49 protein-coding genes (2 of these 49 running past the window's edge) are annotated in these 57022 nt (G+C 72.7%); 27 read left to right on the top strand and 22 right to left on the bottom strand.

All coding sequences use genetic code 11. The features are described from left to right. The 5 genes in view from ACFVU7_RS05490 to ACFVU7_RS05510 are tightly spaced (at most 41 nt apart) and all read left to right on the top strand, a layout consistent with a single transcriptional unit that may run on beyond the window. Positions 1–945, top strand: partial view of an FtsX-like permease family protein gene (locus ACFVU7_RS05490; protein ID WP_388044448.1) — the 3' portion only. 1011 nt of this gene lie to the left of the window's left edge; only the last 945 of its 1956 coding nucleotides appear in the window; its start codon lies off the left edge, out of view; it ends in the stop codon at positions 943–945. Next, the gene (locus ACFVU7_RS05495) at positions 942–2216 is read left to right on the top strand and encodes an MFS transporter (protein ID WP_049659081.1); all 1275 of its coding nucleotides are present in this window, start codon (positions 942–944) and stop codon (positions 2214–2216) included. Before ACFVU7_RS05490 ends, ACFVU7_RS05495 begins: the two co-directional genes overlap by 4 nt. Beyond that, positions 2209–4338: a prolyl oligopeptidase family serine peptidase gene (locus tag ACFVU7_RS05500; RefSeq protein ID WP_388044449.1), complete on the top strand. Its 2130-nt coding sequence runs from the start codon at positions 2209–2211 to the stop codon at positions 4336–4338. Before ACFVU7_RS05495 ends, ACFVU7_RS05500 begins: the two co-directional genes overlap by 8 nt. Before the next feature lie 35 nt (positions 4339–4373). Then, positions 4374–5201: an ABC transporter ATP-binding protein gene (locus tag ACFVU7_RS05505; protein ID WP_079271858.1), complete on the top strand. Its 828-nt coding sequence runs from the start codon at positions 4374–4376 to the stop codon at positions 5199–5201. A 41-nt stretch (positions 5202–5242) separates the two neighbouring features. Then, positions 5243–5368, top strand: coding sequence for a DUF255 domain-containing protein (locus ACFVU7_RS05510; RefSeq protein ID WP_388044450.1), 126 nt, complete (start codon positions 5243–5245; stop codon positions 5366–5368). Between the two features lie 97 nt (positions 5369–5465). On the opposite strand, the gene ACFVU7_RS05515 is transcribed toward ACFVU7_RS05510, so the two are convergent. Beyond that, positions 5466–5705 carry a hypothetical protein gene (locus ACFVU7_RS05515; RefSeq protein WP_198959316.1) on the bottom strand — a complete coding sequence of 80 codons (240 nt, stop codon included), beginning with the start codon at positions 5703–5705 and terminating at the stop codon, positions 5466–5468. Between the two features lie 582 nt (positions 5706–6287). Further along, entirely contained in the window at positions 6288–6506 is a 219-nt protein-coding gene (locus tag ACFVU7_RS05520; protein ID WP_074001314.1) for a hypothetical protein, read from the bottom strand. Positions 6507–9195: 2689 nt separating this feature from the next. On the opposite strand from ACFVU7_RS05520, the gene ACFVU7_RS05525 reads away from it, so the two are divergent. Continuing rightward, positions 9196–11238: a thioredoxin domain-containing protein gene (locus ACFVU7_RS05525; protein ID WP_380737555.1), complete on the top strand. Its 2043-nt coding sequence runs from the start codon at positions 9196–9198 to the stop codon at positions 11236–11238. A gap of 109 nt (positions 11239–11347) precedes the next feature. Beyond that, complete coding sequence (locus ACFVU7_RS05530; protein ID WP_388044452.1) at positions 11348–12208, top strand: GNAT family N-acetyltransferase; 861 nt, start codon at positions 11348–11350, stop codon at positions 12206–12208. A 5-nt stretch (positions 12209–12213) separates the two neighbouring features. On the opposite strand, the gene ACFVU7_RS05535 is transcribed toward ACFVU7_RS05530, so the two are convergent. Then, a complete protein-coding gene (locus ACFVU7_RS05535; RefSeq protein ID WP_380737559.1) occupies positions 12214–12543 on the bottom strand; it encodes a hypothetical protein in 330 nt (109 codons plus the stop codon). 107 nt (positions 12544–12650) lie between these two features. Between ACFVU7_RS05535 and ACFVU7_RS05540 the strand changes: the two genes are divergently transcribed. Continuing rightward, complete coding sequence (locus tag ACFVU7_RS05540) at positions 12651–14378, top strand: alpha/beta hydrolase (protein WP_388044454.1); 1728 nt, start codon at positions 12651–12653, stop codon at positions 14376–14378. Between the two features lie 29 nt (positions 14379–14407). After that, positions 14408–14995 carry a hypothetical protein gene (locus ACFVU7_RS05545; RefSeq protein WP_388044455.1) on the top strand — a complete coding sequence of 196 codons (588 nt, stop codon included), beginning with the start codon at positions 14408–14410 and terminating at the stop codon, positions 14993–14995. A gap of 12 nt (positions 14996–15007) precedes the next feature. On the opposite strand, the gene ACFVU7_RS05550 is transcribed toward ACFVU7_RS05545, so the two are convergent. Further along, positions 15008–15940, bottom strand: coding sequence for a hypothetical protein (locus tag ACFVU7_RS05550; protein WP_388044633.1), 933 nt, complete (start codon positions 15938–15940; stop codon positions 15008–15010). 285 nt (positions 15941–16225) lie between these two features. Between ACFVU7_RS05550 and ACFVU7_RS05555 the strand changes: the two genes are divergently transcribed. From ACFVU7_RS05555 to ACFVU7_RS05565, 3 genes are all read left to right on the top strand, one after another. After that, positions 16226–16942, top strand: coding sequence for a papain-like cysteine protease family protein (locus tag ACFVU7_RS05555; protein WP_388044456.1), 717 nt, complete (start codon positions 16226–16228; stop codon positions 16940–16942). An 8-nt stretch (positions 16943–16950) separates the two neighbouring features. Further along, a complete protein-coding gene (locus ACFVU7_RS05560; protein WP_388044458.1) occupies positions 16951–17871 on the top strand; it encodes a hypothetical protein in 921 nt (306 codons plus the stop codon). Between the two features lie 283 nt (positions 17872–18154). Next, a complete protein-coding gene (locus ACFVU7_RS05565) occupies positions 18155–18751 on the top strand; it encodes a hypothetical protein (RefSeq protein WP_388044459.1) in 597 nt (198 codons plus the stop codon). A 90-nt stretch (positions 18752–18841) separates the two neighbouring features. Here the strand turns inward: ACFVU7_RS05565 and ACFVU7_RS05570 are convergent, their stop codons facing one another. Next, entirely contained in the window at positions 18842–19516 is a 675-nt protein-coding gene (locus ACFVU7_RS05570) for a hemolysin III family protein (RefSeq protein WP_049659028.1), read from the bottom strand. A gap of 284 nt (positions 19517–19800) precedes the next feature. On the opposite strand from ACFVU7_RS05570, the gene ACFVU7_RS05575 reads away from it, so the two are divergent. Next, positions 19801–21627 carry a phosphoenolpyruvate carboxykinase (GTP) gene (locus tag ACFVU7_RS05575; protein WP_049659026.1) on the top strand — a complete coding sequence of 609 codons (1827 nt, stop codon included), beginning with the start codon at positions 19801–19803 and terminating at the stop codon, positions 21625–21627. 179 nt (positions 21628–21806) lie between these two features. Here the strand turns inward: ACFVU7_RS05575 and ACFVU7_RS05580 are convergent, their stop codons facing one another. Then, entirely contained in the window at positions 21807–23021 is a 1215-nt protein-coding gene (locus ACFVU7_RS05580) for a pyridoxal phosphate-dependent aminotransferase (RefSeq protein ID WP_074001322.1), read from the bottom strand. A gap of 249 nt (positions 23022–23270) precedes the next feature. Here ACFVU7_RS05580 and ACFVU7_RS05585 point away from each other — a divergent pair, with 249 nt between their 5' ends. After that, positions 23271–23990, top strand: a complete 720-nt coding sequence (locus tag ACFVU7_RS05585; protein WP_079271861.1) for a hypothetical protein — start codon at positions 23271–23273, stop codon at positions 23988–23990. A 241-nt stretch (positions 23991–24231) separates the two neighbouring features. Here the strand turns inward: ACFVU7_RS05585 and ACFVU7_RS05590 are convergent, their stop codons facing one another. After that, positions 24232–25845, bottom strand: a complete 1614-nt coding sequence (locus ACFVU7_RS05590) for a chitinase (protein WP_380737570.1) — start codon at positions 25843–25845, stop codon at positions 24232–24234. Positions 25846–26255: 410 nt separating this feature from the next. Between ACFVU7_RS05590 and ACFVU7_RS05595 the strand changes: the two genes are divergently transcribed. The 4 genes from ACFVU7_RS05595 to ACFVU7_RS05610 all read left to right on the top strand — a co-directional run bounded on the left by ACFVU7_RS05595 (position 26256) and on the right by ACFVU7_RS05610 (position 31970). After that, entirely contained in the window at positions 26256–27050 is a 795-nt protein-coding gene (locus ACFVU7_RS05595) for an isoprenyl transferase (RefSeq protein WP_181970663.1), read from the top strand. A 332-nt stretch (positions 27051–27382) separates the two neighbouring features. Then, positions 27383–28717, top strand: a complete 1335-nt coding sequence (locus ACFVU7_RS05600; protein ID WP_049657856.1) for a PhoH family protein — start codon at positions 27383–27385, stop codon at positions 28715–28717. Positions 28718–29148: 431 nt separating this feature from the next. Beyond that, positions 29149–29907 carry a transglycosylase SLT domain-containing protein gene (locus ACFVU7_RS05605; protein ID WP_181970664.1) on the top strand — a complete coding sequence of 253 codons (759 nt, stop codon included), beginning with the start codon at positions 29149–29151 and terminating at the stop codon, positions 29905–29907. A gap of 509 nt (positions 29908–30416) precedes the next feature. After that, entirely contained in the window at positions 30417–31970 is a 1554-nt protein-coding gene (locus ACFVU7_RS05610) for an AI-2E family transporter (RefSeq protein WP_388044460.1), read from the top strand. 96 nt (positions 31971–32066) lie between these two features. On the opposite strand, the gene ACFVU7_RS05615 is transcribed toward ACFVU7_RS05610, so the two are convergent. Both ACFVU7_RS05615 and ACFVU7_RS05620 read right to left on the bottom strand, forming a co-directional pair. Then, on the bottom strand, positions 32067–32609 hold the full coding sequence (locus tag ACFVU7_RS05615) for an alkyl hydroperoxide reductase (protein ID WP_049659817.1): 543 nt from the start codon (positions 32607–32609) through the stop codon (positions 32067–32069). A gap of 3 nt (positions 32610–32612) precedes the next feature. Continuing rightward, positions 32613–33164: a peroxiredoxin gene (locus ACFVU7_RS05620; RefSeq protein WP_074001325.1), complete on the bottom strand. Its 552-nt coding sequence runs from the start codon at positions 33162–33164 to the stop codon at positions 32613–32615. A 191-nt stretch (positions 33165–33355) separates the two neighbouring features. Between ACFVU7_RS05620 and ACFVU7_RS05625 the strand changes: the two genes are divergently transcribed. Further along, positions 33356–34306: a LysR substrate-binding domain-containing protein gene (locus ACFVU7_RS05625; protein WP_082346232.1), complete on the top strand. Its 951-nt coding sequence runs from the start codon at positions 33356–33358 to the stop codon at positions 34304–34306. 13 nt (positions 34307–34319) lie between these two features. On the opposite strand, the gene ACFVU7_RS05630 is transcribed toward ACFVU7_RS05625, so the two are convergent. Further along, the gene (locus ACFVU7_RS05630) at positions 34320–34979 is read right to left on the bottom strand and encodes a TetR/AcrR family transcriptional regulator (protein WP_074001327.1); all 660 of its coding nucleotides are present in this window, start codon (positions 34977–34979) and stop codon (positions 34320–34322) included. 124 nt (positions 34980–35103) lie between these two features. Between ACFVU7_RS05630 and ACFVU7_RS05635 the strand changes: the two genes are divergently transcribed. Further along, positions 35104–37287 carry an MMPL family transporter gene (locus tag ACFVU7_RS05635; RefSeq protein WP_388044461.1) on the top strand — a complete coding sequence of 728 codons (2184 nt, stop codon included), beginning with the start codon at positions 35104–35106 and terminating at the stop codon, positions 37285–37287. 52 nt (positions 37288–37339) lie between these two features. On the opposite strand, the gene ACFVU7_RS05640 is transcribed toward ACFVU7_RS05635, so the two are convergent. The 3 genes from ACFVU7_RS05640 to ACFVU7_RS05650 form a co-directional block, all read right to left on the bottom strand. Then, positions 37340–39244, bottom strand: a complete 1905-nt coding sequence (locus ACFVU7_RS05640; protein WP_388044462.1) for a SpoIIE family protein phosphatase — start codon at positions 39242–39244, stop codon at positions 37340–37342. Positions 39245–39327: 83 nt separating this feature from the next. Continuing rightward, on the bottom strand, positions 39328–39999 hold the full coding sequence (locus ACFVU7_RS05645) for a class I SAM-dependent methyltransferase (protein ID WP_380737674.1): 672 nt from the start codon (positions 39997–39999) through the stop codon (positions 39328–39330). 573 nt (positions 40000–40572) lie between these two features. Further along, complete coding sequence (locus tag ACFVU7_RS05650) at positions 40573–43533, bottom strand: BTAD domain-containing putative transcriptional regulator (protein ID WP_074001329.1); 2961 nt, start codon at positions 43531–43533, stop codon at positions 40573–40575. A gap of 214 nt (positions 43534–43747) precedes the next feature. Here ACFVU7_RS05650 and ACFVU7_RS05655 point away from each other — a divergent pair, with 214 nt between their 5' ends. Beyond that, on the top strand, positions 43748–44032 hold the full coding sequence (locus ACFVU7_RS05655) for a hypothetical protein (protein WP_074001330.1): 285 nt from the start codon (positions 43748–43750) through the stop codon (positions 44030–44032). A 183-nt stretch (positions 44033–44215) separates the two neighbouring features. Here ACFVU7_RS05655 and ACFVU7_RS05660 read toward each other — a convergent pair whose 3' ends face one another. Beyond that, on the bottom strand, positions 44216–44491 hold the full coding sequence (locus ACFVU7_RS05660; RefSeq protein WP_074001331.1) for a hypothetical protein: 276 nt from the start codon (positions 44489–44491) through the stop codon (positions 44216–44218). Between the two features lie 137 nt (positions 44492–44628). Here ACFVU7_RS05660 and ACFVU7_RS05665 point away from each other — a divergent pair, with 137 nt between their 5' ends. Then, positions 44629–45387: a GntR family transcriptional regulator gene (locus tag ACFVU7_RS05665; RefSeq protein WP_049651716.1), complete on the top strand. Its 759-nt coding sequence runs from the start codon at positions 44629–44631 to the stop codon at positions 45385–45387. A gap of 24 nt (positions 45388–45411) precedes the next feature. Here the strand turns inward: ACFVU7_RS05665 and ACFVU7_RS05670 are convergent, their stop codons facing one another. The 3 genes from ACFVU7_RS05670 to ACFVU7_RS05680 form a co-directional block, all read right to left on the bottom strand. Continuing rightward, entirely contained in the window at positions 45412–45672 is a 261-nt protein-coding gene (locus tag ACFVU7_RS05670; RefSeq protein WP_380778971.1) for a Txe/YoeB family addiction module toxin, read from the bottom strand. Next, the gene (locus ACFVU7_RS05675; RefSeq protein WP_074001332.1) at positions 45669–45941 is read right to left on the bottom strand and encodes a type II toxin-antitoxin system Phd/YefM family antitoxin; all 273 of its coding nucleotides are present in this window, start codon (positions 45939–45941) and stop codon (positions 45669–45671) included. The genes ACFVU7_RS05670 and ACFVU7_RS05675 overlap by 4 nt, the downstream gene beginning before the upstream one ends. 150 nt (positions 45942–46091) lie before the next feature. Further along, positions 46092–47759 (bottom strand): fumarate hydratase, encoded by a 1668-nt coding sequence (locus tag ACFVU7_RS05680; protein WP_388044465.1) that lies wholly within the window; start codon positions 47757–47759, stop codon positions 46092–46094. Positions 47760–47905: 146 nt separating this feature from the next. Here ACFVU7_RS05680 and ACFVU7_RS05685 point away from each other — a divergent pair, with 146 nt between their 5' ends. Both ACFVU7_RS05685 and ACFVU7_RS05690 read left to right on the top strand, forming a co-directional pair. After that, positions 47906–48676 carry a DUF1707 domain-containing protein gene (locus tag ACFVU7_RS05685; RefSeq protein ID WP_234348375.1) on the top strand — a complete coding sequence of 257 codons (771 nt, stop codon included), beginning with the start codon at positions 47906–47908 and terminating at the stop codon, positions 48674–48676. A 316-nt stretch (positions 48677–48992) separates the two neighbouring features. Beyond that, positions 48993–49370 carry a WhiB family transcriptional regulator gene (locus ACFVU7_RS05690; RefSeq protein WP_049651731.1) on the top strand — a complete coding sequence of 126 codons (378 nt, stop codon included), beginning with the start codon at positions 48993–48995 and terminating at the stop codon, positions 49368–49370. A 132-nt stretch (positions 49371–49502) separates the two neighbouring features. Here ACFVU7_RS05690 and glpX read toward each other — a convergent pair whose 3' ends face one another. Continuing rightward, on the bottom strand, positions 49503–50543 hold the full coding sequence (glpX, locus tag ACFVU7_RS05695) for a class II fructose-bisphosphatase (protein ID WP_049651720.1): 1041 nt from the start codon (positions 50541–50543) through the stop codon (positions 49503–49505). Positions 50544–50758: 215 nt separating this feature from the next. On the opposite strand from glpX, the gene ACFVU7_RS05700 reads away from it, so the two are divergent. After that, a complete protein-coding gene (locus ACFVU7_RS05700; protein WP_310593165.1) occupies positions 50759–51295 on the top strand; it encodes a DUF4245 domain-containing protein in 537 nt (178 codons plus the stop codon). A 104-nt stretch (positions 51296–51399) separates the two neighbouring features. Here ACFVU7_RS05700 and ACFVU7_RS05705 read toward each other — a convergent pair whose 3' ends face one another. From ACFVU7_RS05705 to ACFVU7_RS05720, 4 genes are all read right to left on the bottom strand, one after another. Continuing rightward, complete coding sequence (locus ACFVU7_RS05705) at positions 51400–52002, bottom strand: malonic semialdehyde reductase (protein WP_388044466.1); 603 nt, start codon at positions 52000–52002, stop codon at positions 51400–51402. Positions 52003–52112: 110 nt separating this feature from the next. After that, positions 52113–52370, bottom strand: a complete 258-nt coding sequence (locus tag ACFVU7_RS05710) for an exodeoxyribonuclease VII small subunit (protein WP_049651723.1) — start codon at positions 52368–52370, stop codon at positions 52113–52115. A gap of 32 nt (positions 52371–52402) precedes the next feature. Beyond that, a complete protein-coding gene (gene xseA / locus ACFVU7_RS05715; RefSeq protein ID WP_387968459.1) occupies positions 52403–53617 on the bottom strand; it encodes an exodeoxyribonuclease VII large subunit in 1215 nt (404 codons plus the stop codon). Positions 53618–53716: 99 nt separating this feature from the next. Continuing rightward, on the bottom strand, positions 53717–55093 hold the full coding sequence (locus ACFVU7_RS05720) for an APC family permease (protein ID WP_388044467.1): 1377 nt from the start codon (positions 55091–55093) through the stop codon (positions 53717–53719). A gap of 120 nt (positions 55094–55213) precedes the next feature. On the opposite strand from ACFVU7_RS05720, the gene ACFVU7_RS05725 reads away from it, so the two are divergent. Both ACFVU7_RS05725 and ppgK read left to right on the top strand, forming a co-directional pair. Then, positions 55214–56188, top strand: a complete 975-nt coding sequence (locus ACFVU7_RS05725; protein ID WP_049651726.1) for a 4-hydroxy-3-methylbut-2-enyl diphosphate reductase — start codon at positions 55214–55216, stop codon at positions 56186–56188. Between the two features lie 148 nt (positions 56189–56336). Beyond that, a protein-coding gene (gene ppgK / locus ACFVU7_RS05730) for a polyphosphate--glucose phosphotransferase (RefSeq protein ID WP_074001336.1) crosses the window boundary here: on the top strand, positions 56337–57022 show its 5' portion. It continues 61 nt past the right edge of the window; the window shows 686 of its 747 coding nt (coding positions 1–686); the start codon lies at positions 56337–56339; its stop codon lies beyond the right edge, outside the window.

Raw genomic sequence — 57022 nt, forward strand, 5'->3', positions numbered from 1 at the left:
GTGCAGCAGCAGACCGAGCAGGCGCTGCGGGCCGACGCGGTGGTGACGGCCGAGCCGGGCCACCAGCTGCCCGCCCGGCCCGCCGGCCTGCCCGGCGGGACGGCCGTCGCGCCGATCGCGACCAAGGTGACCGCGCCGCCCAGTTTCTACGACGACAAGCCCAAGCCCACCCGCGCCTGGGGCGTCGACGGGGCGGCCCTGCGGAGCGCCCTGGACCTCGGCGAACAGCAGGGCCGGCTGGACGAGTTGGCTCCCGGCACGTTCGCCGCGGGCAGCACCGAGGCCACCGCGCGCCACTGGAAGCTCGGCCAGGACGTCACCTTCACGCTCGCCGACGGACAGCAGGCGCAGCTGCGGCTCGTCGCCGTCTACCAGCGGGACCTGGCCTTCCCCTCGTACGTCCTCCCCGTCGACCTCGCCCTCGAGCACACCCCGGCCCCGTACGCCGACCGGGTGCTGCTCCGCGGTGACCCGGGCGCCTGGGAGCTGCGGCCCGGCCAGCGGCTCGCCACGCGGGCCGACTACCTGGCCCACCTGCGGCCGCGCAACGTGCAGGACGACATGGCCTCCCGGCTGATCGTCGCCGTGGTGGGTGGGTACGCGCTGCTCGCCCTCGCCAACACCTGCGCCATCGCCCAGCGGGACCGCCGTTCCCAGCGCGCCCACCTGCGGGCCCTCGGCCTCGGCCGCGGGCAGCTGCTGCGCTGCGTGGTGTACGAGGTGCTGGCCTCGGCGCTGGTCGGGACGGTCCTGGCGGTGGCGACGGCCGGGATCTGCCTGGTGCCGCTGGCCCGGGCCGTCGGGCAGGGGGTGCTGCCCGCCCTGGACGTGCCGTGGACGGTCGGCGTCCTGGTCGGGGTGCTGGTCGCCACCGCCGTCCCGGCGGCGCTGGCGGCCCGTCCGCTGCGCGGCATCCGGCGACAGTTCGCGACGGGGTCGGCGTGAGCGCGGCGGCCGCCGGAGGGCTGGGGCGGTCGTTCTGGCTGCTCTACGGCGGCGAGTCCGCCTCGGCCCTGGGCACCGCCGCCTCGGTGATCGCCCTCCCGGTGGTCGCGCTGCGGGCCGGCGGTGACATCCGGCAGGCCGGACTGGCCGGTACGGCGCTCTCCGTCGGGGTGCTGCTGGCCCGGCTGCCGGCCGGCGTCCTCGCCGACCGCCGGGAGCGGCGGACGGTGCTGCTGACCGGCAACGCGGCCGGCGCACTCGTCCTGGCCGCGCTGGCCCTGTCGGCCTCCGGCGGCATGCCGCCGCTGTGGGCGGTGCTGGTCGCCGCCCTGCTGCTCGGCGCGGTGGGCAGCACCCTGGCCCCCGTCGAGAACGTGGTGGTGCGGTGCTTCGTGCGGCCCGAGCACCTTCCCCGCGCGGTCGGCCTGCTGCAGAGCAGGACGGCCGTCGCGGCGATGGCCGGCCCGGTGGCCGGCGGTGCGCTGCTGGCCGTCCACCCGTCCTGGGTGTTCGCCGTCGACGCCGGCAGCTACCTGGCGGCCGTCTGCTGCGTGGCACTGCTGCCGAAGGGGAGGCGGGAGCGCCCCGGGGACGAGCCGGCCGCCCCCGGCGTCCGGGCCGCGCTGGCCGAAGGCGTCCGGTTCATCTGGCGGGTGCCCTTCCTGCGCTACGCGGTGGTCAACGCGGCCGTGCTCAACCTGGTGTTCAACGGGCTGCTGATCGTGGTGGTGGCCTCGGGCGGGGGCGCCGTGCACATCGGGGTGCTGACCGCGGCCCTGGGCACCGGCGGGCTGGCCGGATCGCTGCTCGCACCGGCGCTGGCCCGGCGGCTGCCGCCCGCCCGGGGCATCGCCCTCGGTACGGCCGTGGTCGCGCTCGCCCTGCCCGGCTTCACCCTGGCCCAGGGGCACTGGACGGCGGTCCTTCCGCTGGCCCTCGCCGCGGCCGCCGGACCGGTGGTCACCGTGCTGATCGCGGTCACCCAGATGGAGGTGACCCCGCCGGGTCTGCAGGGCCGGGTGCACAGCGGCATCGGCTTCCTCGCCCAACTGGTCGCGCCCGCCGGGCCGACCCTCGCGGGCCTGTGCGCCCACGCTTTCGGACTGACCGGCACGGTGGCCGGCGCGGCCGTGGTCGTGGTGGTCCTCGCCGCGGTCGGGCTGGCCGCCACCGCGGGCCGGACCGGTGGTGGGCCCGCCGCCGGTCCGACCGGGGCCGGGGGTGCCCCGGAACGACGGAACGACAACCCCGCGGAGGCCGTCCATGGCTGACCTCGACCACCGGGCCGCGCCGCCCGGGCCGGCGGCGCCGAACGCCGGGCCGGCGGACCCACTCCTCACGCCGGCGGACCCGTACCGCTGGCTGGAGGAGGCGGATACCCCGCGCGCCCGGGCCTGGCTCGCCGAGCAGCGGCGCCTGCTGGCCGCCCGCCCGCAGCGCTCCGACGAGCCCGCCTGGGCCGCCCTGCTCGACCGGGTGGAACGGGAGGCGCCCGACCGGACGCCCACCCCGCCCGCCGAGGCCGGCGGCCTGCTCTTCCGCCACGAACGCGGCCCGGACGGCGACGTCCTGACCGTCCGGCACCCCGATGGCACCCGTCGGACGCCCACCGAGGGCGTCATCGGCCCCGGTGACCGGATCGCCGGCTGGCAGCCCGAGCCGCACGGCCGGTTCATCGCCGTCCAACTGCACCGGGACGGAGCCGAGAACGGCGGCCTGCACCTGCTCCCCACCCGCCCGGGCGACCGGCCCCACCACCTGCCCGACGCGGCCCCGTACGCCACCCTCGCCTTCACCGGCGAGGCGCTGGTGTACACCGCCGGCACCCGCACCGAGCACACCCTGGCGGCCCGCCACCCGGGCGGCGGCCCGGCCCGCCGGCTCGCCCTGCCGGTGCCCGGCCCGGTCCGGCTCACCCTCCACGGCGGTCCCGGCGGGAACCTGCTGCTGCGCACCCGCCCGCAGCCGTCCGGCCCGGCGCGCTGGTGGGCCACCCGGTGGACCGGCCGGGCGGTGCCCGACTGGCAGCCGCTCGACCTCGACGGGCGGCGGGTCACCGCCCTGGACCTGAACGAGACGGTCTGCTTCCTCGCCGCCGACGAGCTGCTCGCGCTGGACCTGGACGAGCTGGCCCGGGGCGCCACCGGGCGGCCCGCCGTGGTCGCGCCGCTCGCCGTCGGTGAACCGCCCGCCGCCGGTGAAGTACAGGCGGGCCCGGTCACCGCCCTGCGGGTGCTCGGCCCCGGCCGGAGGCCCGGCCTGGCGCTGCTCCGCCGGCTGGGGACCACCCACCGGCTCGACCTGCACCGGCCGGGCGGGGCGCCGGGCGAGGCACCTGGCGGCGGCGCCACCGCACTGCACTGGCCCGCCCGGCTGCGCCTCGGCGCCACCCCGTACGACCGGCACGGGCGGGTCGGCGGGTCGGTCTGGCTGCTCGCCGACGACCCCCGGTACGGCACCTGGACCAGGAGCCTGGACGGCTCCGGCCCGGTCGAACCCCCCGAGCGCCGCGCCGCGCTGCGCACCCTCACCGCCGTCGGCCGGGACGGCGCGCCCGTCCCGGTGACGGTCTGCGACCCCGGGCCGCGGGACCGCGGCCGCCCCGCGCCCACCCTGCTCACCGTCTACGGGGGCTTCGGCCTCCCGCTGGAACCCTCCTGGGACCCGGCCATGGAGGCCTGGCTGCGGGCCGGCGGCCGGATCGCCTGGGTGCACGCGCGCGGCGGCGGCGAGCTCGGCCCCGCCTGGGCGGCCGCCGGCCGGGGCCCCGGCAAGAGCGCCACCGTGGACGACTTCCGGGCCGCCGCCGCGATGCTGGTCGAACGCGGCGAGGCCCCGGCCGGCGGGCTGGGCGCACTGGCCGCCAGCAACGGGGCGCTGGTGGTCGCCGCCGCGCTCACCCGGGAGCCCGGTCTGCTGTCCGCCGCGGTGTGCGTGGCCCCGCTCACCGACCTGGCCCGCTACCAGGTCGGCGGCCTCGGCCGGCTCTGGGCGGAGGAGTACGGCGATCCGGCCGACCCGCGGGCGCTGCGGGCGCTGCTCGACTACTCCCCGTACCACCGGGTGGTGCCAGGGACGGCCTACCCGGCGGTGCTGCTCGCCACCGGGGCGAACGACGCGCGGGTGCCGCCCTGGCACGCCTGGAAGCTCTGCGCGGCGCTCGGACAGGCCTCCACCGGGGCGGCGCCGGTCCTGCTCGACCACCACGACAGCGGCGGCCACCAGGGCCGTCCGGCCGCGGCCGGACGGGAGCTCGCGGTCCGCTCCCTCGCCCTGCTGGCCGCCGGCACCGGCCTGTTGCCACCCGCCGACCTGCCCGCCGACCCGCCCGCCGGTCCGTGCGGAGCCCCGCCCGCCGGTCCGCCCGGCCCCCGGCCCAGACCGCAGTCCTGACCTCAGCCCGTGTCCAACCGAGGAGAGCACCACCGATGACCGAGCCCCAGTCCCTCGCGGGAGGCCCGTCCCGTCCCGGAGGCCCCCGGGCCGCCGCGAACCACGCCCCGGCCGCCGCGTCGGCCGTCGACCTGACCAAGGTGCACGGGTCGGGCGACGCCCGGGTGGTGGCACTGGAGCGGGTCTCGGTGTCCTTCCGGGAAGGGGAGTTCGCGGCGATCATGGGCCCGTCCGGCTCCGGCAAGTCCACCCTGCTCCAGTGCCTCGCCGGGCTGGAGTCCTGCACCTCGGGCGCCGCCCGGATCGGCGACACGGACCTCACCCGGCTGAGCGACGGCCAGCTGACCAGGCTCCGCCGCGACCACGTGGGCTTCGTCTTCCAGGCCTTCCACCTGATCCCCACCCTGACGGTGTCGGAGAACATCGCCCTGCCGCTGACGCTGGCCGGCCGCACCCCCGACCGGCAGTGGCTGGACACCCTGGTCGAGGCGGCCGGCCTCGGCGCCCGGCTCGGCCACCGCCCGGCCCAGCTCTCCGGCGGCCAGCAGCAGCGCGTCGCCTGCGTCCGGGCGCTGGCCGGCCGGCCCCGGATCGTCTTCGCCGACGAACCGACCGGCAACCTGGACTCCCGCTCCGCCGCCGAGATCCTCGCGCTGCTGCGCCGGTGCGTCCGGGAACTCGGCCAGACCGTCGTGATGGTCACCCACGACCCGGTGGCGGCCTCGTACGCCGACCGCGTCGTCTTCCTCGCCGACGGCCGCATCGTCGACGAACTCCTCGGCCCGACCCCCGACCAGGTGCTCGGGCGGATGCGCACCTTCGACGCCAACCTCGGCATCAGCTACTGGTCCGGACCGGCCTGACCTGCCGCGCGCCGACCGCCGGATGCGCGAGGATGGGGGGCATGCCGAACCGTCTCGCGGACGCGACCTCGCCGTACCTGCTGCAGCATGCCGAGAACCCGGTCGACTGGTGGCCCTGGGCGCCGGAGGCCTTCGACGAGGCGCGGCGCTGCGGTGTGCCCGTGTAGTCCTGACCTGGGATGTTTTCAAGGAGTGCTGGCGCGGACACGTGCGCAGGTGTACCGGGTAGGCCCGAGGTTGGCCAGTGCAAACGGCCGAGGATGGTCAGATCATGCTGAGGCCGATCTCGACCGCGAACGGAGCGGTCGTCTTGATCGTGCCCGTGAACACGTCCGCGTCGCAGTAGGAGCAGCTTGCGGGGTCGAGGACGTAGGGGTGGAGGAGCGGAACACCATTGGCACTCTGCTCTATCCGCCAGAAAGAGGCGGTGCTGGTCTGCGCGTACCGATCAGCACCCCGATCTACGTAGTGGTGGACCGGTACGCCGCACAGGTCGCCGTCCATACCCAGCCGACCGGCCCGGGTTACATTGCGCCCCACGCGCACACGTGCGGCTCGGGCAAGCTGCCCATCGAGCTGGCCGGCGGACGTAACTACACCCTCGGCCTAGACGAGCTGCTCCGACCCGAGCCAGATCCTTGCTGGCGGTACGTTGGATCCTGGCCCGCTCCTCCGCGCAGTGGAAGCGTCGTATGTGTGCGTGGAGCGGGGTCAAGTGGGGCTGGGATACCGCTCCGTACGGCGCAGGAACTGCGAGCCCAGTGCGGTCGGGGCGAGCGTCTGCACGAGGGAAGTGAGTACGAGCAGGGGCTGAACAGCGGGACAGCACCAGAACGCGGGTGCGCAGACTTTGGGCAGGACCAGGTACGTGAACGGTCAGCTGTTCGCGGCACTCCTGAATTTTCTGGGCCGACCGGCGCTCCTCTCACTGGACTTCCAGCCACCGGAGGCGATCGCATGCCCGGACTGGGCCGCACCGGGCACGGCCAGGAACGCCCACAACGACCGTGGTCGGGCAGCGTCCGAGATCGCCGCGCCGAACGCGGCCAGGACTGTGACACCGAGAACGGCAATGGCTGCCAACGGTCAGAGCCTTGGTCCTGCCCGGGTCTGGTTCTGGCAGTGCTGGTCGAATAAGGTGCCGTTGTTGTGGCGATTTCCTGCGTCCTCAGCGAGGTGCCGGATCAACCAGTCGACCTGCTCCACGCCGATTCGGATCTCCCGGTAGAGGTCCGCGATCTCGGCGGCCAGGCTGCCTCGGATCTGAACGGGGTGGGTGAGCCAGGCATCCGAGGCTTCGAACATTGCCCAGCGTGCCGCCGGACTCCCCGCCACCTCCCCGCGGCACCGCCACCGTCACCCTCGTCCGGCACGCCGCCGTCCCCCAACTCCTCGGCGGCAACCCCCGCGCGCTGGCCAGTGCCAACCTGGACGCCTTCGGCTGCGGCCCAAATGGACCCGGGTACGCGCGAGCAGGATGTGCCAGACAGGGCTGCCTACTGAGCCAGAGAAAATGGAAGTGCGCTGTCGTGCGCGCCTCGAGCTCGCTGAGCACGCTGTTGAGGGGCGATGCTGGGGAGGCTCTCGAGCCTCGGTACGCCTGAGCTTCGATGGACGCTTGAAGGGGCGAAGCGCTTGACGTCAGGAAGGCGTTCGCTCGGCTTCATGCTGGCGATTTCCCAGGTGGATTGGGTCGCCCACAGGTTCCAGCACTTGATGATCATGCCCATTTGCAGGGCGCTGATGGTACTCCCGCGCCGAGGCCGGTTGGGATTGTTGAACCAGCGACGTAGAACCCAGCGAGGATCCTTCGTTCCGATGTTCGCACCTGAGGCCAGGCCTTCGATGAACTCGATGGATGCATCAGCATCCCCACCTCCGCGCGAGATCAGGTAGGCGCATGCGAGGGACGCTGCAGGTGCAGCATGCAGGCCAGTCCTGAGCGTGTACATCAGTGGGAGGAAATCCGGCAGATCTCGGTATCGTGCGTCATAGAACCTAAGGATCTCGGACGTGGTGTACCGAGTGTTTCGCCAGGAGCTCCACGGAGATTTCGTGCGCTCTTCATCGTACAGGTGAAGCAGTCGAACGGCTGAGCAGATCTCCTTGCGGCCGCGCTCAACTCCTACCAGGCCTAGGGCCAAGGCCATCGGTCGCGCTTTCCCGTTGTCCATGTTTGCGGCTGAATCATGGGGAACATCTCGCGAGACCAGGAAGGAACGCGCAGTGTCGCTAATGACCACTGCCTCAAGTCGGTGCTGACCCTGGAGGCATGCTCCGTGGTCGCATAGTGAGATGACTTCAGGGATGCGGTCATCCCAGCCGCCGGAGGTCATGTCGCGAGCAAGTCGCTTTGCGTGCGCGGGATCGAGGCGTCGTAGGTTGCACCCGTGTGTGCGTGTGAGCCGAAGGATGTCAGCGGCCTCGGTAGGGGTGATCAGCTCCCGCATGGGCATCGGCAATACCGCCTGCTCGGGAACGCGGTTCATGATCACGACTGTTGGGCTCCAACCTGGGGTTCGGGGTTTGCGGGCTGCGCTCGCCCATATCAACAGGAGGGTTGGGCCAAGTCCAAGCCAGTGTCACCCGTCCAAGTGACGTATCACCCCTATGATGGGATGGCTTGCTTGGCGGATCGGAGCATCAGTGCGAGTCCAGGTGTCCATGGCGCAAGCGGCCAGCCGGCTGGCGGGGAAGCAGAGTCCGGCTGGCCGCTTGCCACTGATGCAGCTGGTGTGCTCAGTCGATGAAGCGACGAAGAGTCGCGAACGTCCGGCTGAGAGGGTTGTGCATCCATGAGATTGCCGTCAGGTCTTCGGCGTCGATGTGAAGCGCGACCCTGCGGATGATGGCTGTGGCTACCGAAATTGCCACCCTGGATAGCAGGAGGACTGCGACTCTCCTGCTCGTGTTGCAGCTATTGGCGGAGTTCCGATCTACCTTGTGGACCGGCGGGCCGCAGACGGGTTCTTGGTGGCCGGAGCGTACGGCAGCCGCGGAGAATGAAAATGCTTCACGCGTGCCGCTGGCGCGAATTGCCGATGGCTTTTCGGGGACTGGGCGTCCAAGATGAATCACGACAGGCCTCCTTCTTGTGGGACTGGCTGTCTGGCAGGGGCCCTCCGCTAAAGGGTCCCTGCCGCCCTCATGCCCGCTTCGGTGGACGTGGGGGCGGGATATGAACTACTGCCGTCTAATCTGATGAATTTGAGATCAGATGCGGCAGTTGCTGCCTGTGCGGCTTTTCCCGTGAGATGAGCTGCATCTGAAGCCTTGTAACGCAGATTGATGTTCGGGGTTACTGTGAGGATCTCTCCCGGGTGATTGATGCCCTCTGGTGGCTCCCCGTGGTGTAGTCGCCAGTGCCAGGATCGTTCTGCGCTTGACTCGACCAGCTTTGGATGGGCTCAACGTTGACCTGGGGCCTGCGCCGGCGGTAGTGACCGGTAGGACCCGTCCCGTCCCGCATCCGATGGTGCGGGGTGCCGCGATTCGACGTCACCAGATCCTGTCTGAAGCCGCTCCCTAGCAGTGTTCTACTGGGAGGGCTGCGGTCCCAAGTGCCTGTTCACGGGGGATCTGTGTGGTTGGGGAGCGTAGTCGCTTGTCTTGTTGGTGGTGGTGACGGCGGGGTGGCTTCAAGGCATGCTGCTGAGGGGATGTGAAACCGGGGTGGCGCAGTGGACTGGTGGGCGAGCCGGTGCACCTCGTTCTCTTGACGACGCTCGGCTTGATGGCCGAACGTCAGCGAGGGCTCGGAGGTGAGGCGGAGGACGGCTCGGTTACGTTCCTGGCTGCTGAGACATGCCTTTGTGGGGTGAAGCAAAGTGATGCCGTGCTTCCCCTCGGGCGGGCCCAGGGCTGGCGCCGCCATGATGGGAGTAGCCGCGCATCTTCGGTCTTGGTCTTCGGTAGAGCCACATCGACGCCATTCACTGAGATCCTTGACGTGGTGTAAGGCCGCATGGGGCCCGGATGCGGGAGGATGGGGGGCATGCCGAACCGTCTCGCGGACGCGACCTCGCCGTACCTGCTCCAGCACGCCGACAACCCCGTGGACTGGTGGCCCTGGGCGCCGGAGGCCTTCGAGGAGGCGCGGCGCCGCGGTGTGCCCGTTCTGCTGTCGGTCGGTTACGCCGCGTGTCACTGGTGTCATGTCATGGCTCACGAGAGCTTCGAGGACGCCGGGCTCGCCGAGTACCTCAACGAGCGGTTCGTCCCGGTCAAGGTGGACCGGGAGGAGCGGCCGGACGTCGACGCCGTGTACATGGAGGCGGTGCAGGCCGCGACCGGGCAGGGCGGGTGGCCGATGACGGTGTTCCTCACGCCCGACAAGGAGCCGTTCTACTTCGGCACCTACTTCCCGCCGCAGCCCCGGCACGGGATGCCGTCCTTCCGGCAGGTGCTGGAGGGTGTGGAGGCCGCCTGGCGGGACCGGCGGGAGGAGGTCGGCGAGGTCGCCGGACGGATCCGGGCCGACCTCGCCCAGCGGGCCGCCGTGTACTCGGCCGGTGCCCACAACCCGCCCGGCGAGGCGGATCTGCACCAGGCGCTGGTGGCCCTCAGCCGGGACTTCGACCAGAGCCGTGGCGGCTTCGGCGGCGCGCCGAAGTTCCCGCCGGCCATGGTGCTGGAGTTCCTGCTGCGCCACCACGCCCGGACCGGCTCGGAGGCGGCCCTGGAGATGGCCGTCCGCACCGGTGAGGCGATGGCCCGCGGCGGCATCCACGACCAGCTCGGCGGCGGCTTCGCCCGGTACGCGGTGGACGCCGGCTGGGTGGTGCCGCACTTCGAGAAGATGCTGTACGACAACGCCCTGCTGCTGCGCGCCTACCTGCACCTGTGGCGGGCCACCGGATCGGCCCTGGCCCGCCGGGTCGCGCTCTCCACGGCGGACTTCCTGCTGCGCGAACTCCGCACGCCCGAGGGTGCGTTCGCCTCCGCCCTGGACGCCGACAGCCTGGACGAGGAGACCGGGCAGTCCGCCGAGGGCGCGTACTACGTGTGGGAGCCCGGCCAGCTGGTCGACCTGCTCGGCCCCGCCGACGCGGCCACCGCCGCCCGGCTGTTCACCGTCACCGCCGGGGGCACCTTCGAACACGGCACCTCGGTGCTCCAACTCCTCGCCGACCCGGAGGACTTCGCCGAGTACGAGACGATCCGGGCGCGGCTGGCCGAGGCCCGGGCGGCCCGCCCCGCCCCGGCCCGGGACGACAAGGTGGTCGCCGCCTGGAACGGCCTGGCCGTCGCCGCGCTCGCCGAGACCGGCGCGCTGCTGGACCGCCCCGACCTGGTCGAGGCCGCCGAACGCGCCGCCGACCTGCTGCTGGCCGTCCACCTCACCCCCGACGGCCGGCTGCTGCGCACCTCCCGGGACGGCCGGGCCGGTGCCAACGCCGGCGTGCTGGAGGACTACGCGGACACCGCCGAGGGCTTCCTCGCGCTGTACGCCGTCACCGGCGACGCCTCCTGGCTCCAGCTGGCGGGCGGCCTGCTCGACACCGTGCTCAAGCACTTCACCGACGAGGCCTCCGGCGCGCTCTACGACACCGCCGACGACGCCGAGGAACTGATCCGCCGCCCGCAGGACCCGACCGACAACGCCACCCCGTCCGGCTGGACGGCCGCCGCCGGCGCCCTGCTCACGTACGCCGCGTACACCGGCTCCGACCGGCACCGCACGGCCGCCGAACGGGCCCTCGGCGTGGTCGGCGCCCTCGCCGGCCGGGCACCGCGGTTCATCGGCTGGGGCCTCGCCGTCGCCGAGGCGCTGCTCGACGGGCCGCGCGAGGTCGCCGTGGTCGGCCCGGACGGCGACCCGGCCACGGCGGCGCTGCGACGGGCCGCGCTGCTCGGGACGGCGCCGGGAGCGGTGGTCGCGGTCGGCGCGCCCGGGGAACCCGAGGTGCCGCTGCTGGCCGACCGGCCGCTGGTCGGCGGCGCCCCCGCGGCGTACGTCTGCCGGCACTTCGCCTGCGACGCCCCGACCACCGATCCGGCGGAACTGGCCGGGAAGCTGGGCGTGGCGGTCGAGTAGCGGGCGCCCCGGCGGGGGCGGGCAAGCCGTCGACGGTGGGGCGGGCAGGGGTTCGACGGCGGCCGGATAATCGTTGGCGAGCGGGGTCCGGCCGGGTCCACCATGGACCATGACCTGGACTTTCAGCACCTCCCTCGATGAGTTCCGCGACCAGGCGGGCGCCTTCCTGGCCGCCCGCCCCGCCGAGAACACCGTCCTGCTCACCATCGCGCACCGGCTGGCCGAGTCCGGCCTGACGGTGTTCGGCGAGCCGCCGGTCTTCGGCTGGTGGCGGGCCGAGCAGGGAGGTCCGGTCGCGGGCGCCTTCCTCCAGACGCCGCCGTTCGCCCCCCGGCTCTCCTTCATGTCGCCGGCCACGGCCGCCGAGCTGGCGACCGGCCTGGCCGCCGCCGGAGCCGGCTTCACCACGGTGGCCGGGGTCGGCGGGGGAGCCGAAGCGGTCCGCGCCTTCGCCGCCGCCTGGACGGCGGCCACCGGCACCGAACAGTCCGTCCGCGTCGACGAACGGCTCTACCGGCTCGGCGAGTTGACCGACCCGCCGCGCCCGCCCGCAGGCCGCCACCGGCTGGCCGGACCGGCCGACCGCGAACTGGCGATCCGCTGGTACCAGGAGTTCCTGGCCGAGGTCGAGGTCGAACTCCCCGACGTCCCAAGGGCGGTGGACGAGCGGACCGCGAACGGCTGCCTGCACCTGTGGGAGGACGACGGCCGCCCGGTCGCCCTGGCCGGCAGCAGCCCGGTGCTCGCCGGCATGTCCCGCATCGGCCCGGTCTACACCCCCGCCGAAAGCCGCGGCCACGGCTATGGCACCGCCGTCACCGCCGCCGTCTCGGCCCACCTCCTCGCCCACGGCGCCACCGAGGTCCTGCTCTACACCGACCTCGCCAACCCGACCAGCAACTCCATCTACCAGCAGATCGGCTACCTGTCGGTGGAGGACTCCCTGATCGTGGACTTCCGGCCCCGGTAACGGAGTTACGCGTCCCTGGTCAGATGCACGCCCGCCACCCCGGCCACCTTCGTGCCGAAGGGATCGGTGGCGGCCGCCGCAGTGGCGGGCGCGGGCAGCCGGTCGGCGCTGAGGTACGTCTGCGCGCAGGTGAGAAGGTTGCCGCCGGCCGACTTCATGTCGCCGGCGAGCCCGTCCAGCAGCGACTTCCAGGCGGTGCCGCACCCCTGCAACGCCGCCCCGCTCTGCCACCCCGCCAGCCCCCCGGCCGCCTTGTCGCCCGGCTCCGCGAGCTTCGCCGTCTCCTCCGGAACCTTCCCGGCCACTGCCAGCGCGTTGTTCCCGGCGGCGGTCAACTCGCCTGGTTTTACAGTGAATCCCTTGCCGTCACCCATCGCTCTTCCCCCAATGCCGCTGTGGCAGACGTGGGTTATGGTAGCGGTGAGTATCGGGGGGAGCACTCATGGCTGATCCGGATCAGCGGGCCGGCGCGGGCCGGCTCGACTTCGCGAGCCTGAAGAACGCCAGACCGGGGGACCTCCACGCGGCCGGCGACGCGTACGACGCACTCCACAAGGCGTTCGCGCAGCACACCGCCGACTGGAAGCGCGGCACCACCGACCGGGTCCACGGGTCGGGCTGGAGCGGACCGGCAGCCGACGCCGCGATCCCCTCACTGGACGGCACGACCACCCAACTGCACGCCGCCGAAACCGAACTGGCCGCACTCGGCCAGACCCTGCGGGACTACGCCGACCTCTTCGGACTCGCCCAGTCGAAACTCCGGCAGGCCGTCGTCGACGCCGGTGCCAAGGGCCTGACCGTCAGCGACAACGGCACGGTGAGCTGGCCCGCGCCCACCGGCCCGGTGGACGCGAACTGGGAGACCAAGCAGAAGGCGGCGGCCGAGGAGATCGCCAAGCGGATCACCGCCGCCCTCACCGAGGCCGGGACGGCCGACCAGACCCTCGCCGGGCTGCTCAGGGGCTTCACCCAGCACGCCACCAGCAAGTCGGGCCTGACCCTCGCGGTCGCCGAGGCCGACCAGCGGACGGCGAACGAGTCGGGCGCCCCGTACCTGAGGGACATGCCGGCCGCGGGAGCGCCGCCCACCGAGGTCAACAGCTGGTGGAACGGCCTCGACCCGGCGGGCCGGCAGTGGTTCATCGACCACCACCCGGAGAAGGTCGGGAACCTGGACGGGATCCCGGCGGACGTGCGGGACCAGGTCAACCGGAGCTACCTGGACAAGCGGCTGAGCGAGCTCAAGGGCAAGCAGCGGACGAAGGAAGAGGAGGCGGAGCTCAAGAAGCTGCAGCCCATCTGGGACCGCCTCGATCAGGACGGTGGGGCGACGGACGGTCGTCCCCGCACGTATCTGATCGGTATCGGTGCCGAAGGCCAGGGACGCGCGATCCTCTCCTACGGGAACCCGGACACCGCCACCGACATCGCCGCCTATGTTCCCGGCGTCACCACGGATCCCAGTTCTCTCGGCCCGGCCAAGCACGGGGACACGCCGGGCACCAACGAGTCGGAGAACGCGCTGAACGTCTGGCGCGAGGCCAACAAGAAGGTCAAGCCCGGCGGTTCGGTGGCCTCGATCGTCTGGCTGGGCTACGACCCGCCCGGCGAGGACCTGAACGCGGCCGACCCGAAGGCGGCGGTCAAGGGCGCACCCGACTACGCGAGGTTCGTCACCGGGCTCCGGACGACCAACAGCAGCGGCCAGTGCCCGCACATCACCTCGATTGGACACAGCTACGGCTCGGTCGTGGTCGGACTGGCGACGAAGGCGGCCACGCACCAGGGGAACTACACGCCACCGGATGATGTGGTGTTCATCGGAAGCCCCGGCACCGGTGTGGATCGCGCCTCGGAGCTCCGGCTGCCCGGGCACGTCTGGGCCGGTGCGGCGGACAACGACGTCGTCACCCACGCCTCGTCGCCCCGAGGTCTCGTCCCGTGGCCCCTCGGCGCTCACCCGGACGAGAACTGGTACGGACGGGATCCGGCGAGCGAGTCCTTCGGTGGCAAGCGCTTCACGGTCTCCGAGTACAGCCAGGGGGCGAACCTCGTGGGTGCGCACACCAAGTACCTCACCCCGGAGTTCGGTGGCCCCTCGCTGGGCAACATCGCCTCCATCGTCACGGGCAAGGGCGGCGACGTCCATGTGACGGGTGGCCGATGAGGGCCCGCTGGAAGCTGGTCGGATCGGTCGTGCTGGCCTTCGCCGTCGTGGTGACCGCCTGTTCGGTGCTGTTCTTCAACGGGTACGGACCGCTGGCGTTGGCCGATCGGCGGTCGCGGCTGTCACCCGGAGCGGCGAAGGTGCGGATCGACTATGCCCTGCGCACCACGATGGGGGCGGTCTCTCCGTCGTTGGCCTTCGCGGGTGCCTATTTCGAGGTGCGCAGGGAACGGGACCGCTGGGACGGCGAGCCGAGCATGGTGTCGGCGGTCACCGAGGTCGTCGTCGGTCGGACCGCGGTCGCGAGTACGAGGCTGCCGGCCCTGATGGACCAGGTGACTCAGGCCTGGCAGGGACTCGGAAGCACCGTGGTCCATCGGTCGAACCCCTCCGACGAGATCCAGTCCTTGCACGGGGTCGGGGAAGCGGGCGGCGAGACGTTCCTCCTGTTCCTTGCGGCGGCACAGCCGGACTCGACGTACCGGGTGAAGTTCCTGGTGGAGGCCTACGGGGTGCTGTACCAGCCCGCCCACGAATACGAGCCGGTGTCCCCACTCGCCAGGACATCGCTCGCCACGATGGGCGACCCCGTCGACGACCCGTACTGGTCGCACTGACCCCCCACCCCCTCACTCCCAGTCCCACCGGATCCCCAGGAGGCACGGCCGTACCGCCGTCGCCACCAGGTGGACGCAGTGGTGCCCGTCGAGGGTGAGTTCCTCGGTCTCGTACGGGGCGGCGCCCGGCGAGTGCAGTGCGAAGCGGTGGCAGCGGACGGGGAGGGCGGCGGGGTGGAAGGTGACCTGGAGGACGTACTGGCCGGCGCCGGAGTTGAAGCCGCGGACGTATTCGCAGCTGGGGTCGGGGGAGGGGGCGTCGTCGAAGCCGTAGCCGAGCAGGTGGGTGTCGCCGGCGCGTAGGCGGCGGTCGAGGAGGAGTTCGGCGGCGAGCAGGTGGTGGGCCTGGTCGCGGCGGATGCGGCCGGGGCGGCAGTTCTCCTCGGCGCGGACGCCGACGCGGGTGATGTCGCTGCCCGGGTCGCCCTGGTAGAGGGCGAGGTAGCGGTCGATGCCGTCGCGGTGGGCGCGCAGGGCGTGCTGGGAGTCGCGGCGGGCGAGTTGGCGGTCGGGGCCGACGCGGATGCGTTCGATGTGGGTGATGGTGTGCAGTCCGGTGTCGCGCGGGCTGGCGAGGGTGGCGAGCAGGTCGTCGACGGCGACGGCGGGGGAGATGAGGTCGCGGTAGGGGCGGACGGGCGGGCCGGCGGGGGCGGGGCCGGCGGCGCGGCGGGGGCCGAGCAGCCGGGTGAGGGAGTGTTCGGGCAGGTCGAGGACCTCTTCCAGGGCGGCGACGGCGCGCAGTGACTCGGTGCGTTCGGGGCGGCGGCGGCCCTGCTGCCAGTAACTGAGGCTGGTGAGGCCGACGGTGACGCCGCGCAGGGCGAGGTGGCGGCGGATGCGGTGGAGGGCGAGGCCCCGGGCGGAGATCGCGGTGCGCAGGGCGAGGTGGAAGGGGCCGGTGCGCAGGGCGGCGGCGAGGTCGGCTGGGTCGCTCTTGTGGATGGCGGCCTCCTGGGGGACGGGCGGACCGGCGTGCGGGCGGCTCGGGACGGAGCGGCGTTTGACCGTGAATATTCACATCGGTGCGGTGGTTTGTCACCGGTCCGGGCCTGCTGCGCGGTGGTTCTCCGGGCGCCGTTCACATCCGCGTCCGCCCGTTCACACCTCGGTCCGGGCCCCGCGGAGGGCCGTTGACCTGTCCCTGACGAGGCGCGATGCTCGGGGCGCGATCCGGACCGCGCCCCCACACAGCACCTCGCTCCACTCGTGCAAGGAGGCTTTCCCGCCATGCCAGTTCCACGAATACGGCTGCGCCGCGCGGTCTCGCTGCTCGCCCTCGGCGTGCTGGGCCCGGCGCTCACCGCCGCGGTGGCGGCGCCCGCGATCGCCGCCCCGGCCGGGCAGCCGGCCCCGTACCAGGCCCAGGCCCCGTACCAGGACCGGCCCCAGACGCAGGCCCAGGACCGGGCCGCGCACCAGGTCCGCCAGGCCGCCGCGCCCGGCAGCACGGCCGACCTGGCCGGCACCTTCAAGAAGCTCAACATCACCATGCAGCAGCAACAGCAGACCAACTGGTGCTGGGCGGCGAGCGGGAACACCATCGCCACCTGGTTCGGCTACAACTACAGCCAGAACCAGTTCTGCAACGCCGCGTTCGGCCGCTCCGCCAACTCCAGCTGCCCCAACAGCCAGGCCACGCTGGGCGACGTGCAGAACGGGCTGAACTGGGTCGGCATCAACCCGGGCTCGTACGTCAACGGGTACCTGAACTACGGCACCGTGCAGTCCGAGGTGAACGCGGACCGCCCGATCGAGACGCGCATCCAGTGGAGTTCGGGCGGCGGCCACATGCACGTCCTGTACGGCTACGACACGTCGAGCAACTGGGTCTACTGGGGCGATCCGTGGCCCTCCAACTACCGCTACAACTGGGCGGACTACGGGTACTACGTGAACAACAACACGTTCTCGTGGACCCACTCCCTGTACCGGATCGGCGCGTGAGGGCGGCCATGACCGAGACCAAGAGCCGCAGTCGGGCCGCCACCGCGACCGCCACCGCCCTGCTCGCCGCCGGCCTCGCGCTGGCGCTCGCCCCGGCCGCGCACGCGGACTCCCCGTCCGCCCCGGCCCCGGTGCCCGCCGCCGAGCTGGCGCAGGCCCGCGGCGCGGTCCAGGACCCGGCCGTCCTCGACAAGGTCGGCCACTTCTTCGCCCGCAAGGGCGTCCCGCCGACCCGGCAGCTGACCATCGGCGCCGCCGAGGAGGCCCGGGCGGCGGGCGAGGCCGCGCCGCGGCTGGTCGGCGACACCGTGCCGGTGTACGTCCTGGACCCCGGCTTCGTGGCCGGTACCCCCGGCGCACCGGTGGCGACGTCGGAGTTCACCGCCAGCAAGGTGGTCGCGGCGGACGGGCAGAGCGCCTCGGTCTGGACCGTCCGGCAGGGCGGCGGCTGGAAGGTGGTGAACATCGCCTCGGGCGGCGACGAGAGCGACTACGCGGCGAAGGCGGCGGGCAGCGGCGGTGGCACCGCCTTCCGCGAGCCGCAGGTCAACGCCTGGTACGTGCTGCGTGACGGCCGGGTGCTGCCGCTGGACGACGAGGCCCGGCGCTCGGTGGGCGCGGGCGGGGTCACGCTGGCCGCGTACCAGCAGCTGGTGCACCAGCGGTACGGGGACAAGCTGCCCGGCTCGGCGTACGACCGGGCGGGCAAGGGCGGCGGCTACGAGGCGGACGCCGCGCCGGAACTCGCGGCCGCGCCGCGGCCCGGGACGGCACCGCAGCCCGGGGAGGGCCCGCAACTCGCGGTCGCACCGCGACCCGCGGGCGGCGGTTCGGCACTGCCGGCCGTGACGGCGGCGGCCGCCCTGGGGGCCACCGCCCTGGTGGGCGCGGGTGCCGTGCTGCGGCGGAGGGGCGTCCGCCGCGGCTGACGGCGGGCGGGGTCGCGAGAGGTTCACCGAGGCGCTCGGCCGGGTTCTCCCGGCCGGGCGCCTTGCCGTGGTCACGTTCCGTGATGTGTCCTGGAAGTGCTGCTTCCGCACAAGGAATTGACGCAACGTTGATCTGTCGTTCGCCGCCTGGGGGCGGTTGGCCATGACTGACGGTAGATACGATGTGGCAATCGGTCAGTGCTGGCCGACGCGTGCCGAGAGCGGAGAAGAGGTGGGGCGGCGGGAGCCGACCACGAGCCCGGCACCGGGAAAGGGGACCGAGGTGGCCGACGCGGACGACAAGCAGATGAGCTCCCAGGTGTGGGGCTCGGCGGTGGTGGTGGGCTCTGCGCTGGCCGTGGTGGCGGCCTATCTGATCAAGGGTGCCCCACTGGTCCTGGCGGTCGCCGGGGTGGAGACCCTGCTGCTGATGGTCTACGTCGCCCGCCGCTGGCGCGCGATGCGCGGCGGGCCGGCCCCGGTGCGGCACCGTCCGCGCCGCGGCATCCCGGACGCCGCGCACTGCGAGCGCTGCCGCCGGGCCCGCGAGGCGCTGGACGCCCGGCAGGCGCGGGGCCGTGCGGTCGGCGCGGTGCGGTGGCCCGAGCCCGAGGCGCTCCCGGCGCCGGCCTGGCCGCCGCGCGAGCCCCACCGGGAGTCGCACGGCGAGCAGCACCACGCGCACGGGCCGCTGCAGGATCCGGGCCCGCAGTCGGAGGCCGGCGCAGCCGACCACGCGGCCTACCCGCGCCGCCCGCAGCTCCGGGCCCCGTACGAGCGGCCCTGGACGGCGGAACGGGCGGCCGTCCGGTCCGTGGACCGTTCGACCGCCCGCAGGGGTGCGCCGGGATCGACCGGCCGTGCCGTACGCCACCAGTGATCACCCGACCGTGCCGTACGCCACCGGTGGCCGACCGGCCGTGGCGTACGGCACCGGTGTTCACCCGGTCATGCCGTACGGCACCGGTGGTCACCCGGTGGTGCTGTAGGCCACCAGCGAGACGCCGACGTACTGGACGATGAACGCCCCCAGGGTGAAGGCGTGGAACACCTCGTGGAACCCGAACCAGCGCGGTGAGGGGTTGGGCCGCTTGAGCCCGTACACCACGCCGCCGATGCTGTAGAGCACCCCGCCGACGATCATCAGCACCAGGACGGCGACCCCGCCGGCGCGCAGGAAGTCCGGCAGGAAGAAGGCGGCGGCCCAGCCCAGCGCGAGGTACACCGGTGTGTACAGCCAGCGCGGCGCGCCGACCCAGAACACCCGGAACGCGATCCCGGCCAGCGCGCCGCCCCAGGCCACCCAGAGCAGGACCTGCTGGTCGGCGCCCTTGAGCAGCAGCATGGTGAACGGCGTGTAGGTGCCCGCGATGATCAGGAAGATGTTCGCGTGGTCCAGCCGGCGCAGTACGGCGTCCCCGCGCGGCCCCCAGTTGAAGCGGTGGTACACCGCGCTGACCCCGAACAGCAGCCAGGCGCTGACCGAGTAGATCGCGCAGGCGATCTTGGCGGGGGTGGAGTCGGCCAGGCAGATCAGCACGATCCCGGCGGCCACCGTGGCGGGGAACATTCCGGCGTGCAGCCAGCCGCGCCACTTCGGCTTGCTCTCCGTGAGTGCACTCTCCGCGAGCGCAGCAGCAGTCATGCGCAGCATGCTACCCGTTACCTACGGCTCCGTAGGTTACTCACGCGTAGGAAGTGGCGATCATCACTCTTAGACGTTTTGGAGTATTTGGAGTGTGGCGCCGCGCACTCCGTCGCGGGGTCGGTCGGCATGTTACCGATGAGTAATCATACTGGCTGTAGTAAAGGGTGCGTCAATTTCGACGCTTCGCCGCGTTCCGGCCTTGAGTCCGGAGCTACGCTGCAAGCACCCTCAGACCCCCGCGACGCCATCTCCACGCCGAGATGGCGTGAAACGGAGCGATCGTGTCGTACGAGATCTCTGCTCTCAGCGCATCCGCGCCCACCCGCCACAAGCAGCTGCTCGCTTGGGTGAGCGAGATCGCCGAGCTCACCCAGCCGGACCGCATCGAGTGGTGCGACGGTTCCGACGAGGAGTACCAGCGCCTCGCGGACCTGCTGGTGGCGCAGGGCACCTTCAAGAAGCTCAACGAGGAGAAGCGCCCCAACTCCTACTACGCCGCCTCGGACCCGTCCGACGTGGCGCGCGTGGAGGACCGCACCTTCATCTGCTCCGAGCAGGAGAAGGACGCCGGACCGACCAACCACTGGAAGGCCCCCGCCGAGATGCGGGAGATCTTCCAGGGCGAGCAGGGCCTCTTCCGCGGCGCGATGAAGGGCCGCACGATGTACGTCGTGCCCTTCTCGATGGGCCCGGTCGGTTCCCCGCTGGCCGCGTACGGCGTCGAGATCACCGACTCCGCCTACGTCGCCGTCTCCATGCGCGTGATGACCCGCATGGGTCAGGCCGTGCTGGACCAGCTCGGCGAGGACGGCGACTTCGTCAAGGCCGTGCACACCGTCGGCGCCCCGCTCGCCGAGGGCCAGGCGGACGTGCCGTGGCCGTGCAACAGCACCAAGTTCATCTCGCACTTCCCGGAGACCAAGGAGATCTGGTCCTTCGGCTCGGGCTACGGCGGCAACGCCCTGCTCGGCAAGAAGTGCTACGCGCTGCGCATCGCCTCGACCATGGCCCGCGACGAGGGCTGGCTGGCCGAGCACATGCTCATCCTGAAGCTCACCCCGCCGAGCGGCGAGGTCAAGTACGTCGCGGCGGCCTTCCCCTCGGCCTGCGGCAAGACCAACCTGGCCATGCTCCAGCCGACCGTCCCGGGCTGGAAGGTCGAGACGATCGGCGACGACATCGCCTGGATGCGCTTCGGCGCCGACGGCCGCCTGTACGCCATCAACCCCGAGGCCGGCTTCTTCGGCGTCGCCCCCGGCACCGGCGTGGACACCAACGCCAACGCCATCGAGACGCTCTGGGGCAACACCGTCTTCACCAACGTCGCCCTCACCGACGACGGCGACGTGTGGTGGGAGGGCCTCACCGACGAGCCCCCGGCGCACCTGACCGACTGGCGCGGCAACGACTGGACCCCCGAGTCCGGCACCCCGGCCGCTCACCCGAACGCCCGCTTCGCCGTCCCGGCCGCGCAGTGCCCGACCATCGCCCCGGAGTGGGAGGACCAGGCGGGCGTGCCGATCTCGGCGATCCTGTTCGGCGGCCGCCGCGCCACCGCCGTCCCGCTGGTGACCGAGTCCTTCGACTGGCAGCACGGCGTCTTCCTGGGCGCCAACATCGCCTCCGAGAAGACCGCCGCCGCCGAGGGCACCGTCGGCGAGCTGCGCCGCGACCCGTTCGCGATGCTGCCGTTCTGCGGCTACAACATGGGCGACTACTTCGCCCACTGGCTGAAGGTCGGCGCCCAGGCGGACGCCGCCAAGCTGCCGAAGATCTACTACGTCAACTGGTTCCGCAAGGACGCCGAGGGCAAGTTCGTCTGGCCCGGCTACGGCGAGAACAGCCGCGTGCTCAAGTGGATCGTCGAGCGCCTGGAGGGCACCGGCGAGGGCGTCGAGACCCCGATCGGCGTGCTGCCGACCGTCGAGGGCTTCGACCTCGGCGACCTGGACCTCTCCAAGGAGGACCTCGACCTGCTCTTCACCGTGGACGCCGACATCTGGCGCCAGGAGGCCGCGCTCGTGCCGGCCCACCTGGAGACCTTCGGCGACCACACCCCGAAGGAGCTGTGGGACGAGTACCGGAACCTCGTCGCGCGCCTCGGCTGAGCCTGAGCCTCAGCCGCGGTAGCGGCGGGGCGCGCGGCACGAACCGCGCGCCCCGCCGAGCGGCAGGACGGCCGGAGTTCCGCCGGGCGATTTTCCCCCGACCAAGGAGATCGCCCGGGCCGGAACTCCGGCCGTAGTGTTTTCCCGGGAGCCGTCCCGGGAGCCGTCGGGCCCGGTGGCTACGGCTGGACGTAGCCGCTCAGGAAGTCGCCGATCCGGGTCACCGCGTCGGTGATCTCCTCCGGCCGGGGCAGCGTGACCAGCCGGAAGTGGTCCGGCTCGGGCCAGTTGAAGCCGGTGCCCTGGACCAGCAGGATGCGCTGGGAGCGCAGCAGGTCGAGCACCATCCGGGCGTCGTCCTTGATCTTGTGGACCTTGGGGTCCAGCCGGGGGAAGGCGTACAGCGCGCCCTTGGGCTTGACGCAGCTGACCCCGGGGATGTCGTTGAGCAGCTTGTACGCGGCGTCGCGCGAGGCGTGCAGCCGGCCGCCGGGCAGCACCAGGTCGCGGATCGACTGCCGCCCGCCGAGCGCGGCGGCCACCGCGTGCTGGGCGGGCATGTTGGCGCAGAGCCGCATCGAGGCGAGCACGGTCAGGCCCTCGATGTAGCTGCGGGCCCGGTGCCGGTCGCCGGACAGCACCATCCAGCCGGAGCGGAAGCCCGCGACCCGGTACGCCTTGGACAGCCCGTTGAAGGTGACGCAGAAGAGGTCCGGGGCCAGGGTGGCCAGCGGGACGTGCTCGGCGTCGTCGTAGAGGATCTTGTCGTAGATCTCGTCCGCGTAGACCACCAGGTCGTGCCGGCGGGCGATCTCGGCGATGCCCTCCAGCACCTCGCGCGGGTAGACCGCGCCGGTCGGGTTGTTCGGGTTGATCACCACGATGGCCCTGGTGCGGTCGGTGACCTTGGCCTCGATGTCGGCGAGGTCCGGGTACCACTCGGACTGCTCGTCGCAGCGGTAGTGCACGGCGGTGCCGCCGGCCAGCGAGACCGAGGCGGTCCACAGCGGGTAGTCCGGGGCCGGGACGAGCACCTCGTCGCCGTCGTCCAGCAGCGCGGTCATGGCCAGCTGGATCAGTTCGGAGACGCCGTTGCCGAGGAAGACGTCGTCGACGGAGAGGCCGTGCAGCCCGCGGTCCTCGTAGTGCATGACCACCGCGCGGCGGGCGGAGAGCAGGCCCTTGGAGTCGCCGTAGCCGTGCGCGGTGGCGAGGTTGCGCAGGATGTCCTGGAGGATCTCCGGGGGCGCCTCGAAACCGAAGGTGGCCGGGTTGCCGGTGTTGAGCTTGAGGATGCGGTGGCCCTGTTCCTCCAGCCGCATCGCCTCGTCGAGTACCGGTCCGCGGATGTCGTAGCAGACATTGGCGAGCTTGCTGGACTGGATGACCTGCATGTCCGCCTACTTTAGGGGTACGGAGGGGCCGTGCGGCGGGTCTCCGCGGGGGTGCTTCGGAGGGTCGGAACGGCCCCCTTGGATCGGCAGGCGGGGGCGGCGGGCGGCCTTGTGAACCGGCAGTCGAATGTCCGGAATGCTCCTGTATGCGAGGAGCGCCGCCGCGCCGTTCCGTGGAACGAGACGGACGGCACACGCCCGGCGCGGGAGGATGTGGCCGGTCGTGTCGGTCGAGGAGGGGGTGCGCCGGTGGTCCCGGTCGTGGTCGCGGCGGTGCTGGTCGGTCTCCTGGCGGCTCCGCCGCTGCGCGGGCGGATCGCCCGCTTCGCGGTGCCGGAGGGCGAGCCCTGGTGCGAGGCCTGCCCGTCCTGCGGGCGCGCGGTGCGGCTGCTGCCGCCGACCGGGCGCTGCCCGGGCTGCCGGGAGCGGCTGGGCGCCGGCCCCTGGACGGTGGAGGCGGTCGCGGCGGCGGTCGCGGTCGCGGTGGCGTACGCGGCGGACCGCCTGGTGGTGGTGACCCTGGCCCTGGGCTGGGCGGCGGCGCTCGGCGTGGCGCTCGGCTTCGTCGACGCGCGGGTGCGCCGGCTGCCGTACGGGCTGACCGTGCCGCTGCTCGGCGGGGTGGCGGCGCTGCTGCTGGTCGCGGCGCAGGCCGAGCGGGACCCGGGCGCGCTGCTGCGCTGCCTGCTGGTCGCGCTGGCGGTCGGGGGCGTCCTCGAACTGGCCGTCTGGCTGGGCGCGTTGGGCCCCGGGGACTCCCCGCTCGGGCTCGCCCTGGGCGGGCTGCTCGGCTGGTTCGGCTGGTCGGTGGCGCTCGGCGGGCTGTTCGCCGCGATGGTGCTCGCCGGGCTGTGGGGCACCCTGCGGGCCGCCGCCGCGCTGGCCCGCCGCCGCCCGGTGCGCGGGCTCGACCTCCCGGTCGGCCCGTTCCTGCTGCTCGGCGCGCTCACCGCGGTCCTGGCGCGGTGAGCGGAGCCGTACCAGGCGCCAACCGGGAGCCGCCCCGGCCTCCGGTCCACCCCGCTCCCGGCCCCGGAGGACCCCGCCACCGCCCCCGCCGGACCCCGCCCCTAATAGAGGGGACAGGGGAAACGGAAGGGCCCGCCGTACCGGTCGGTACGACGGGCCCCGCCGCCGACGCGCAGGCCCCACCCTCAAGGAGCGGCGCGCCGGGGGAGTTGGGCTCTAGGGGGTCACGGCCTCCCGGCCGTCACGGCATCTTGTGGACGAACGGGCCGACCGTGTTGGAGAACGCGTTGCCGTTGTTGGCGTCCCAGTTGGTCGACCAGGTCATCGCGCCGCGGATGGTCGGCCACTTGGCCGGCGGCACGAAGCTGCCGCAGTTGTTACCGGTGGCCAGGCAGTCCAGCGCGTTGTTCACCACGGTCGGCGAGACGTAGCCGCCGCCCGCCGCCCGGCTGGAGGCCGGGACGCCGATGCCCACCTGGTCCGGCCGCAGGCCGCCCTGGATCTGGGTGCAGACCTGCGCGGTGATGAAGTCGATGGTGCCCTGGTTGTAGACCTTGCCGTCGCAGCCGTTCATGCCGCCCGAGTTGTAGAACTGGGTGTTGACGACGGTGAGGATGTCCTTGGTCTTCAGCGCCAGCTGGAAGTAGGCGCCGGAGGTGTTGTACATCCCGATGGTCTCGGGGGCCATGGTCAGGACGAAGCCGGGGCCGACCTTGGCCTGCAGGGCGTGCAGCGCGTCGCCGAGCGGACCGGCCTGGACGCCGTTCTCCAGGTCGACGTCGATGCCGTCGAAGCCGTAGTCCTTGATGATCGCGTAGGCGCTGTTGGTGAAGTTGGCGCCGGCGGTGGCGTCCCCGACGGTGATCGCGCCGTTCTGGCCGCCGATGGAGAGGATGACCTTCTTGCCGGCCGCCTGCTTGGCCTTGACGTCGGCGCGGAACTGGGCGTCGGTGTAGCCGCCGAGGGCCTTGGACAGGCCCGGGTCCAGGGTGAAGCTGATCGCGCCGGTCCTGGTCGGCACGGCGTCGGCGAAGGACACCGCGATGATGTCGTACGCGCTCTGGACGTCGCTCAGCCGCTGCGCGGTCGAGCCGTTGTCGAAGTTCTGCCAGTAGCCGGTGACCGCGTGGGCGGGCAGGCCGGTGACCGGCGGGGTGGTGCTGGTCGGCGTGGCGGTGGGGGTCGCCGTCGGGGTCTGGGTGGGCGTCCCGGTGGGGGTCGGGGTCGCCGTCTGGGTGGGCGTCGCGGTGGCCGTGGGGGAGGCGGTGGCCGTCGGCGTCGGGGTCGGCGTGGGGGTCGCGGTCGGCGACGGGGTGCCGGTGCCGCCGGGGCCGACCAGTGCGACGTCGTCGGCCAGGTAGGCGCTCTGGCCGTACCAGCCGTGCAGGTAGACGGTGACGCTGGTTGCGTTCGCCCCGGTGGTGAAGGTGGTGGACAGCTGGTTCCAGCTGTTCTGGTTCGACCACGCGGACGGGTCGGTGCCGCCGGTGCCGCGCGCGCCGAGGTAGACGTACGGGCCCTGGACCCACGCGCTCAGCGTGTAGCTGGTGTTGGGCAGCACGCTGATGGTCTGGGCGCACTCGGCGGTGTCGCCGGCGCCCGGGGTGGCCTGGAGCGCGCCGGTGCCGGAGTGGACCGGGGAGGACACCGTGGTCGCGGCGCCGGTGCAGGTCCAGCCGCCGAGCCCGCCGTCGAAGCCGCCGTTGGCGACCAGGTTGCCGACCGCCGCGCTGGCGCCGCCGGCGAAGAGGGCGAGGCCGCCGCCGGCCAGGGCGAGGGCGGTGGCGCCGGCCGCGACGGCCGGGAGGGGGCTGCGCCGGCGCTTGTGCGAAGGCTGGTTCAGCGTACGGGCCATGGGGCGACGCTCCTGGGGGAGGAGCGGCCGCCGCGGTGGGGGGCGCGGCGGCCGCGTGTGGGGGAGGGGAGGTCCGAAGTGAGCCTGCGGGGCGGAGCAGGAGGATCGTTCCGTCCCGGATCAAAAGCTGGACTAGACCATTGCTGGTCGTCAAGCATCGGAAGAACGGCTTACGGTTCCGTTAAGGATTCGGAGACCGTTCCGTGTCCGCGCCCCGGAGGCCCCGCGGCGGCCCCGCACAGGCCCCGCCACCCGTCCGGAGGACCCCCGACACGCCCGTCGGGACAGACTTCGTACAGGACCGTGACCAGACCGCTACCTGCGGCTTTACTGTGCACCTGCGCGCCGGAGTAGGCTGCGCCGGGGGCGGAGACGCACCAGTTGCAACGAGCACGGAGGGGCCGGGAAACATGGGTCTGCGCGATGTCGCCGAACGGACGCCGGGGCTGCGCACCCTGCTCGGCGGGATGTACGGGCTCTACGGGCGACGGGTCGAGGTCCACCTCGCGAGCACCCCGCGCCACATCGGCGTGATCCTGGACGGCAACCGCCGCTGGGCCAAGGCGGCGGGCGGCTCCACCGCGTACGGCCACCAGCGCGGCGCCGACAAGATCAGCGAGTTCCTCGGCTGGTGCGACGAGACCCACGTCAAGGTCGTCACCCTCTGGATGCTCTCCACCGACAACCTGGACCGCCCGGCCGACGAGCTCGTCCCGCTGCTCGGCATCATCGAGGACGCCGTCACCGGCCTGGCCGCCGCCCGCCGCTGGCGGGTCAACCCGGTCGGCGCGCTGGACCTGCTGCCCCAGCACACCGCCGACGTGCTCAAGCGGGCCGCCGACCAGACCGCCGACATCGACGGGATAACGGTCAACGTCGCGGTCGGCTACGGCGGTCGGCACGAGATCGCCGACGCCGTCCGCTCGCTGCTCCAGGAGCAGGCCGGACGCGGCACCTCGATCGAGGAACTGGCCGAGGTCCTGACCGTCGAGCACATCGCCGAGCACCTGTACACCCGCAACCAGCCCGACCCGGACCTGATCATCCGCACCTCGGGCGAGCAGAGGCTGTCCGGCTTCCTGCTCTGGCAGAGCGCGCACAGCGAGTTCTACTTCTGCGAGGCGTACTGGCCGGCCTTCCGCAAGGTCGACTTCCTGCGCGCGCTGCGCGCCTACGAGCAGCGCCACCGGCGGCTGGGGCTGTAGTCCCGGATCGGCCGGTTCCGGCCCGGCGTCCCGGGGCCGGTGCCCCGCGTTCCCGGGGCCGGTGCCCCGCGCCCTCGGGGGCGGTGACCCCGTGTCCGGGGGGGCCGTCGTCCCAGGTCCGGCCGTCCGGAGGAAATGACCGCCGTAGGCCTGGCCTACCCGGCGCCCGGGCGAGGCCAAACGTTCACCGGCAATGATCCGTCAGTTCGCCGGGGGCGCGAATGCACCGTTCCCCGCCTGGGAATACTCCAGTCAGTCCGGTCCCGAGGCCACCGGGGCAGCGGGGGCCGGCTTGCCGCGGATGACGCAGGGTCATCCGCTCTGGAGGCCTAGTGGTCAGTTCCAAGAGCCGCCGGACACCAGACCGGCGCACGTACGTTCTCGACACCAGCGTGCTCCTGGCGGACCCGCTCGCCATGACCCGCTTCGAGGAGCACGAGGTCGTCCTCCCGGTGGTGGTCGTCACCGAGCTGGAGGCCAAGCGGCACCACCCGGAGCTGGGCTACTTCGCCCGCCAGGCGCTGCGGCTGCTCGACGACTACCGCATCCGGCACGGCCGGCTCGACGAGCCGATCCCGGTCGGCGAGCTCGGCGGCACCATCCGGGTCGAGCTCAACCACTCCGACGTGTCGATACTGCCGGTCGGCTACCGGGCCGGCGGCGGTGAGGCGGACACCCGGATCCTCGCGGTCGCCCGCAACCTCCAGGCCGAGGGCTACGACGTCACCGTCGTGTCCAAGGACCTGCCGCTGCGGATCAAGGCCAGTTCGGTGGGCCTGCTCGCGGAGGAGTACCGGGCCGAGCTGGCGATCACCTCGGGCTGGACGGGCATGACCGAGCTGCACGTCCCGGCCGATCAGGTGGACGCGCTCTTCTCGGTCGGCCACGACGCCGGGGTGGACGTCGACGGGGCCGCCGAGCTGCCGGTCCACACCGGACTGGTGCTGACCTCGGAGCGCGGCCGCGCGCTCGGCCGGGTGACCGGCGACGGCCGGGTGCGGCTGGTGCGCGGGGAGCGCGAGGCGTTCGGGCTGCGCGGGCGCAGCGCCGAGCAGCGGGTGGCGCTGGACCTGCTGCTCGACCCGGAGATCGGGATCGTCTCGATGGGCGGCCGGGCCGGCACCGGGAAGTCGGCACTGGCGCTGTGCGCGGGGCTGGAAGCGGTGCTGGAGCGGAGGCAGCACCGCAAGGTGATGGTCTTCCGGCCGCTGTACGCGGTCGGCGGGCAGGAGCTGGGCTACCTGCCCGGTTCCGAGGCGGAGAAGATGGGCCCCTGGGCGCAGGCGGTCTTCGACACCCTCTCCGCCGTCACCACCCCGGACGTGATCGAGGAGGTCATCTCCCGCGGGATGCTGGAGGTGCTGCCGCTGACCCACATCCGGGGGCGCTCGCTGCACGACGCCTTCGTGATCGTGGACGAGGCGCAGTCGCTGGAGCGGAACGTCCTGCTGACGGTGCTGTCCCGGATCGGCCAGGGCTCGCGGGTGGTGCTCACCCACGACGTGGCGCAGCGGGACAACCTCCGGGTGGGCCGCTACGACGGCGTGGTGGCGGTGGTGGAGAAGCTGAAGGGTCATCCGCTCTTCGCCCACATCACGCTCACCCGCTCGGAGCGTTCGCCGATCGCGGCGCTGGTCACGGAGATGCTGGAGGACATCCACCCGTGATCCGCCCTCCGAGGGCATAGTCGGACAATACGGTCAACTCATGGCCGGGGGCCCGCTCCTGAGGGAGCGGGCCCCGTCCGTTTCATCACATCGAGTGCTTTCCGTTCGGGGAACTGCCGTGCGGTGAATGTGACATGCGCCACGCGGGCGGGAATTGCGTCGACCGTACCCGGTGCGGCATGGTGAGGGTTCTGTCAGGCCCCGCGTACGGCGCGGCAGGGCTTCCGGCCACCGGAGGTCAGGCCCCGGAAGGTCCACCAACTCCGGTCGGTGGACGCACAATTGAAGAACGTTGAGCCGTACGCCGCCCGATTCCAACGCCTGGTCGACTCACCTCGGCCGGACGCCGGGCCAGCACCTCCCGTGACCAGTGCACCGTGCGGAGGTCAGTGTCAAGGGGCATGTTGCGCCCGTACGGTCACGCGTGGGCGATGCTGGAAGGAATCCATGTGACTCGGATCTCGGTCCGGGGAGTCGCTGTGGCCTCCGCCACCGCCGTCACCGCTGTCGGTGCCGTCGTGGGCATGGCCTCGGGCAGCGAGGGCAAGACGACGCAGACGGTCGACGTCGCGGGCGCGACCCTGCTTGCCGAAGTCCCCTCTGGCGCCCAGGCGCAGACCATCAGTGACAACATCGGCCAGCAGGCATCCGCCCAGCAGGCCTCCGCCGACGCAGCCGCCAAGGCCGCCGCGGAGCAGAAGGCCGCCGAGGAGGCCGCGCGCCAGCAGGCCGCCGCGGACGCCCAGGCGAAGGCCGACGCCCAGGCCAAGGCCGACGCGGAGAAGGCCGCCAAGGCCGCGGACGACAAGCGCAAGGCCGACGAGGCCGCCGCGAACCGTTCCAAGTCCCGCTCCGCGATGAGCGCGGTGGAGGACAGCGCGCCGCCCGTCTCGGTCAGCCCCGGCTCGGTCCAGGACCTGGCCCGGCAGATCGTCGGCAACGACGCGCAGTTCCAGTGCTTCAGCCAGATCGTGAAGCGCGAGAGCGGCTGGGACTACACCGCGACCAACAAGAGCTCCGGTGCCTACGGTCTGGTCCAGGCGCTGCCCGGCACCAAGATGGCCTCGGCCGGTGCCGACTGGCGCACCAACCCGGCCACCCAGATCAAGTGGGGCGTCGGCTACATGAACTCCCGCTACGGCAGCCCCTGCGGTGCGTGGTCGTTCTGGCAGGCGCACAACTGGTACTAGGAAACGGCTGCCGCTCCGGCGGCGCGGTTCCACCCGGCCCCCGGCCGTTCGCCCTCCTCGGGCGAGCGACCGGGGGCCGTGGCGTTCTCCGGCCAGGACGTTCTCCGGTTCGGCGGTTCTCCGGTTCGCGGCGAGGGGGCGGACCGCGCCGCCCGGGCGGCGCTGACCAGTGCGCCCTCGGGCGGTGCGGCCCCGGTTGCGGACGCGGGGCGCGGGGAGGGGTCCTGGTTGCTCCCCGCACCGGCCGGTCCGCCGGCGGTTGGCCGTGGGGCGACCTCGGCGGCTGGGTTCCGGGGTCTCGTCCCGACTCCTCCCCGGTGAACCGTGTCCGAAACCGCATGGAACCTTGCGTTTTGTCCGGTTCACCGGGATGGACGGTTCGAGTCGAACGGACCGGCGACCGGACTCGCCGCTCCTCCGGCGGGTAGCGTCATCCCTGACGGCCGCGGCAGGACCCGCGGCGTACCGCCGGACACGGCGGGTTCGGCAGGGGAGCGGTGGTAGCGAGGATGGCGCGGGGCGGAAAGGCCTTCAAGGCCGTGGCCAAGGGCATGGCCGTGGTGGCGAGCGCGGCCGCCGTGATCGAACGGCGCCGGCGTGCCGCGATGGCGGCCGACCCGCACGAACCGGCACTCCCGGCACTGGCCGAAGGGCCGGTGCCGGCGCTCGTGGACGGGCACGTCCCGGCACTCGTCGAGGCGCCGGGCCCCGTCCCGGTCCCGCGGGCCGTTCCGGTGCCGCAGGCCGACCCGGCCCCGGCGGCCGAGCCGGTCCCGCCGTCCGCCGCGCCTGCTCCGCCGGCTCCGGCGGCCCAACCGGCCCCGGCCGCCCCGGCCGCGCACGTCGGGCTCGGGCGGGAGTACCACCCCGGCCGCCCGGCCACCCCCGCCGAGGCGGTGCCGTGGGGCCTGCGGGTGGCCGCCGAGTCGACCTGGCGGCTGCTGCTGCTCGGCGCCGCGCTCTACGTCGTCTTCTACGTGGTCGACATGCTGCGGCTGGTGGCCTTCTCGGTGCTGGCCTCGCTGCTGATCACCGCGCTGCTGGAGCCCTCGGTCTCCTGGCTGCGCCGGCACGGGGTGCCGCGCTCGCTGGCGGCGGGCGGGGTCTTCCTGAGCGGTCTGGCCGGGATCGGGCTGGTCGGCTGGTTCGTCGTCTGGCAGGTGTCGACCAACCTCTCGGACGTCACCACCCAGGTGAAGACCGGCGTCAACCAGCTGCGGGACTGGCTGGTCACCGGGCCGCTGCACCTGACCCAGCAGCAGATCACCGACTTCGCCAACCAGATCACCAAGGCCATCACCACCAACACCGATCAGCTCACCTCGGCCTCGATCACCGGCGCGCAGATCGCCGTCGAGGTGCTGACCGCGCTGCTGATGACCTTCTTCACCACCTTCTTCTTCCTCTACGACGGTGCGAAGATCTGGAACTGGGCGCTGCGCGGCCTGCCCCGGCACTCCCGGTTCGCGATGGCCGGGGCCGGCCCGAAGGCCTGGGCGACGCTCACCGCCTACGTGCGCGGCACGGTCTGCGTGGCCTTCATCGACGCGCTCTGCATCGGCATCGGCGTCGACCTGCTGGGCGTGCCGCTGGCGCTGCCGCTGGCCGTGATCATCTTCCTGGGCGCCTTCGTCCCGCTGGTCGGCGCGCTGATCACCGGCACCGTGGCGGTACTGATCGCGCTGGTCACCCAGGGGCCGTGGACGGCGCTGATGGTGCTGGTGGTGCTGGTCGCGGTGATGCAGGTGGAGAGCCACATCCTCCAACCGCTGATCCTCGGCCGGGCCGTCCGGGTCCACCCGCTCGGCGTCGTGCTCGGCGTCGCGGCCGGCGGCATCATCGGCGGCATCGGCGGCGCGGTGGTCGCCGTCCCGCTGATCGCCGTCACCAACACCGTGGTCGCCCACCTGCGCCGTCGCAACGAGGCCGGCCAGGCCGTCTTCACCGCGCTCGAAGCCGCCCGTGAGGCCGCCGAGCGCACGGCGGGGCGCACGGCCGAACCCGCCGCCGAGCGCACCGCGGCCGCCCACCCCGCCCCGTCGGCCGCGCCCGCCACCGACTGACCCCCCGCCGTGCCGGGGCGACCGGCGCGGGAGAACGACGACGGGCCCCTCGCGGACATGGTGTCCGGGAGGGGCCCGTCGGGGTGCCGGGGTGGGTCAGGCGGTGACGTCCGCCAGGGCGGCCTCGGAGTCGAGGACGCCGGCCACGGCCTGGAGGACGGCGGCGATCTTCATCGAGGCCTGGACGACCTCGCGCTCGACGCCGGCCTTGCGCAGCACGGCCTCGTGCGAGTCGAGGCACTGGCCGCAGCCGTTGATGGCCGAGACCGCGAAGCACCAGAGCTCGAAGTCGACCTTCTCGACGCCCGGGGTGCCGATGATGTTCATCCGCAGACCGGCCCGCATCGTGCTGTACTCCTTGTCGGAGAGCAGGTGCAGCGTCCGGTAGTAGACGTTGTTCATCCCCATGATCGCGGCCGCGCCCTTGGCGGCGGTGTACGCCTCTGGGGAGAGGTTGGCCTTGGCCTCGGGCTCCAGCTCGCGCAGCAGGCCGGGGCTGCGGGTGGCCATCGCGCAGGACAGCACGGTGCCCCAGAGCTGCTGGGCGGGGAGGTCGGAGTTGCCGATGACCGAGCCCAGGTTGAGCTTGAGGTCCTTGGCGTAGTCCGGGAGGGCGGCCTTCAGGTCGTCGAGAGCCATGGGTCAGCCCGCCAGCAGGGCCTGGGCGTCGAGGGTGTCCTCGCCCTTGTTCCAGTTGCACGGGCACAGCTCGTCGGTCTGCAGGGCGTCCAGCACCCGCAGGACCTCCTTGGGGTTACGGCCGACGGAGCCGGCGGTGACCATGACGAACTGGATCTCGTTGTTCGGGTCGACGATGAAGACGGCGCGCTGGGCGGTGCCGTCCTCGCCCTCGACGCCGCAGGCGCGCATCAGCTCGTGCTTGATGTCGGCCAGCATCGGGAAGGGCAGGTCGCGCAGGTCCTTGTGGTCCTTGCGCCAGGCGTGGTGCACGAACTCGGAGTCGCCGGAGACGCCGAGGATCTGGGCGTCGCGGTCGGCGAACTCGTCGTTCAGCTTGCCGAACGCGGCGATCTCGGTCGGGCAGACGAAGGTGAAGTCCATCGGCCAGAAGAAGACGACCTTCCACTTGCCCTCGTAGGACTTGTGGTCGATGTCGGCGAAGGCGCTCGCGGCATCCAGGTCGACACAGGCCTTGAGGTCGAACTCGGGGAACTTGTCACCGATCGTGAGCACGTTCGCTTCTCCTGAAGTGAGATGAGGGGAGCTTTGTCCGGAATCCGGACACCGCTCACAGTTCCACATCGTGGACTGATCAGGGAAATAGCTACACTGGATGTGTCTGATCGGAGATTGTTATCAGTAACGAATCCCCCACGTCGCGGCCGGGTTCCCGCAGGAACGGCGGCACGAAGGCCGACCCGACTGTGGCGAGCGCCACAGTCCGCAGCCCTCGCACCCCGACCGTCGCCCAGCTGCGGGCCTTCGTCGCGGTGGCCGAGCACCGGCACTTCCGGGAGGCCGCCGCCGCCACCGGGACCAGCCAGCCCGCGCTGTCCGGGGCGGTCGCGGCGCTGGAGGAGTCGCTGGGCGCACAACTGGTCGAGCGTACGACGCGCAAGGTGATTGTCACCCCATTGGGGGAGCGCGTGCACCAGCATGCCCGCCGGGTGCTCGCCTCGCTGCAGGCCCTCACCGAGGAGGTCGAGGCCGCCCGCCGCCCGTTCACCGGGCCGCTGCACCTGGGCGTCATCCCGACCGTCGCGCCCTACCTGCTGCCCACCGTGCTGCGGCTGGTCCGCGACCGCTTCCCGGACCTGGAGCCGCACGTCCACGAGGAGCGCACCCCCTCGCTGCTGGAGGGCCTGGCCGCCGGGCGGCTGGACGTCCTGCTGCTCGCGCTGCCGGCCGGCGGGACCTCGCCGACCAGGGACATCCCGCTGTTCGACGAGGACTTCGTCCTGCTCACGCCGCCCACCCACCCGCTCGCCGGGAGGATCGACGTGCCGCGCGACGTGCTGCTCGACCTGGAGGTCCTGCTGCTGGAGGAGGGCCACTGCCTGCGCGACCAGGCGCTGGACATCTGCCGCGAGGTCGGCGCCGACCCGGCGGGCTCGACCACCCGCGCGGCCGGCCTGTCCACCCTGGTCCAGCTGGTCGCCGGCGGCCTCGGGGTGACCCTGCTGCCCGCCACCGCACTGGACGTCGAGGCCGGGCGCACCGACCGGCTGGCCGCCGTCCGCTTCGCCGCCCCGGCGCCCGGCCGCCGGATCGGGCTGGCCGTCCGGCCGGGCTCGGCCCGCAGCGCCGAGTACGAGCGCTTCGCGGCCGCGCTGCGCGAGGTGCTGGTCGAGCTGCCGGTCCGGATCGTGTCCTAGGGCCAGTCCCGGCTCAGAGCCCGTCCCGGTCCCCGTGCCAGCCCGGCTCGGGGCGGGCGGCCGGGGTGCCCAGGCAGAGCCCGACCGTCGTGGCGACCAGCAGCTCCAGCGCCTCCAGGGTGTCCGGGTCGGGCCGGTCGCCGGGGTTGCGCAGGGTCAGGTGGCGGGCCGTCAGGCCGTCGAAGCCGCCGAGGAAGTGGACGGCGATCCGGCGGGCGGGCAGTGCCAGGGTCAGGCCGTGGGCGGCCGCGAGGGCGTCGAGCATCTCGACGGCGGTGCCCTCGATGTCGTGCTGCATCTCCAGCATGATCTCCCGCATGTCCGGGTCGCGCAGCGCCAGCGCCCCGAACTCGCTCAGCAGCACGCAGTGCCCGTGCTCGCCGGTGGCGGCCTCCCAGAGCGCCTGCACCAGGGTGCGGACCTGCTCGCCGAACGCGCCGTCGCCCGGGGAGGCGGCGCGCACCTCGCCGACGAAGTCGGAGGTCAGCCGCTCGACGATCGCCCGGTAGAGGTCCTTCTTGGTGCCGAAGGTGTAGTGCACCGTCGCCTGCGCCACGCCCAGCTCGGCCGCGATCGCGCGGGTGCTGCCGGCCGCGATCCCCTCCCTGGTCATCAGGTCGATGGCGGCCTGGACCAGTTGCGGTCGGCGTTCGGAGGCGGGGACGTGTGCCATCCCGCCAGGGTAGCGCCATGGTCGGGCAACTGCGTCGCACGATCTTGTCGGCCAACTTTGTCACCCGACAAAGTTCGGTCTACGGTGGGACGCGACCTGCCCTGACCGACCCGAGGGACCGCCGATGGCCACGTACCTGTACCGACTGGGCCGCTTCTGCTTCCGGCGACGGCGGGCCGTCGTCGCCGTCTGGATCGCCCTGCTCATCGCCGTCGGCGGGGCCGCGGGCGCCTTCGCCGGCAAGACCACCGACGAGTTCAAGGTCCCGGGCACCGAGGCGCAGGCCACCCTGGACCGGATCAAGGACACCTTCCCGGCGCAGGGCCACGGCTCCGCGCAGGTCGTCTTCGCCGCCGGCGCCCCCGGCGGCATCGGGACGCCCGAGGCGGGCCGGGCGGTCGGCGAGGCCGTCGCCCGGATGGCCCAGGTGCCGGGCGTGGCCGCGGTGCCCGACCCGTACGCCACCGGCGCTCTCTCGCCGGACGGGAAGGTCGCGATCGCCCTGGTCTCCTTCGACCACAAGCTCGCCGACGTCACCGACGGGCAGCGCGAGGCCGTGAAGGCCGCCGCCGAGCCGGCCCGCGCGGCCAGCCTGGAGGTGGCCTTCGGCGGCGACGCCTACAACACCATGGCCCAGATCGAGGGCGCCAGCGAGGCGATCGGCCTGGTGGTGGCCGGGGTGGTCCTGGTGGTCACCCTCGGCACGCTGGTCGCCGCCGGGCTGCCGCTGCTGACCGCGCTGGTCGGCGTCGGCGTGACGATGGCCGGCCTGCTGGCGCTCACCGGCTCCTTCGAGATCATCACCACCGCGCCGGTGCTGGCCCTGATGGTCGGCCTCGCGGTCGGCATCGACTACGCGCTGTTCATCCTCTTCCGGTACCGCCGCCACCTGGACGAGGGCCTGGCGCCGGAGGAGGCCGCCGCCCGGGCCACCGCGACCGCCGGCAGCGCCGTCGTCTTCGCCGGTCTGACCGTGGTCGTCGCGCTCGCCGGGCTCTCCGTCGCGGGCGTCCCCTTCCTCACCGTGATGGGCCTGGCCGCCTCCGCGGCCGTCGTGGTGGCCGTCCTGGTCGCGATCACGCTGCTGCCCGCCGTGCTGGGCTTCACCGGCCGCGCCATCGACCGGCTGCCGGTCTGGAAGCGGGCCCTGGCCACCAACGGCCGCACCACCCTGGGCGAGCGCTGGGGCCGCTTCGTGGTCCGCCGCCCGCTGCCCGTCCTGCTGGTCGGGCTGGCCGGACTGGGCGCCCTGGCGGTGCCCGCCGCGAGCCTGAACCTCGGCCTGCCGAGCGGCGGTTCGCAGGCCGCCGGGACGGACGCGCGCAAGGCGTACGACCTGGTGGGCGAGGCCTTCGGGCCGGGCTTCAACGCGCCGCTGGTGGTCGTGGTGGACGCCCACGGCGCGCCGCGGCCCGAGCAGGCGGTGCAGGGCGTGGCCGCGAAGCTCCAGACCCTCGACGGCGTGGCGACGCTGCTGCCGCCGACCGTCGACCAGGCGAGCGGCACCGCGCTGGTGACCGTCATCCCGCGGACCGGCCCGGACCACGAGGACACCAAGGCGCTGGTCAACGAGATCCGCGGCCAGAAGGCGGAGCTCAGGGCGGCGACCGGCGCGGACATCGCCGTCACCGGCACCACCGCCGCCAACATCGACGTCTCCACCAAGCTCGGCCAGGCGCTGCCGCTGTTCCTCGCGGTGATCGTCGGGATCGCGCTGGTGCTGCTGGCGCTGGCGTTCCGCTCGGTGCTCGTCCCGCTCAAGGCGGTGGCCGGCTTCCTGCTCAGCATCACCGCCTCGCTCGGCGCGGTGGTCGCGGTCTACCAGTGGGGCTGGCTGGACGGGCTGATCGACGTGCCCAAGGTCGGGCCGGTGGTGAGCTTCGTGCCGATCCTGCTGATCGGCGTGCTGTTCGGGCTGGCGATGGACTACGAGCTGTTCCTGGTCTCCGGGATGAAGGAGCAGCACGTGCACGGGGCGGCGCCGCGCGAGGCGGTCGTCGGCGGGGTGAAGAACGGGGCCCGGGTGGTCACGGCGGCCGCGCTGATCATGGTGGCGGTGTTCGGCTCGTTCGTCTTCGGCCACGACCCGATCGTCCAGCCGATCGGCTTCGCCCTCGCGGTGGGCGTGCTGGTGGACGCCTTCGTGGTGCGGATGGCGCTGGTGCCGGCCGCGATGGCGCTGTTCGGCCGGGCCGCCTGGTGGTTCCCGAAGCGGCTGGAGAAGGTCGTGCCGAAGGTCGACATGGAGGGCGAGCAGCTGATCGCCGAGCTGGAGAAGGGGCCGGCGCGGGAGCCCGCCCGGGTCTGAGACCCGGGGGCAGGTCCGGGCGTCCGGCGGGACCCGTTCCCGCCGGGCGCCGTCAGGTCTGGACGGGCAGCCGCTGCTCGAACCAGACCACCTTGCCGGTGCCCAGCCTGGTCGCGCCCCAGCGGTCCGCGCACCGGGCGACTATCTGCAGCCCGCGCCCGCGTTCGTCCTCCGGCCCGGTGCGGCGCGGGCGCGGCAGCAGCGGGCTGTCGTCGCCGACCTCGCAGCGCAGCCGGGTGGTGCGCACCAGGCTCAGGGTGACCGGCCGGGTCGCGTGCTGGACGGCGTTGGTCACCAGCTCGCTGACCATCAGCTCGGTCGCCTCGCTGAGCTCGTCCAGCCCCCAGCGGCGCAGTGTGTGCGCGGCCAGCCGGCGGGCCCGGCCCGGCGTCTCGTTGCGCGGCTGGAGGTACCAGTGCGCGACGTCCCCGGCCGGGATGCCGTCGAAGCAGGCGCCGAGCAGCGCGATGTCGTCGCCCCGGTCGCCGGGCGGCAGGATCCGCAGCGCCTCCTGGCACAGCTGCTCGGGGGACTGCCAGCGGGCGGCGGCGATCCGGGCGCGCAGCACCTCCAGGCCGTCGCTGATCGGGCGGGTGCGGGTCTCCACCAGGCCGTCGGTGAACAGCAGCAGCGCCGAGCCGGGCGGCGCGGGCAGTTCGACGGAGTTGAAGTCCACCCCGCCGACGCCGATCGGCGCCCCGGAGTCCAGCTCGACCAGTTCGGCGGTGCCGTCCGGGCGGACCAGCACCGGCGGGACGTGCCCGGCGTTGGCCATCACCACCCGGTTGGCGATCGGGTCGTACACCGCGTAGACGCAGGTGGCCAGGTGCTGCTCGCGGCCGAGCCGCTGGGCCTGCTCGTCCAGGTGGTAGAGCACCTCGTGCGGCGGCAGGTCGAGGGCGGCCAGGGTCTGGGCGCTGGTGCGCAGCTGGCCCATGATGGCGGCCGAGGTGAGCGAGTGGCCCATCACGTCGCCGACGATCAGGGCGACCCGGTTGCCGGGCAGCGGGACGGCGTCGTACCAGTCCCCGCCGACCTGCGCGCCGCGCTCACCGGGCAGGTAGCGCTGGGCGATCCGGACGCCGTGCGACTGCGGCAGGCGCAGCGGCAGCATGCTGCGCTGGAGCTCGTTGGCGATCTCCCACTCGCGGGCGTAGCGCAGCGCGGTGTCCACGGCCAGCCCGGCCTGGGTGGCGAGGTGCGCCGCGGTCGCGGTGTCCGCGGCGTCGAAGACCGGGCGGCCGGTGCGTTCGGGAGGGCGGCGGATCAGTATCAGCAGCCCGAGCACGGCCTTGCGGCCGCGCAGCGGCAGGGCGAGGACGGAGGTGCCGGCGGCCAGCCGGGCCACCCCGCGGGTGCCGTACAGCTCGCGCAGCAGCGTCTCGGCGCGCTCGGCGGAGGGGGTGCCGAGGACGGCGGGGTCGGCGGGGCGGCGGCTCAGCAGGGCGTGGGCGAGCGCCCCGCCGCGGGTCACCGGGGTGGCCGGGCCGCCGTCGGCGGTCGAGCGGGCGCCGTAGCGGGAGCGGCGCCGGTCGTCCATGCCGCTCGGGCGGCCGCGGCGGCCGATCCGGGTGCCGGTGCTGTGGTGTATCCGCAGCTCCTCCGGGAACCCGGGTTCGCGTTCGACGTTGGGCAGCGGGTCGCGCAGGTGGATGACGGCGGCGTCGGCGAGCGTCGGGACCAGCACCCGGCCGATGTTGCGCAGCGTCGCGGCGAGGTCGAGGGCGCTGTTGATCCGCCGGGTCGCCGAGTCGAGGTACGCCAGGCGGTCCGCCATCTCGGTGCGCTCCGGTCGTGCGCCCGTCCGTCGCGCGGCGGACGGGGCCGCTGCCGGGACCGGGGCCGCGGTCAGGCCCGGGGCCGGCGGTGTCGGGCCCGCTGTCGCGGCCGGGACCTGGCGGCGCTGGCCCGGGACGGCGGGCGGCTGCTCCGCCTCGGTCTTGAGCTGGTCGCGCACGGCTGCCTGTCCTGGATTCGGTGTGGTCGGTGAGCTGTTCTGTTGCGTCGGCCACGGGTGCGGCCGGTCCTGTCCCGGTTCGATCAGCCGACGCGTCGACAGCACAGGAACAGCTGTTCCTCCGGCGGCAGCGAGGTACTGGCCGGTGCGTACGGATGCCCCGAGCACTCCTCGACGGCGAAGCCGGCCGAGACCAGAACCCGCTCCAGATCCTCCCTCAGATACCCACTGATCCGCAGCTCTCTGCCAAGGAACGGAAGCGGAACGTGATCCAGGTCCGCCTCGACCATACCGAGCGCCAGCAGTCCGGCCGGCCGCAGGAGTTCGCGCAGCTGCCCCAGCACGGTCGGGATCTCGTCCTGCGGCAGCAGGATCAGCGAGAAGAACGCGGTGATCGCGGCGAAGCGGCCCCGGCCCTCCGACCCCAGGTCGGGGGCGTTCCAGACCCGGTCCGCCCGCTCGGTGGCCAGATCGTACAGGTCGATCCGATGGAACACTGGCGCAAACCCGCCCGGGAAGACGGTCCGCCGGGCCAGCGTCAGCATCCCGTCGGAGAGGTCCGCGCCGGTCACCCGCAGACCGGCCGCGGCCAGCTGGCGGACGGTCGGGTCACCGGTGCCGCAGCCGACGTCCAGCACCCGGGCGCCCGGTTCGAGCTCGGCGACCAGCCGACGGCCGCAGGCCAGCTGGCCGTCCTTGGCCGGGAAGGCCTCGCCGTACCCGGCGCCGATGGTGTCGAAGGCGACCGCCTGCAGCGCCCGGGCCGCCCGCCGCCGCCGTACCTCGGGCTCGTCGTCGCCGGCGTCCTCGCCGACGGGGAACGGGTCGGATATCTGTCCGGTCGTCACGTTGCGAGGCACCCTTCCACCCGTGGCCTCCGGTGGCTCCTCCGCGGCCCCGGGGGCCGCTGCCGGTGGCGGTACGTCACGCTCTCCGCACCACACGGACGGACTGCACCCCGACGCGTTTCCGGCCGACACTCGTGTGCGTACTGGCATCTGAGAATATGCGTGATCACTGCGCCATGGGGTCCGTTTCCGGCCAACTCGCCGTGCTTGGGCCGTTGTGGCCCGGGTTGCGGAAGCACGAGGGTGCGGACGGGGTTGTGCGCGCGGCCCCGCACGCCGGACGATGCGCCCGGGGAAGGTCGATGACCTGCGGTTTTGTCCATCCGCGGGCTGACTATCGGACGTTTATCGAACGTCAATCGGCGCGGTGCACAGTGGAGTCCAGCGCCGGGGAAGCGTTGAGGGCGCTCCCGCAGCCGGGGGGCTGCGGGGGCGCCGACGCGCGGAACGGGGGAGGTTGTCCGTGGGGGAGCGGAAGCCTTACGGCGCGGGGGGAGAGAAGGGCTCGGTGTGCTGCTGGGAGATGAGGTCCGCCACGGGGGAGGCCTCAGGCACACCGAGCCGTGTGAAGATCGCATGGGCCTCTTGGAGGCAGGCGAGTCCACGAGCCGGCTGGGCGAGCGCCAACAGGGCCTCGCCCAGTGCGGCGTTCGCCAGGCCCTGGCAGTAGGCGGAGTCCATCTCCTGCCCGAGCGCCAGTGACTCGCCGGCCGCCGAGGCCGCCTCGGCGTGCTGGTCGGCGACGAGCAGGGCGGAGGCCAAGCGGGCCAGGGTGTAGCCCTCCCACAGTGGGTTCCGCTGGGCCCGGTACAGCCGGTGCGCCTCCCGCAGGTGCGGGACGGCCTCGGCACCGGAGAGCACCACGCCCAGCTGGTAGAGGGTCTGGGCGAGCAGCGGGCCGTTCTTGGAGGCCCGGGCGGCGGCGACGCCTTCACCGGCGGACCGGATCGCCGTCTCGGTCATGCCGAGGCGGTGCTGCACCCGGGCGATGTTGCTGACGATCCGCGCTTCCCCGAACGCCGTACCGACCTGCCGGTTGATGGCCAGGGCTTGTTCGAGGAAGGGCAGGGCCTCGGCCGGGCGGTTCCCCACGCTCAGGATCACGCCCAGCGTGTTGGCCGTGGCCAGTAGCAGGACCGACGGGTCGTCCGGAGCCTGGTGGTCGAGGCTGCGGCGCAGTGAGTGTTCGGCGTTCTGGAAGTCGCTGGTGACGGACTTCAGGGCGCCGAGGGCGAAATGGACCCGCGCGAGTGCGGCGGAGTCGCCGCGCTGCTCCGCCGCGTGGCCGAGGGTCTCCAGGATCGGCCGTACCTGAGGACCGTGGGTGGGGTCGGGGCCGAGACCGTACAGCAGGATCAGCAGGTCGATCGCCGCGTGCTGGGCGCTGCTGGGCCCGTTCGCCGCCGCGGCCATGGCGTTGAGCAGCAGGGCGCCCTCGGTCCGGAGCCAGTCCTGGGCGGAGCCGCTGGTCGGCAGGCCCATTCCCGGTGAGGAGGGCGTGGCCAGCAGCTCGGGCTCGGTGTCGTCCGGTTCGATGGTCCGGGCCGCGTTGCGGACGGTCGGGATCAACAGGTCGAGCAGCCGCGACACCGCCCGCTCCTGCTCCCCGGTGTCCCCGATCCGCTCGTTCTTCCGCTGGGCGTAGAGCCGAAGCAGGTCGTGGTAGCGGTAGCGGCCGGGGGTGAAGCACTCCAGCATGTTCGCCTCGACCAGCGCCTCGGCGAGGTCCTCGGCGGCGTACTCGTCCACCCCGAGCAGCGCCGCGGCGGCGGCCAGCGGGATATCGGGGGAGTCGATCAGGGCGAGCAGCCGAAAGGCGCGGGCCTCGTCCACGGACAGCTGTCCGTAGCCGAGCCCGATGGTGGTCTCCACAGCGAGGTTGCCGAGCTGGAGTTCGTCCAGCCGACGGCGTTGGTCGGCTAACCGACGGGCCAGGTCGGAGACGCTCCAGCGCGGGCGGCTGGCCAGCCGGGCGGCGGCGATGCGGACGGCCAACGGCAGGAAGCCGCAGGCGGTGACGACCTTCATGGCCGCCTCCGGCTCGGCGGCGACCCTTTGCTCCCCGACGATGGCCGAGAACAGCGCCAGCGCCTCCTCCGGGGTCAGTTCCTCGACGTCGAACAGCTGGGCGCCGGGGATGCCGGCCAGCCGGGACCGGCTGGTGGCGAGCACCGCGCAGCCGGAGACCCCGGGGATGAGCGGTCGGATCTGGTCGGCGTCGCGCGCGTTGTCGAGCAGGATCAGCATCCGTCGGCTGGCGAGCAGCGAACGGTAGAGGGCGGCGCGCTGTTCCAGCGAGTCGGGGCTCTCCGCGACGCCGAGGGCGTGCAGGAAGTCGCCCAGCACGACCACCGGGTCGGCGGGCGAGGAGCCGGCTCCGCGCAGGTCGACGTACAGCTGTCCGTCCGGGAACTCGGCGCGGACGCGGTGGGCGACGTGCACGGCGAGGGTGGTCTTGCCGACGCCGCCGATGCCCGCCAGTGAGGTCACCACCACGGCCTGGCCGGTGGCGTTCATCAGGACCGCGGAGAGGTCGCCCACCAGATTCAAACGGCCGCTGAAGTCGGAGACGTCAGCCGGGAGTTGGGCTGGAGCGGGGGGCGCGGCCGGGCCGTCCTCGCGAGCTGCGGGAGCGGGTACGGCCGGGAGGGTGAGCGCCGGATCGGCCGCGAGGATGCGATTGTGCATCGAGGACAGGCCGACGCCCGGTTCCACCCCGAGCTCCTCGATCAGGAGCTTGCGGGTGTCGGTGTAGACGCCGAGTGCCTCGGCCTGGCGACCGCAGCGGTACAGCGCCAGCATCAGCAGCTCGCGCAGACGCTCGCGCAGGGGGTGCTCGGTCGTCAGGTTGTTGAGCTCGACGACGATCTCGGCGTGCAGGCCGATGTCGAGGGCGGCGGCGCACAGCTCTTCGGCGGCGTCCACCTGGCGCTCGCCGAGCCGCAGCCGCTGGGTGTCGGCATAGGGGCCGGGGATGCCGGTGAGCGGGCGGCCGCTGAACAGGTCCAGCGCCTGGGTCAGCAGTCGGTGCGCCTCGTGCTTGTCGCCCGAGGTGCGGGCGGCCGCGGCGTCGGCGGAGAGCCGTTCGAAGATTGCCAGGTCGAGAGCCTCGCCGGGGATCCGCAGGGCGTAGCCGTCGGCGACCGAGACCAGGAGTTCGGCTGGTCTGCGGACCTCCCGGCGGGGCTCGATGACCGAGCGCAGACGGGAGACGTACGTGCGGAGTGCGGCCACGGCCTGAGCCGGGGGCCGTTCGCCCCAGAGCGAATCGACCAGGTCCTGCGTGGTGACCGGGCGCCCGGAGTGCAGCAGAAGAGTGGTCAGAACGGCTTGTTGCTGGGGGGACCCGAGGGAGAGGGGCTTGCCGTCGAGCCAGGCCTGGACCGGACCGAGGACTTGGAAGCGCAGCGCAGGGGTCTGCGGCGTCTCCCGAAACTCCATGAAGTCCCCCGATGGCCTGTGGTGTTGATTCCGTGAAAGGGCGCTCGGCGGTCCGCCGCGGTGCTTCAGCTTAGGCGGACGCCCGACTCTGCCGGACGGCACCGCAAGCCGCACGATGTTTATCGGACATTTAATCAACCCTACGATACTGTCCCCGCGCCCGCGCCACGAAGGTCGGGCTGAACACATTTGATGACCGAAAGGCGGCCGCCCAATGGCCAACGACCAGAGCGAGACCCCGGTGCTGTCGACGCCCGAGAACGGGACGAAGACCGAGGCCCCGGCCGCCGCTGTGGAGGCGGGCAAGGCTGTCGAGGACGCGGTGGCCGTGTCCTCGAACCCGGCCGAGTACGCCGCGCCGACCGACGAGCAGAAGGACGCGTTCGAGAACGGCACGTTCGGCGACGAGGGCGAGTACCTGGACCAGCCGACCGAGCCGGCCACCGGCAAGCCGAGCAAGACGTACGAGCCGGAGAACATCATCATGGGCCACCCGTAAGCGGGTCGCGGCCCCGGTGCCCCCGCGCCCCCGTCCGGGCGTGGGGGCGCGGTCGGTTATGGGCACGCCAATTCCGCGTCGGTGTCGACCGGTGGCCGAAACGCACCAGTGGTGCACTCATGGTGACCGGCGATATCCGTAACGTGCCCGACGGTGGCCGGGGCACGTTCCGGAATTACCGATTCACCCGGGGGTATTGCGGTGGTCGGAATGCTGCCGTTTGTCTGCGTTTTGCCGAAATTGGCGGGGAAGATCGTATTCGGCTGAATCACGGGTCTCGGGGGCGGGGGCGACGTGGTGCGGTTCCGCGGCCCATTCCCGGCCGCCGCCCTCGGGGCGCAGGTAGTGCTCGCCGCCGATGGTGTCCATGTAGATGCCGGTGCGTCCGGTCCTCCGGTCGAGGACGAGTTCACCCACGTGGGGCCGGTAGGCCGGGGCGTTGCGCTGTCGGGTGCTCACCGTGCTGCTCCTCGCTCTGGTCGGCGACTGGCCAGCATCTCTAGAGAAGCTAATATCTCTAGAGATGTCAACGGTCGTATCTCCTTACCGGCGACCGCGGGCACGCCTACGATTTGTCCCAGGCAGAGGGAGCGGCGATGACCGGCAGCAATGGCGACAAGCAGCCCAAGTACCAGCGGATCGCCGAAGCGCTGAAGGAGGCCATCGACACCGGCCGGTACCGCGCGGGCGACCGCCTGCCCGGCGAGAACGACCTCATGGACGAGTACGGCGTGGCCCGGATGACCGCCCGCCAGGCGCTGGGCGTGCTGCAGAGCGAGGGCATCGCCGAGGCGCGGCGCGGCGCCGGGGTGTTCGTCCGGGACTTCCGGCCGCTGCGCCGGCGCGGCATCCAACGGCTGGCGCAGGGGCAGTGGGGGTCCGGCCGGTCGATATGGTCGGCGGACATCGACAACCGCAGCCTGGTGGTCGACCAGGTGTCCGTCACCGAGCGGGGCGCGCCCGAGCACGTGGCCCGGGTGCTCGGGGTCGACCCGGGCGCCCCGATGTGCGTGCGGCACCGCCGCTTCGTCCTGGACGGCAAGCCGGTGCTGCTCTCGACCTCCTACCTGCCCGCCGTGCTGGTCTCCGGCACCGCCATCACCCGCGAGGACACCGGCCCCGGCGGCACCTACGCCCGGCTCGCCGAGATCGGCGCCAAGCCCGTGCACTTCCGCGAGGAGGTCCGCTCCCGGATGCCCGGCGCCGACGAGTCCGCCCGCCTGGAGCTGTCCGCCGGCACCCCGGTCATCCTGATCTGCCGCACCGCCTTCGCCGACGAGGGCCAGGTCGTCGAGCTCAACGAGATGATCCTGGACGCCGCCTCCTACGTCCTGGAGTACGACTTCGACGCCTGAGCCGGGTGGGTCGGCCCGCGGTTGCTACTGGTAGTGGTAGCGGGCCTTGAGGATCTTCACCTCCTTCTCGTCCGCCCGGTACACCAGCCGGTGTTCGTCGTCGATCCGCCGCGACCAGTAGCCCGCCAGGTCGCCCTTCAGCGGCTCGGGCTTCCCGATGCCGTCGAAGGGGTCCCGCTGGATCTCGCCGATCAGGCGGGTGATCCGCTGAGCCATCTTCCGGTTGGACCCGAGCCGGAACAGGAAGTCCTCCCAGCCGTCGGGGTCGAAATGGACGCTCCTCACACCTCACCCGCCAGCGCTTCCAGTTCCTCCATGGTCCTGGTGACGCCGGGGTGGCCGGCCCTGTCGCGGGCGACGGCCTCCATGAGCCGCTGCGCGTTGGCGGGGGAGCGCAGGAGGTGGATCGTCTCCTGCCAGGAGTCGTAGTCCTCCGCGGACATCAGCACGGCGTCCCCGCCCTTGGAGGTGATCCTTATCGGCGCGTGGTCGTCGTTGACCTTCTTGATCAACGGGAAGAGCTGCGTGCGCGCCTCGCTCGCACTGATCGCCATGGGACGGCCTTCCACTCGGGTACCGGATGTCCGTACCGCAATGGTACGAGTCTCCGGTACCGGATGCCATGCGACAGGCGAACGAAGACCGCCCCGGGCGCGGGGCGGCCGGGGCGGTTCGGGGGCGTGCGGGGTTGGTCCCGCGCGGGGCTACTCCTTGGAGCGGACGCGCAGGCTGGTGATCAGCGGGCCCTCGGTGGTCTCGCGGAAGAAGTCGTTGCCCTTGTCGTCGACGACGATGAAGGCCGGGAAGTCCTCGACCTCGATGCGCCAGACCGCCTCCATGCCGAGCTCGGCGTACTCCAGCACCTCGACCTTCTTGATGCAGTCCTGGGCGAGGCGGGCGGCCGGGCCGCCGATCGAGCCGAGGTAGAAGCCGCCGTGCTGGGCGCAGGCGTCGGTGACCTGCTTGCTGCGGTTGCCCTTGGCGAGCATGACCATCGAGCCGCCGGCCGCCTGGAACTGGTCGACGTAGGAGTCCATCCGGCCGGCCGTGGTGGGGCCGAAGGAGCCGGAGGCGTAGCCCTCGGGGGTCTTGGCCGGGCCCGCGTAGTAGACCGGGTGGTCCTGGAGGTACTTGGGCATGCCCTGGCCGGCGTCCAGGCGCTCCTTGATCTTGGCGTGGGCGATGTCGCGGGCGACCACCAGGGTGCCGGTGAGCGAGAGCCGGGTCTTCACCGGGTACTTGGAGAGTTCGGCGCGGATCGCGGACATCGGCTGGTCGAGGTCGACGCGCACCACGTCGTCGTCCAGGTGCTCGTCGGTGGTGTCCGGCAGGTACTTCGCCGGGTCGGTCTCCAGCTGCTCCAGGAAGACGCCCTCTGCGGTGATCTTGCCGAGCGCCTGGCGGTCGGCGGAGCAGGAGACCGCCATCGCGACCGGCAGCGAGGCGCCGTGGCGGGGCAGGCGGACCACGCGCACGTCGTGGCAGAAGTACTTGCCGCCGAACTGGGCGCCGATGCCGATCTTCTGGGTCAGCTCGGTGACCTTGGCCTCCAGCCCCAGGTCGCGGAAGCCGTGGCCGGTCTTGGCGTCGCCCGAGGTCGGCAGGTTGTCCAGGTAGTGCGCCGAGGCGTACTTGGCGGTCTTCAGCGCGAACTCGGCGCTGGTGCCGCCGATCACGATGGCCAGGTGGTACGGCGGGCAGGCCGCGGTGCCCAGTGAGCGGATCTTCTGCTCCAGGAACGAGAGCATGCTCGCCTCGTTCAGGATGGCCTTGGTCTCCTGGTACAGGTACGACTTGTTGGCGGAGCCGCCGCCCTTGGCCATGAACAGGAACTTGTACGCGTCGCCGTCGGTGGCGTACAGCTCGATCTGGGCCGGCAGGTTGTTGCCGGTGTTCTTCTCGTCCCACATGGTCACCGGGGCCATCTGGGAGTAGCGCAGGTTGAGCTTGGTGTAGGCGTCGTACACGCCGCGCGCGATGGCGGAGTCGTCGCCGCCGGAGGTCAGCACGTTCTGGCCGCGCTTGCCCATGACGATCGCGGTGCCGGTGTCCTGGCACATCGGGAGGATGCCGCCGGCCGAGATGTTGACGTTCTTCAGCAGGTCGAGCGCGACGAAGCGGTCGTTGGGGCTGGCCTCCGGGTCGTCCAGGATGCGGCGCAGCTGGGCGAGGTGGGCGGGGCGCAGGTAGTGCGAGATGTCGTGCATCGCCTCGGCCGTCAGCAGCCGCAGCGCCTCGGGCTCGACCTGGAGGAAGGTGCGACCGCCGGCCTCGAAGGTGGAGACGCCCTCGGAGGTGAGCTTGCGGTACGGGGTCGGGTCAGCGCCCAGGGGGAGCAGGTCGCTGTACTCGAAGTCTGGCGTGGGAGCCATCGGGGCGGTCCTTAGGGGTCCAGTGGTGCGGCTGCGTCGGCGAAGCACCATCCAGGGTAGGACCCGCCGGAAGTCGGCATGCGGACAGGGCAGCCTTGCGTGACCGGGCTCACTCGCGCAGGAGTGCGAGCGACTAGGCTGACCCCGTGGACAACTCGCCGTCGCACGACGATTCGGGGCAGCCGCCGGTGCCGGCGCCCGTACCGATGACCAAACCCGAACCCAAGTCAGAGAGCAGACCCGAACTCAGGCCCGAGGCCGGGGCCGCGGCGCGGCCGCACGCGCCGGCCGCGGAGGCGGAGCTGCGCGTCTCCGACGCCGACCGCGAGAAGGTCGCGGAGCTGCTGCGCGACGCCTACGCCGAGGGGCGCCTGGACGCGGACGAGCACGCCGAGCGGATCGAGGCCGCGTACGCCTCGAAGACCTTCGGCGACCTCGCGCCGCTGACCCGGGACCTGCCGGCCCGCCCGCTGTCCTTCGAGAAGCAGCCGTTGAGCGCCCCGCAGGGGCCGCCGCCGCAGCAGCCGGCGCGCCAGGAGGCCCCGACGGTGGTGGCGATCTTCGGCGGCGCGTCCCGCAAGGGCCGCTGGCGGGTGGGCTCGCACCTGAGCGCCTTCACCGCGTTCGGTGGCGTGGACATCGACCTGAGCGACGCCGTGTTCGAGTCCCCCGAGGTGGAGATCACGGTGACGGCGATCTTCGGCGGGGTCCAGATCCGGGTCCCGGAGAACGTGAGCCTCCAGGGGTCCGGCATCGGCATCTTCGGCGGTTTCGACGTCCGCGAGCAGACCGCGGCGGACCCGTACGCTCCGGTTGTCCGGGTCAAGGGCCTTGCGCTGTTCGGCGGTTGCGAGGCCAAGCCGCGCCGCGGTAAGAAGCTGAAGGAGTGGGTGCGCCGTCAACTCGGCACCGACTGACCGTCGTTGACCTGCACAGTGCCCGGCCGGGAGCCAACTCCCGGCCGGGCACTCGGCGTTGCGGCCAGTGCTCTGCGTAGTCGATTGCGTGCAGTGTGCATGAATCGCGGCCGAGCGGGGTAGTTCCTTCCGCACATCGCTTCTTGGACGGCTGCGCACCGGAGGCGGCCGAGCGGCCGTGCCGGGGTTGGACAGCGGGGGCTCGCAGCCGGCGGGGGAGCGAGGGGTCCCCGTGTCCGAGAGCCTCGTCAGGAGTACGGCCGTGCTGCATCCGATCGAGTCCCGCACCACCTCGCCAGTCGCCGCCGCGCAGGTCCTGGAGCGCCGGCCCGGCGTCCGGCCGCAGCCGCAGCCCCCGGGCGGCCCGGCGGGTTCCCCCGCGGGCGAGGACAATCCCTGGCACACCGGTGCCGCGTGTCGGCGGGACGAGGTGGGGCTGTTCTTCGCGCCCTCCAAGGAGCCGACGGCGGCCCGGCTGTCGCGCGAGGAGCAGGCCAAGCAGGTCTGCGCCCGCTGCCCGGTGCTGCTGGAGTGCCGCGAGCACGCGCTGGCCCAGCCGGAGCCGTACGGGGTCTGGGGCGGGCTGACGGCCGCCGAGCGGCGGGTGGTGCTGGCCCGGCGCCGCCGCCGGGACGCGGAGCTGCGCGAGGCGGCCCGGGTGACGGCGGCCGGTCGGCGCCGGATAGCCGGGTGAGGGCGGGCCCGAGAGCGGGAGGACGGTGCGCCGCGGCCCCGGCGGAGGGGGATTCCGCCGGGGCCGCGAAGCGCGTCGCCGCGGGGCCCGGTAGGCGGTAGCCCGGCGGACCGGGCTACCGCCTGCCCGGGCTCAGTTGGCGCGGTCGAAGTCGATCGCGCTGTACGCCCGCAGCTTCGAGAGCTTGTGGGTGGAGTTGATCTCGCGGATGGTGCCGCTCTTGGAGCGCATCACCAGCGAGCTGGTGGTGGCGGTCTCCGAGCGGTAGTGCACGCCGCGCAGCAGCTCGCCGTCGGTGATGCCGGTGGCGACGAAGAACACGTTCTCGCCGCTGACCAGGTCGTCCGTGGTGAGCACCCGGTCCAGGTCGTGGCCGGCGTCCAGGGCCTTCTGCCGCTCGGCGTCGTCCTTGGGCCACAGCCGGCCCTGGATCACGCCGCCCATGCACTTCATCGCGCAGGCCGCGATGATGCCCTCCGGGGTGCCGCCGACGCCCATCAGCAGGTCGACGCCGGTGCCCTCGCGGGCGGCCATGATGGCGCCGGCCACGTCGCCGTCCGAGATGAACTTGATCCGGGCGCCCGCCTCGCGGATCTCCCGGACCAGGCCGTCGTGGCGCGGGCGGTCGAGCACCACGACGGTGACGTCCTCGACGGCGCTGCCCTTGGCCTTGGCGACCCGGCGGATGTTGACCGCCGCCGGGGCGGTGATGTCGACGAACTCGGCCGCCTCCGGCCCGGCCACCAGCTTGTCCATGTAGAACACGGCGCTGGGGTCGAACATGGTGCCGCGGTCGGCGACGGCCAGTACGGCCACCGCGTTGTTCATGCCCTTGGCGGTCAGCGTGGTGCCGTCCACCGGGTCGACCGCGACGTCGCACTCGGCGCCGGTGCCGTCGCCGACCCGCTCGCCGTTGTAGAGCATCGGGGCTTCGTCCTTCTCGCCCTCGCCGATGACGACGACGCCGTTCATCGAGACGGTCGAGACGAGGGTGCGCATCGCCTTCACGGCGGCGCCGTCCGCGCCGTTCTTGTCACCCCGGCCGACCCACCGGCCGGCGGCCATCGCGGCCGCCTCGGTGACCCGGACGAGTTCGAGCGCGAGGTTCCGGTCCGGAGCCTCGGGCGCGACCTCCAGGGCACTGGGAAGCTGGTGCGGGTACTGCGTGGACATCGTCGTTACCTCTCTGTACGCGACGACCAGTGAGCGCCCGACTACTGCCAGGTCGAACGCCGTGGTGAGGGTATTGCGATCGTATCTGCCCACGAGATGACTGTCTGTGGCGCGGGTCGCTGCTCTGTGGCGGAAAACGCCTGTTCATCCCGTTTCACCCGGACGTGAATACCCCTGGTGACCGCCCCGGGATGTGGATGAGTCACCATGTGGGGGTGGCAGCAGACAACAAGGGCATGAGGGGCCGGCAGACCGTACGGGACATGGTCCTGTCGATGCTGGTGGTCGGTTTCGTCGTCTGGATCGGATACCTGTTCCTCCCGCACGACGCCAACGGCGACCCGGTGCACGAGGTCGCGTACAAGGTGGAGACGTCCACCGCCAGGCGTGCGGCGCCGTACCCGGTGCTCTCCCCGGAGGGGCTGTCCGACAAGTGGCGGGCCACCTCGGTCAGCTACAAGCCGGCCGACCAGAACAACGGCAGGGGCAACGCCTGGCACCTGGGCTTCGTGACCCCCTCCGGCCAGTACGCGGCCGTCGAGCAGAGCGACGTGCCGCGCGACTCCCTGCTGGCCGCCTACGTGACGGGCGCCAAGCCGGACGGCACCGCCGAGGTGGCCGGCCGCGCCTGGGAGCGCGTGCAGGGCGAGAAGGCCCGCGCGCTGACCGTGCAGACCGGCCCCGGGACCACCCTGCTCACCGGCACCGCCTCCTACGAGGAGCTGGCCGAACTGGCGCAGGCGCTCAAGTAGCCCGCCCCGTTCCACCCCGCCCGGCACGCGCCGGAGCACCCTGGACGACGCCGAAGGGCCCCGCACCGGACGAACCGGTGCGGGGCCCTTGCGCGCGGGGCGGATCAGACGGTGGTGACGACCTCGTCGTAGGCCAGGCGCGGCGAACGCGGGAACCAGGCGTCGTCGCCCGGCTTGCCGATGTTGACCACGGCCAGCACCGAGTGCTCGCCGTCGCCGAAGAACTCCTTGTTGATGCCCTCGGCGTCGTAGCCGGTCATCGGGCCGGCGGCCAGGCCGGCGGCGCGCACGCCGATGATGAAGTACGCGGCCTGCAGGGCGCCGTTCAGCTTGGCGGACTGCTCACGGACGCTGCGCTCCGAGAAGAAGACGTCCTTGGCCTGCGGGAAGTGCGGGAACTGGGTCGGCAGCTCCTCGTGGAACTCGTTGTCCGCGGCGAGGACGGCGACCAGCGGGGCGGCGGCGGTCTTGGCCTTGTTGCCGTCCGCGAGGTGCTGGACGAGGCGCTCGCGGCCCTCGGTCGAGCGGACCAGGACGACGCGCAGCGGCTGCTGGTTGAAGGCGGTCGGGCCGTACTTGACCAGCTCGTAGATGGCCTGGACCTGCTCCTCGGTGACCGGCTCGTCGGTGAAGGTGTTCGCGGTGCGGGCCTCGCGGAACAGCAGGTCCTGGGCGGCGGCGTCGAGTACCAGGGCGTCGGTGGTCATGCTTCTGCACCTCATGCGAAAGGGGGTTCGTCGGTATGATCGGCCGCAGCCGGTCACTTCATCCAACATAGGTGAAGTTTCAACGATTCCCCAAGCGAATGTGACCTGCCTCACTCCCCGCCCGGGCCCGCGCCCTCCTCGGCGGCCAGGGCGGCGTCCAGCCGGGCCCGGGCGCCGTCCAGCCAGCGCTGGCACACCTTCGCCAGCTGCTCGCCGCGCTCCCACAGGGCCAGCGACTCCTCCAGCGACGTCCCGCCGTTCTCCAGCTGCCGGACGACGTCCAGCAGCGCGTCCCGGGCGTGCTCGTAGCCCAGCGCGTCGTCCGGGTTCGGCGCCGCCGCGTCCTGCTGCTCCTGCTGCTCTGCCATGCGTGCCAGCGTAGGGGGTGCGGGTGACAGCGTCAGCCCGCGTCGGCCGCCGTGACGTCGAAGCCGCCGCCCGCCACCCGGGCGTGCAGCCCCTCGCCGGGCGCGACCTGCGCCGGGTCGGTCACCACCGTGCCGTCCGCCCGCTGGAGCACCGCGTAGCCGCGCTCCAGGGTGGCCGCCGGGGAGAGCGCCACCACCCGGGCCAGGGTGTGGCCGAGGTCGCTCTGCGCGTGGTCCAGCCGGTGCCGCAGGGTGCGCCGGGCCCGCTCCAGCAGGCCGTCCACCTCCTGCCCGCGCCCGTCCAGCATCCGGTGCGGGGCGGCCAGCGCCGGGCGGCTGCGCACCCCGTCCAGTCCGTGCTGCTCGCGGTCGACCCGGGACAGCACGTGCCGGCGGGCGCGGTCGCGCAGCTGACGGACCTTGGCCAGTTCCTCGCCGACGTCCGGAACCACCCGTTTGGCCGCATCGGTCGGGGTGGAGGCGCGCAGGTCGGCCACGAAGTCCAGCAGCGGCTGGTCCGGCTCGTGCCCGATCGCGCTCACCACCGGCGTACGGGCGGCCGCGACCAGCCGCACCAGCCCCTCGTCCGAGAACGGCAGCAGGTCCTCCACGCTGCCGCCGCCCCGGGCCACGATGATCACGTCCACCTCGGGGTGCTCGTCCAGCTCCCGCACCGCCGCGCTCACCCGCTCCACCGCGCTGACCCCCTGCACCGGGACGTTGCGCACCTCGAAGCGGACGGCCGGCCAGCGCCGCCGGGCGTTCTCCAGCACGTCCCGCTCGGCGGCCGAGCCGCGCCCGGTGACCAGCCCGACGCACTGCGGCAGGAACGGCAGCGGCCGCTTGCGCTCGGCCGCGAACAGGCCCTCCCCGGCGAGCCGCCGCTTCAGCTGCTCCAGCCGGGCCAGCAGCTCGCCGAGGCCCACCGGGCGGATCTCCGAGGCGCGCAGCGACAGCTGCCCGCGCGCCGCGTACCACTCCGGCTTGGCGTGCACGACGACCCGCGCGCCCTCCTGCACCACCTCCGCGACCTGGTCGAACACCGAGCGGAAGCAGGTCACCGTGAGCGACACGTCGGCCTGCGGGTCGCGCAGGGTCAGGAACACCACGCCCGCGCCGGGGCGCCGGCTGAGCTGGGTGATCTGCCCCTCCACCCAGACCGCGCCGAGCCGGTCGACCCAGCCGCCGATCAGCGCGGAGACCTTGCCGACCGGGAGCGGCGCTTCGGGGGAGCTGGTGTTGGCCATGCGTACGAGGCTAGCGGCGCGGGCCGACACGGCCGAGACCGCGTCGCCGCGGGCCGGCCCGGCCGGGACCGCGCCCGGCCCCGCGCGGCCCGACGGCGGTCACCGGGGAAGCCGGGGCGGCCGGCGCCCGTCGGCCCCGCCGCGGGCGGCGCCCTGGACGGCGAGCACCACCAGGCCGACCGCCAGCCAGACCAGCCCGACGATCTGCGCGGTGGTCGAGGCCTCGTACACCACCGCCCCGATCACCGCGATCCCCAGCGCCGGGACGACCACGTGCCGCAGCCACCGCCGCGAGCCGTGCCGCACCGCGTACCAGCCGATCACCGAGGCGTGCAGCAGCGCGAAGGCGGTCAGCGCGCCCACGTTGACCACCGAGGTGAGCTGGTCCAGCCCGTCGTCCCGGTCGGCCGCCCAGACCGCCGCCGCCATCGTGATCACCGCGGCCGCCAGCAGCGCCCGGCGCGGCACCGCGCTGCCCGGGTCGACCGAGCCGAGCAGCCGCGGCAGCCGGCCCTCCCGGCCCATCGCGAAGACCAGCCGCCCGGCCGCGGCCTGCCCGGCCAGGGCCGCGAAGGCCGCGCCGATCGCCTTGCTGGCCGCCACCAGCACGTGCAGCCAGTGCCCGACGCCGCTCTCCACGGTGTCGTAGAAGGCCGAGCCCTGCGCCGCCGGGTCGGCGGCCAGCTGCTGCGGGCCCAGCGGCTCCAGCAGCGCCGCCAGGTAGGTCTGGGCGACGAACAGCACCCCGGCCAGCGCCAGGCACCAGAGCACCGCCCGGGCCACCGCCGCCGAGGCGCCGACCGCCTCCTCCACGAAGGTGGCGATCGCGTCGAAGCCCAGGTAGGAGAGCACCGCGACGGACACCGCGGAGACCACCGCGGTCATCGAGAAGGCCCCGACGGCGGTGAACGGGGTGTCCCAGCCGCGCTGGGCCCCGCCCTGGGCCAGCGCCACCACGGCCGCGGCCACGAACACCGCCAGCACCGCGATCTCCATCGCGAGCACCGCGAAGCCGACCGCCGCCGCCGTCCGCACCCCGACCAGGTTGAGCGCGGTGGTCACCACCACCGCGAGCGCCGTCCAGACCCAGCGCGAGACGTCCGGGACCAGGGAGTTCAGTGCGATCCCGGAGAACAGGTAGGCCACCGCGGGGATCAGGAGGTAGTCGAGCATCGCCATCCACCCGGCGATGAAGCCCGGCCCCTCGCCCAGCCCGGCCCGGGCGTAGGCGAACACCGAGCCGGTCTGCGGCACCGCGCGCACCATCTGGGCGTACGAGAAGGCGGTGAAGCCCATCGCCACCGTCGCGGCCAGGTACACCGTGGCGACGGCGCCGTGGCTCTTGGCGTCCAGCACGCCGAAGACGCCGACCGGGGCCATCGGGGCGATGAACAGCAGTCCGTAGACCATCAGATCGCGGACGCCCAGGCTGCGGCGCAGGCCGCTCGGCGTCACCTGCTCGCTCACAGAGCTCATAGACACCATATTTTGAGCGCTATTGACCGGGTCTGCACGGAATGTGTCCGCCGTCGGCGCGGCTTCGCGCCGGGGGCCCGGCGGGCGGGCGCCGCTCGCGGCCGCCCGTACGATGGAGCCATGTCCAAGACCGCGCAGCGCCGTGTCCTGCTCGCCGCCCCCCGGGGCTACTGCGCGGGAGTCGACCGCGCCGTGATCGCCGTGGAGAAGGCCCTGGAGCAGTACGGGGCGCCCATCTACGTCCGCAAGCAGATCGTCCACAACAAGTACGTGGTGCAGACCCTGGAGAAGAAGGGCGCGATCTTCGTCGACGAGACGGAGGAGGTGCCCGAGGGCTCGATCGTCGTCTTCTCCGCGCACGGCGTCGCCCCGGCCGTCCACGACGAGGCGCGGGCCGGCCGGCTGGCCACCATCGACGCGACCTGCCCGCTGGTCACCAAGGTGCACAAGGAGGCCGTGCGCTTCGCCGACGAGGGCTTCGACATCCTGCTGGTGGGCCACGAGGGCCACGAGGAGGTCATCGGCACCATGGGCGAGGCCCCGGACCGGATCCACCTGGTGGACGGTGCCGAGGACGTGGCCAACGTGCAGGTCCGGGACGAGTCCAAGGTCGTCTGGCTGTCCCAGACCACCCTGTCCGTGGACGAGACCATGGCCACCGTCGGCGAGCTGAAGAAGCGCTTCCCGGGGCTGGTCAGCCCGCCCAGCGACGACATCTGCTACGCCACCCAGAACCGCCAGGTCGCGGTCAAGCAGCTGGCCCCGGAGACCGACCTGCTGATCGTGGTCGGCTCCAAGAACTCCTCCAACTCCGTCCGCCTGGTCGAGGTCGGCCTGGAGTACGGCGCCAAGGCCGCCCACCTGGTGGACTTCGCCGAGGAGATCCGCGAGGAGTGGCTGGAGGGCGTCACCACGGTCGGTCTGACCAGCGGCGCCTCGGTGCCGGAGATCCTGGTCGACGGCGTGCTGGAGTTCCTGGCCACGCGCGGTTACGACACGGTCGAGACGGTCAAGACCGCCGAGGAGCACCTGACCTTCTCGCTGCCCAAGGAACTGCGCCGTGACCTGCGCGCCGAGGCGGCTGGCAAGCTCTGACCCCACCCGGAAGGCCCGGTACCCCGCGCGGGGTACCGGGCCTTCCGCTGTGCGCGCCCGGGCGCGCTCTCGTAGCTTTGTGCACAGGCTGTGGACAAGGCACCGGCCGCGGACGCCCGTCCGCGGCCGACGGCGGAGGGCGGACGTGATGACGGCGGTATTCGGCGTGGACATCGGCGGCTCGGGGATCAAGGGCGCGCCCGTCGACCTCGCCCGGGGCGTGCTCGCCGAGGAGCGCCGGAAGGTGCTCACCCCGCAGCCGTCCGCCCCCGAGGCCGTGGTCGCCGCCGTCTGCGAGGTGGTCCGCCACTTCGACCACCAGGGCCCGGTCGGGCTGACCTTCCCCGGCGTGGTCGTCGACGGTCACACCAGGACGGCCGCCAACGTGGACAAGGGCTGGATCGGCCTGGACGCGGCGGGCCTCTTCCGCCAGGCGCTCGGCATGCCCGCGACCGTCCTGAACGACGCGGACGCGGCCGGGCTGGCCGAGCTGACCCACGGCGCCGGGCGGGGCGAGTCGGGCGTGGTCCTGGTGCTCACCTTCGGCACCGGCATCGGCAGCGCCCTGTTCGTCGACGGGACGCTGGTGCCCAACACCGAGCTGGGCCACCTGGAGCTGCGCGGCAAGGACGCCGAGCGCCGGGCCTCCTCGGCCGCCAAGGAGCGGCACGGGCTGGACTGGGAGCAGTGGGCCGGGCGGGTCGACGAGTACCTGGACCTGGTGGAGATGCTCTTCTCGCCGGGGCTGATCGTGATCGGCGGCGGGGTGAGCCGCAAGCACGAGAAGTTCCTGCCGCTGCTGAAGGACCGCCGGGCACGGGTGGTGCCGGCGGA

The sequence above is a fragment of the Kitasatospora sp. NPDC058046 genome, from assembly GCF_042885595.1.
GTDB lineage: Bacteria > Actinomycetota > Actinomycetes > Streptomycetales > Streptomycetaceae > Kitasatospora.

Bases quoted from the DNA above. Each gene is read 5' to 3' on its own strand.
- ACFVU7_RS05530 (WP_388044452.1), top strand. From the start codon at position 11,348: ATGACCTGGACTTTCAGCACCTCCCTCGATGAGTTCCGCGACCAGGCG.
- ACFVU7_RS05515 (WP_198959316.1), bottom strand. From the start codon at position 5,705: ATGGACGGCGACCTGTGCGGCGTACCGGTCCACCACTACGTAGATCGG.
- ACFVU7_RS05650 (WP_074001329.1), bottom strand. From the start codon at position 43,533: ATGGAGTTTCGGGAGACGCCGCAGACCCCTGCGCTGCGCTTCCAAGTC.
- glpX (WP_049651720.1), bottom strand. From the start codon at position 50,543: ATGTCCACGCAGTACCCGCACCAGCTTCCCAGTGCCCTGGAGGTCGCG.
- ACFVU7_RS05525 (WP_380737555.1), top strand. From the start codon at position 9,196: ATGCCGAACCGTCTCGCGGACGCGACCTCGCCGTACCTGCTCCAGCAC.
- ACFVU7_RS05720 (WP_388044467.1), bottom strand. From the start codon at position 55,093: ATGAGCTCTGTGAGCGAGCAGGTGACGCCGAGCGGCCTGCGCCGCAGC.
- ACFVU7_RS05655 (WP_074001330.1), top strand. From the start codon at position 43,748: ATGGCCAACGACCAGAGCGAGACCCCGGTGCTGTCGACGCCCGAGAAC.
- ACFVU7_RS05635 (WP_388044461.1), top strand. From the start codon at position 35,104: ATGGCCACGTACCTGTACCGACTGGGCCGCTTCTGCTTCCGGCGACGG.
- ACFVU7_RS05520 (WP_074001314.1), bottom strand. From the start codon at position 6,506: ATGTTCGAAGCCTCGGATGCCTGGCTCACCCACCCCGTTCAGATCCGA.
- ACFVU7_RS05615 (WP_049659817.1), bottom strand. From the start codon at position 32,609: ATGGCTCTCGACGACCTGAAGGCCGCCCTCCCGGACTACGCCAAGGAC.
- ACFVU7_RS05665 (WP_049651716.1), top strand. From the start codon at position 44,629: ATGACCGGCAGCAATGGCGACAAGCAGCCCAAGTACCAGCGGATCGCC.
- ACFVU7_RS05580 (WP_074001322.1), bottom strand. From the start codon at position 23,021: ATGCAGGTCATCCAGTCCAGCAAGCTCGCCAATGTCTGCTACGACATC.
- ACFVU7_RS05630 (WP_074001327.1), bottom strand. From the start codon at position 34,979: ATGGCACACGTCCCCGCCTCCGAACGCCGACCGCAACTGGTCCAGGCC.
- ACFVU7_RS05570 (WP_049659028.1), bottom strand. From the start codon at position 19,516: ATGACTGCTGCTGCGCTCGCGGAGAGTGCACTCACGGAGAGCAAGCCG.
- xseA (WP_387968459.1), bottom strand. From the start codon at position 53,617: ATGGCCAACACCAGCTCCCCCGAAGCGCCGCTCCCGGTCGGCAAGGTC.
- ACFVU7_RS05680 (WP_388044465.1), bottom strand. From the start codon at position 47,759: ATGGCTCCCACGCCAGACTTCGAGTACAGCGACCTGCTCCCCCTGGGC.
- ACFVU7_RS05675 (WP_074001332.1), bottom strand. From the start codon at position 45,941: ATGGCGATCAGTGCGAGCGAGGCGCGCACGCAGCTCTTCCCGTTGATC.
- ACFVU7_RS05505 (WP_079271858.1), top strand. From the start codon at position 4,374: ATGACCGAGCCCCAGTCCCTCGCGGGAGGCCCGTCCCGTCCCGGAGGC.
- ACFVU7_RS05560 (WP_388044458.1), top strand. From the start codon at position 16,951: ATGACCGAGACCAAGAGCCGCAGTCGGGCCGCCACCGCGACCGCCACC.
- ACFVU7_RS05705 (WP_388044466.1), bottom strand. From the start codon at position 52,002: ATGACCACCGACGCCCTGGTACTCGACGCCGCCGCCCAGGACCTGCTG.
- ACFVU7_RS05590 (WP_380737570.1), bottom strand. From the start codon at position 25,845: ATGGCCCGTACGCTGAACCAGCCTTCGCACAAGCGCCGGCGCAGCCCC.
- ACFVU7_RS05510 (WP_388044450.1), top strand. From the start codon at position 5,243: ATGCCGAACCGTCTCGCGGACGCGACCTCGCCGTACCTGCTGCAGCAT.
- ACFVU7_RS05710 (WP_049651723.1), bottom strand. From the start codon at position 52,370: ATGGCAGAGCAGCAGGAGCAGCAGGACGCGGCGGCGCCGAACCCGGAC.
- ACFVU7_RS05540 (WP_388044454.1), top strand. From the start codon at position 12,651: ATGGCTGATCCGGATCAGCGGGCCGGCGCGGGCCGGCTCGACTTCGCG.
- ACFVU7_RS05605 (WP_181970664.1), top strand. From the start codon at position 29,149: ATGCTGGAAGGAATCCATGTGACTCGGATCTCGGTCCGGGGAGTCGCT.
- ACFVU7_RS05555 (WP_388044456.1), top strand. From the start codon at position 16,226: ATGCCAGTTCCACGAATACGGCTGCGCCGCGCGGTCTCGCTGCTCGCC.
- ACFVU7_RS05500 (WP_388044449.1), top strand. From the start codon at position 2,209: ATGGCTGACCTCGACCACCGGGCCGCGCCGCCCGGGCCGGCGGCGCCG.
- ACFVU7_RS05595 (WP_181970663.1), top strand. From the start codon at position 26,256: ATGGGTCTGCGCGATGTCGCCGAACGGACGCCGGGGCTGCGCACCCTG.
- ACFVU7_RS05610 (WP_388044460.1), top strand. From the start codon at position 30,417: ATGGCGCGGGGCGGAAAGGCCTTCAAGGCCGTGGCCAAGGGCATGGCC.
- ACFVU7_RS05725 (WP_049651726.1), top strand. From the start codon at position 55,214: ATGTCCAAGACCGCGCAGCGCCGTGTCCTGCTCGCCGCCCCCCGGGGC.